We start from the raw sequence: 57,671 nt of genomic DNA on the forward strand, positions 1-57,671 counted from the left end.
ATCATCCTGGCCTCGCCGCCGCTGGACTTCCACGTCTCCGACACCTACTTCGTCGTTGCCCACTTCCACTACGTGGTGTTCGGCACCGTGGTGTTCGCGATGTTCGCCGGGTTCTACTTCTGGTGGCCCAAGTTCACCGGCACCATGCTCAACGAGCGGTGGGGCAAGATCCACTTCTGGATGCTGTTCCTCGGTTTCCACGCCACCTTCCTGGTCCAGCACTGGCTCGGCGTCGAGGGTATGCCGCGACGCTATGCCGACTACCTGCCGGAGGACGGCTTCACGGAGATGCACCAGTTCTCCACCATCGGCTCGTTCCTCCTCGGGGCGTCCATCATCCCGTTCTGGTGGAACGTCTACATCACCTGGCGGCACGGCAAGAAGGTCGAGGTCGACGATCCATGGGGCTTCGGAGCCTCGCTCGAGTGGGCGACGTCGTGCCCGCCGCCACGCCACAACTTCACGTCCATCCCCCGGATCCGCTCGGAGCGTCCTGCCCTCGACCTGCACCACCCCGAACTGCAGCAGACACACACTCCCGATGACAGCGCCGCGAGCTTCATGGGCGCGGCAGACCGGAAGGACGCGAAGGAGTGAGGGAAGCACCTGCGCCGTCGCCCGCCGGTCCCACCACCGTCGCCTTCGCGTGCGTGGTCCTGGCCCTCACCACCGCAGGGCTCGGGCTGCTGGTCGCCTTCCGCGAAGTCGCACCGTGGAACGGGATAGCGCTGTGCCTGATCGTGACGTCCCTTCTGGTCGGCCTGGTGGGCGGCGCCCACCTCCGTCGCCACCGCGATCCTGCGCAGCCGACACGGTGACCGCCCCGACGGGAGATACCCGACCGGCGCTCCACCTGTTCGTGGCCGGCGCCCATCCGCGGAGGCCTGCCGAGCGAAGTAGGTGTACGCTCGCGCGTCGTCCGGCAGTTGTACCCTGAGAAGGGCGCACCCCGTCAGGAGCGCCACATGACAGGATGAACGGGGAGGAGGGAACGATGGCTGCCTCGGGGCTTCCCTATGCACGATCCGTCGTTCTCGTCTCACTGATCCTCTCGGTCTCCTCCGCATCGCACGTCGTGGCCGCCGGGCACCTTCCCGCTGCCGGAGTCATGGTCCTGTTCGGCGTGCTGCTGCTCGTACCGACCCTCCTGATGGCCCGGCGGACGCTCACGCTGCGCTCATCCCTGGTGGCCATGGGATCAGGGCAGATGCTGCTGCACCATCTCTTCGGCATGACCGCCGTTCCGGCCGTGTGCCAGAGCTCGTCGGCCACGCCCGGACACCATGCAGCCTTCGAACTCGCGTGCTCGCCGGTTGCGTCGGAACAGCTCGGAGCAGGCACGGCGCCTGCCATGATCGTCCTGCACGCGATCGCCACCCTCATCCTCGCTTTCGCCGTCGCTCGCAGTGACACAGCGGTCGAGCTCCTGCACGCATGGCTCCGGCCCCTCCTCGCGCCGCCGGTCGTGCCTCCCCTCGCGGCCCCGGCACATCGTCCGGCCCCCGACGCCACCGCGCCCCTCGCGCCGTTGTCGGTTCATGCCGCCGTGCCGACCCTCCGGGGACCGCCGGCGTTGGTCCTGTCCCCAGCCTGACCCAGCCTCGCCGATAGGAGGAGGTCCACCATGGACCTCGCCGGCGGCAGCTGGGCGCGCGGCGGGCACCGCCAGCACCCTCCATCAGCTTCCGCTGCTCCATCGCCCGCGTTCCCGCGGATGGAGCGCATCCCCGAAAGGCAGTTCAATGACTACGTCCTCCCCCAAGCGCGCCCTCACGACCGGCGCCATCGCCCTGACGACGGCAGGGTTGATGGCCATCGGCCTCGGCGCAGCCAGCGCGCACGTCACCGTCGCACCGGCGTCGACGACCGAGAACGGCTACTCCCAGCTCACCTTCAGCGTGCCGAATGAGTCCGAGAGCGCCGCCACGAACAAGCTCGAGGTGCAGCTCCCCATGGAGCAGCCCTTCACGTCGGTCCGCGTCAAGCCGGTCGAGGGCTGGACGGCGGAGGTGGTGACGGGCACCCTTCCGGAACCTGTCACGACCGCCGACGGCGCCACCCTGACCGAGGGCCCGCTGTCGGTCGTATGGACGGCCGAGGCCGGCGCCGAGATCTCACAGCAGGAGTACCAGACGTTCTCGATCTCGGTCGGCCGCCTTCCTGAGGCGGGTTCCACGGTGATTCTCCCGGCTACGCAGTCCTACACCGATGGCGACGTCGTGGAATGGAACCAGGAAACCGTCGAGGGAGCGGAGGAACCCGACAAGCCCGCGCCCTCCTTCGTCACCACCGCCGCGGGCGAGGGAGAGGACTCCCATGGCTCTCACGGAGGCGCTGCCGGAGGCACCGAGACCGCTGAAGCAATCGACGCCGAGCAAGCGGTAGCGAGCACGGAGGCCGGTTCCTCGTCGGCCCTCGGCTGGGTCGGTCTCGTCGCCGGCCTGCTGGGACTCGCCGCCGGCGTGACCGCCCTGGCGAGGACGCGACGCACGGCGTAGCCCGCGGAACCGGCGCGGCACCGGAGTGCGAACCGGTGCCGCGCCCCAGGGGCCCCGGAATGGTTTGCTGGGTCGGACCGGGAGAGGGTCAGGGGCCGCTCAGGGGATCGGTGGATTCGCCTCAACGGCAGGCTCGAGGAACCACAGGCGGGTCTCCCCGTATTTCTTGTCCGAGAAACGCTCGAGCCAGGCCGGCCAGGCGGGCTCGGGCGACCGCGCGGATCGCTCCACGACCACGACGGCGCCTTCAGCGAGCCTCGACTCGAGGGCCACGAGAACGGCGATTACGCCGTCGGCCCCGACCGTATAGGGCGGGTCCATGAGGACCAGATCCCACTGCAGTTCAGGGGCCACCCGCTCCAGGTAGGTCTCGACCTTCGCCCGGTGGACCCGGACGGCCGTCCAGCCGAGCACACGATTCACCAGGTCGGCGTTCCGCTGCGCCACTGCTGCAGCCCTGTCGGCGGACTCGACGAGGTCTACGGTCGCGGCTCCCCGGCTCGCGCTCTCCACGCCGAGCGATCCTGATCCCGCGTAGAGGTCGAGCACATGGGCTCCGTGCAGGACGTTGTAGGACTCGAGGCGCGAGAACAGTGCTTCCTTCACACGGTCGGTCGTGGGTCGGGTCCCATTGCCCTCGACGCTGGCCAGGGTGGAGCCGCCCGCGGCTCCGGCGATGATGCGGGTCATGTCCAGACTCTATCGCCCGGCCGTAGCGCAGCGCGGATCGGCCCCTAGACGGGGTAGACGACGGCGTCGTGGTGCCGCAAGCCCAGGAACACCTCGGCTCCGGGCTCGATACCGAGCTCGACGACGTCCGCGGGAGTGACGTCCGCCGAAAGCCCCGCTGCATGCACGCGGACGGTATCGCCGCGGTGTTCGGCGTCGTCCACGACGGCCCTGATCCAGCTCCAGCCGGGCTCTTCGCCCGGCGCGCGGGCCACGGCGACTCGCGCCGGGCGCACGGCAAGGGCGAGCCGCGGTCCTTCGGGCGTTCCCTCGCCCACCGGCACCTCCAGCCCGTTGCCGGCCCGGAATCCGGTCGCCGTCCGTTGGCCCGCCACGAGGTTGAGGCCGGCGAGGCGCGCTCCGAAGGCCGTGACGGGGCGCGTGAGGACGTCCCTGGTGCGGCCGGCCTCCACGACCCTGCCGGAATCGAGGATGAGGACCCTGTCCGCAAGCAGAAAAGCGTCGAGCGGATCGTGCGTGACGATGATGGCGGAGCGATGCGCCAGGACGTTGCGCAGAAGGACGCGGAGGGCCGGGGCGACGGTGACGTCGAGGGCTGCGAGTGGTTCATCCAGCAGCAGCAGGAACGGATCGGCAGCCAGCGCCCGCGCGACGGCGACCCGCTGCGCCTGACCGCCTGAGAGCTCGGCCGGCCTGCGGGCAGCGAGGTCGGTGACCCCCACCCGTTCCAGCCAGCGTCGGGCCGTCGAACGGGATGCGCGCCGGCGCTCTCCCCGGCTCCGGGGTCCGAAGGCGACGTTGTCGAGGGCCGTGAGGTGGGGGAACAGCAGAGCCTCCTGCGCCAGCAGCGCGACACCGCGGTGCCGCGGCTCCATGAGGACGCGGCGGCCCTCGGTGACGTCGAACAGGAGCCTTCCGTCCAGCTCCGCGCGGCCCGCCGTGGGTGCCAGCAGGCCTGCGAGGAGCCCGAGCAGCGTGGACTTGCCTGCACCGTTCGGACCGAGGACGGCGAGGGTCTCCCCCGCCTCCAGCTCGAACGCGACGTCGAATCCGCGGTCGGCGACGGTAGCGGCGAAAGTGAGGCTCACGGGAGACGCCCGTGCCCGCCCGGGGGCCGCGCGGATCCGCCCGGAGCGGCCCGGAGGGCCCCGAGCGGCCTCACCCGGTGCGCTATGCCGACGACCACGACGGCGACCACGACGAGGATGAGCGACAGAGCGACGGCAGCGTCGGGATCGGTCTCCCGCTGCAGGTAGACCTCGAGCGGCAGCGTCCTGGTCGTACCCTCGAGGCTCCCGGCGAACGTGAGGGTGGCCCCGAACTCCCCCAGCGCGCGGGCGAACGAGAGGACCGCCCCCGACACGAGGGCGGGCAGGACGAGGGGCAGGGTGATGCGCCGGAGCACCGTCCAGCGGTCCGCCCCGAGCGTGGCACCGACGGCTTCATAGCGGGTTCCGACGGTGCGGAGGGCTCCCTCGAGACTGAGGACGAGGAACGGCAGTGCGACGAATGTCTGGGCCATCACGACCGCCGTCGTCGAGAAGGCGATGTCGATGCCGAGCGTGCCGAGGGTGCTGCCGAGCAATCCCCGACGGCCGAAGGTGTACAGGAGGGCAATGCCGCCGACCACGGGCGGAAGGACCAGGGGCAGGAGCACGAGGGATCGGACGAGCTGCTGTCCGCGGAACGACGTGCGGGCGAGAACGAGGGCCATGGGTACGCCCACGACGACGCAGAGTGCGGTCGCGGTGAGCGATGTCCGCAGACTGAGCAGGAGCGCTGCCTGCGCGCTGTCCGAGCTGACGAGGGGAAGGAAGCGCGGCCAGTCGACCCGGAGTGCCATGGCTGCGATGGGCAGCAGGACGAAGAGTCCACCGACGACGGCGACGGCCACCACCCAGCGTGGAACGCGTGCCGTCTCCGCACCCGCCGCCGCAGACCGGGGACGTGCGGGCCTAGGGTGCACCGAAGCCAGCCGCCCCGAGCACTGCCCGCCCGACCGGACCAGACGCGAACTCGACGAACTCCTGAGCCGTCGCCGGAGAGGCGCTATCGGCGAGAGCCGCGATCGGGTAGGTGTTGACGGCACTGCCGGCCTCCCGGATCCCGATGCCTCGGACAGCAGCTCCCGCAGTCCGGACATCCGTCACGTAGACCAGCCCGGCGTCCGCCTGACCCGACGTAACCTTTCCCAGTACGTCCGTCACCGAGGACTCCTCGCTGACGGGAACCAGGTCGACGTCGGCTGCCGCCTGGAGCCTCGCCGCTAGGGCACCGCACGGTACTCGCTCCGCACAGACGACCACCTTCACTCCCGGCCTGGCCGCGTCCTCGAGCGAGGTGATCCCGGCAGGATTATCGGACGGGACCGCCAGCTGGAGGGTATTGGTCGCGAACGCGACCGGTTCGTCGGCGAGCAGGTCCGCTTCGGCCACCTTTGCCATGCTCTCCTCGTCCGCCGAGGCGAAGACGTCCGCCGGCGCGCCCTCGCTCAGCTGACCGACGAGATCCGACGACCCTGCGAAATTCAGGGTCACCTGCGAACCCGGATACGCCGCCTCGAACTGCCCGGCCAACTCCGTGAAGGGTGCCGTGAGGGAGGCCGCAGCGAAGACCGTGATGCTGCCGTCCGAAGCATCATTGGGCACGGGGCGTGCAGCGTCCGGGCCGTCGGTTCCACAGGCAGCTACGCCCAGCACGACGGCGGCCAGGGCGGCGGGCACCGTCAGGCGCCTCGCTCCAGCCCTGGAGGCCCGCCTGGCCGACACCGGGTTCACGCCCGACCGGAGGGGGTCTCGATGATGACGGTGGTCGCCTTGACGACCGCTATCGCAACGGATCCCTGCTCGAGCCCGAGTTCCCGGACCGCCTCGCTGCTCATCAGGGACACCACGCGATGCGGACCGCATTGCAGCTCGACCTGCGCCATGACGGTGTCGAGGACGATCCCGGTGACGATGCCGACGAACCGGTTGCGTGCCGAGCGTCCGATGTCCGACGGGTCTCCCGGCAGGACCGCGTTGCGGTGTGCCAGCTGCGCGAGCTCCAGTGCGTCGACGACAGCCCTGCCCGAGGCATCCTTGGAGCTGCCGAGTATGCCGGTCTCGATCCAGCGCCGCACGGTGTCGTCGCTCACGCCCAGGAAGCGGGCGGCGTCGGCTATCCGTATCTGCGTCACGGAAACGATGCTACGCCCTCATCTGCGGCGTTCCTAGCGCTAGCCCTTCTCGAGGAAGGCTTCCTTCTCCGGGTTCAGATAGAGGTCGATGGCGAGGAGGAGGCCGGGGTGGGCCCGCAGATCCGGATCCTCGGCGACGATGTGCTGGGCATCCTCCCGCGCCTTCTCGATGACCTTGCCGTGCTGCGTGATCTTCAGGAACCGCAGCGCCGACCGGCCGCCTGACTGCGACGCACCGAGGATGTTGCCCTCCCGTCGGAGCTCCAGGTCCTTCTGGGACAACTCGAACCCGTCCGTCGTCGAGGCGACGGCGGACAACCGCTCACGGCTCGGATGGTCGGGCTCGAGCTTCGTGACGAGGAGGCAGGTTCCGGCGTGCCCGCCGCGACCGATGCGACCGCGCAACTGGTGGAGCTGGGAGATGCCGAAGCGGTCCGCGTCCATGATGACCATCAGCGTCGCGTTGGGTACGTCCACCCCGACCTCGATCACGGTCGTCGCGACGAGCAACTGCACGCTCCCCTCGGCGAAGCGTGACATGACGTCCGCCTTGTCCTGTGGGTCCATCCGCCCATGCAGCATCCCGCTCGTCACTCCCTGCAGCTGCGGGACCCCGCCCAGGGACTCGAAGAGGGCGACGACGCTGGTCAGCTCCTGCTGGCCGCCGGACTTCCGGTCGACCTGCGGTTCCCCGTACAGCACCTCGGGAGCATCCTCGTCGGCTTTGCCGTCGTCGCCGATCTTCGGGCACACGACGTACACCTGACGCCCCGCGTCGATCTCCTCGCGGGCCCTCGACCAGATCCGGTCGATCCAGGCCGGGTGCTCCGTGAGCCCTACCTCGTGCGTGGCGATCGGGGACCGCCCCGCCGGCAGCTCGGACAGCGTCGACGTCTCGAGGTCCCCGAACACCGTCATCGCGACCGTCCGGGGAATCGGCGTCGCGGTCATCACGAGGACATGCGGGGACGTGCGTGCCTTCGTCCGCAGCGAGTCACGCTGCTCCACCCCGAAACGATGCTGCTCGTCGACGACGATGAGCCCGAGGTCGAAGAACTCCACGTTGTCCGACAGCAGGGCGTGCGTGCCGATGACTATTCCTGCGTCACCGGAGGCAGCATCGAGCAGCGATCTCCTGCGCTGCGCGGTCGACATCGATCCCGTGAGAAGGACCACGCGCGTGCCGTCGGCCGCACCTCCCAGCATGCCGCCCTCGGCGAGGGGACCGAGGGTCCTGGTGATCGATTGGAGGTGCTGGGCGGCGAGGACCTCCGTGGGCGCGAAGAGGGCTGCCTGCCCGCCGGCATCGACGACCTGCAGCATCGCGCGCAACGCCACCAGGGTCTTGCCGGAGCCGACCTCGCCCTGCAGGAGCCGGTTCATCGGATGATCCAGGGCGAGGTCCTCGGCGATCGTCCTTCCGACATCGAGCTGCCCCTGCGTCAGGGTGAACGGCAAGCTCGCGTCGAACTGGTCGAGCAGTCCGCCGTCGCGGGGCTGTCGTGCCGTCGCCTGCTCGCGAGCAGCCAGTGCCCGTCGCCTGGCGAGGGCGGCCTGGAGGACGAATGCCTCCTGGTACCTGAACCGGTGCTGCGCACGGTACGCGTCCTCGATCTGGAGGGGACGGTGCACGAGCTCATAGGCGGTAGCGAGGCTCATGAGCTTGTCCCGGCGGGCGATCGCCTGGGGCACGGGATCGTCCAGCTCCGAGAGCCGGAGCGTATCCAGCAGCGTGCCCACGGCGATCGCGATCCGTTCGCTGCCGAGTTTCTCGACGGCCGGGTAGACCGGGATGGGGCGATTGACGTACTCGGGGTCGCCGTCGCTCTCGTCGAGGAGGACGTAGCGGGGATTGGTCAGCGAGAGCTTGCCGCGGTACACGGTGACCTTGCCCGAGAACATCGCACGCACGCCGGGGCGGAGTTCGCGTTCGGCGCCGTACCCGTTGAAGAACGTCAGGTTCATCTGACCGATCCCGCCGTCGGCGTCATCCGTGATCACGACTTCGAGGAGCATTCCTTTTCGGGTGTGCATCCTGCGGGAGTTGGCGGACTGCACGCGGGCGATCAGCGTGACCTCCTCGTCCACCGGCACGTCGGCGATCGGGGTCAGCTCGCCGCGCTTGAGATAGGTACGCGGGAAGTGGTTGAGCAGTTCGCCCACCGTAGTGATGCCGAAGTGCTTGGCCAGTAGCTTCGCGACCGGGCCCAGATGCCGGTCGAGCGGTGCGTCGAGGTCCGAGGCGGTCACCGACCGCGCCGTGTCAGGAGTCACCGGCCTCGGCTCCGATCGCGGGGGCGGCGAGCTGGGTCACCGTGATGTTGACCGGCTCGCCCGCCTGGTGGATCAGGGCCAGGGCGGGAGCGGCGTCCGGCACGTGGACATGGACGCGCCAGCGGTAGCCCTCGGGAACCTCGGTGACGGCACTCATGATGACCGAATCACCCAGTTCGTCGAGGTGGAGGCGCAGGGTCGCGGCATCGAGCGGACTGAGGTTGATGGTGCACATGACCTCGACGCCGTCGGCATCACCGCCGTTGTGGATGTGCGGCGCCTGGATGTCGTAGCCGTGGAGGCCGTCGAGCAGTTCGTCCTGCAACTCCTCGCCGAGCGCCGCGGCACGCAGCGCATCGAGGATCAGCAGGAACCCGACCCCACCGGCGTCCACGACCTTCGCGGCGGTCAGGGCGCCGAGCTGCGATTCCGTCTGCACGACTGCGCGCAGGGCCTCCTGCACGGAGGACCTCAGGGTCAGCGCGAGCGCGAGATTGCTGTCGTCGGCGGTGTGCGCGGCCGCGGTCTCGGCAGCTCCACGCGCGCTGGCTTCCAGTACCGACAGCATGGTGCCAGGGACAGGATCGCTCAGGGCGGACCAGCTGCGGATCTGCGCGCGGTGCAGCGACGACGCCAGGAGAGTACAGGTGAGTCGCGTGGTTCCGTGCAGGGGCTCGGCGAGGGCTGCCAGGAACACCGCGAACAGGGTTCCCGAGTTTCCCCGCGCGTCCTCCATTGCTGCCATCCCAGCGATGGCGAGCAGGTCACCGAGGTCCGAGGTGTCGGCGTCATGGGCGGCTCGGGCCGCGGCACGGACAGTCTGGTACAGGTTCGTCCCGGTATCGCCGTCCGCCACCGGGAAGATGTTGATGGCGTTCAGGCGGTCGCTGTGGTTGCCGAGCGACTCTTCGGCCTTGCTCAACCATCGCTTCATCGCCACAGCATTAGCGGTGACTTTAGTGTGCAAAATGATCCCATCCCCTGAGGGCCGTCGCCCGTGACGCCAGTGTCACCAGTGGCTTGCCCGGCACTACCGAGCCTACCGCAGTGAACCCGGGTGGCAGGGAGCGATCTGCCGGGAAGGTCGCCAGCAGACCATGGTCCTCCCCACCACCGAGCACCCAGTGCATCGGATCCTCTCCCAGCAGATCTGCGGTCGAGCGGAGTTCCTCGGCGAAAGGAAGGAGGGCTGCCGGCCGGAAGTCGAGCTGCACTCCGCTGGCCGTCGCTATCCGTGCGGCGTCGCGGACCAGCCCGTCCGAGATGTCGAGCATGGCGCTCGCCCCGGCGGCGGCGGCTGCCGGGCCCGACGCGAGGGGTGGGACCGGACGCAGCTGTGCCGCCGCCAGTTCCTTTCCTGCAGGACCGAAATCGGCGATGGGGCGGCCGTCCTCCAGGAGGGCAAGACCGGCGGCCGCACGGCCCAATGTTCCCGCGATGGCGATCGTGTGACCTGGTTCGGCGCCCGAGCGGAGCACGGGAGCACCCCGGAGCACCCCTGTCACGGCTGCCGTGATCACGAGCTGCGCTCCCCCACCGAGGTCTCCGCCGACCACCGAGCAGTTGTCGGCGCCGAGCTCGCTGATCGCTGCCGCAAGTCCACGGGCGCAGTCCTCGACCCACGCGACGGACGTGGCCGGAGGAAGCGTCAGGCTCACGACGAGCGACGTCGCCGTGCCACCCATGGCGTTGATGTCGCTCAGGTTCTGGGCGGCCGACTTCCAGCCCACGTCATACCCCGTCGTCGTGAAGCCGTTCGGCCGCACCAGTCGGAAGTCGTGGTCCTCCACGAGTGTGTCCATCGAGATGACCACGGGCCCCGATCCCGGCACCAGCACCGCGGCGTCGTCGCCCGGCCCGACCAGCGCGCCCTTCGACGGACCGAGCAGCGGGATGATCCTCGCAAGCAGCTCCCGCTCGCCCATACCACCGACCGTGGGACCGCCACCGACCGTGGGACCGCCATCGGTGGGGGCGGTCCGGGCGCCGGAGGCGGGACGCGGGTCCGGTCCCTGCGATGCATCAGGCATGGCGCCTACCGTACGGTGCGCGACCGACGGATCCGGTCGGCTCTCGACGACCGGCTCACGAAGTCAGCGCAGTGACGTAGGCGGCCAGGCGGTCCGCCGCGGCCGCCGGCAGGAATCCGGTCGCCTTGAGCTTCGTCAGATCGAGAGTGCTCCGCAGCGGTCTCGGCGCTGCGGCCTTGCCGGCGAAATATTCGGAGGTGGTGACGCCCGTGACGTCGGAGCGGTCCCTGCCGCAGAGCGCGTACACGTCCGCCGCTATGTCCGCCCAGCTCTGCGGGTCGCCGTCATTCGTGACGTTGTAGGTACCGAACGGAGCGCGTGTCGCCAGGAGATGCAGGATGGCGGCGGCGAGGTCCTCCGTGAAGGTGAGACGGCCGACCTGGTCGTCGACGACGCTCGGCGAGACACCGCGACCTGCGAGGCCAGCCATGGTGCGCACGAAGTTGTTTCCCTCACCGATCACCCAGCTCGTCCGCAGGATGTAGTGGCGGGGGGAGGTTGCGACGATCGCGTCCCCTGCCGCCTTCGTCTGGCCGTACACGCCGAGCGGGCTGAAGGGCTCGGCCTCGTCGTGGACATGGCGGGAGCCGTCGAAGACGTAGTCGCTCGAGATGTGGACGAGCGTCAGGCGATGCGCCGTGGCCACCCTCGCGAGGGCCGCGACGCCCGCCACGTTGACGGCCCAGGCGGCGGCGCGTCCGTCAGGTGTCTCCGCTGCATCGACCGCTGTATAGGCTGCGGCGTTGATGATGGTGTCGTAGGCGGCCCACTGCCGTGCGCCGTCGAGGTCTCCGAGCAGGTCCAGGTCGTCGCGGGAGGCGAACTCGACGGACGCGTGGTCGGCGAGGGCGCTCCGCAGTGCCTTGCCGAGCTGGCCGTCCGCGCCGACGACGAGCGTCTTCCGCGGAGCCAGCGGTGTCACGTCCGCCAGGCGGGGGTGATTCCGGTCCTTCTCTGACAGCTCCGCCTCCGACAGCGGGACCGGCCACGCGATGGCGGCCGTCTCGTCGGCGAGGTTGAGGAAGACATACTGATCCTGCGCGTCGGCGGACCAGTGGTCGTTGACGAGGTAGGTGTACGCCGTCCCGTCCTCGAGGGTCTGGAACGCGTTGCCGACGCCCCGGGGGATGAAGATCGCCGTCGACGGATCGAGTTCCGCGGTGAACACCGCGCCGAAGGACGGCCCCTCCCGCAGGTCCACCCACGCGCCGAACACGCGGCCGGTGGCCACGGAGATGAATTTGTCCCACGGTTCGGCATGGATGCCGCGCGTGGTGCCCGCGGTCTCGTTGAACGAGATGTTGTTCTGTACCGGACCGAAGTCGGCGAGGCCCTCCGCCGTCATCTTGGCCCGCTGCCAGTTCTCCTTGAACCAGCCGCGGTTGTCGCCGTGCACCGGGAGGTCGAACAGCAGGACGCCGGGGATGGGCGTCTCGCGGGCTGCGAGCGGCTTCGAGAAAGTGGGACCCACGGCTACTGCCCCAGCTCGGTGTACTTGGACTCCGTGACGGCCTTCTGTGGGCGCCACCACGCCTCGTTGGCCCGGTACCAGCCGATGGTGTCGCGGAGGCCCTGCTCGAAGTGGTGGAACTCCGGCGTCCAGCCGAGCTCCGTCCGCAGCTTCGTGGAATCGATCGCGTAGCGCAGGTCGTGTCCGGCACGATCCACCACGTGGTCGTAGGCGTCGGTCGGCTGGCCCATCTCGGACAGGATGAGCTCGACGACGTCCTTGTTGTTCCGCTCCCCGTCCGCTCCGATGAGGTAGGTCTGGCCGATTTCCCCCTCGTTCAGAATTGTCCACACCGCCGAGGAGTGGTCGTTCGCGTGGATCCAGTCGCGCACGTTCAGTCCCTCGCCGTACAGCTTCGGCCGGATGCCGTCGATCACGTTCGTGATCTGGCGCGGGATGAACTTCTCCACGTGCTGGTAGGGGCCGTAGTTGTTCGAGCAGTTGCTGATGGTCGCCTGGACCCCGAAGGAACGCACCCAGGCACGGACGAGGAGATCGGACCCTGCCTTCGTCGACGAGTAGGGGCTCGAGGGGTTGTAGGGCGTGCTCTCGGTGAAGCGCGCGGGGTCGTCGAGCTCGAGGTCGCCGTACACCTCGTCCGTGCTGATGTGGTGGAACCTCTTGCCGTACCGTCGCGCCGCCTCGAGCAGCGTGTAGGTACCGATGATGTTCGTGTCCAGGAACGGGCGCGGATCGTGCAGCGAATTGTCGTTGTGCGACTCGGCGGCGTAGTGCACGACGGCATCCGCTCGCTCGGTCAGCGGATCGACGACGGCGGCATCGGCGATGTCACCCACGACCAGTTCGAAGCGGTCGGCGGGAAGCCCTTCGAGCGAGGCCTGGTTGCCGGCGTAGGTCAGCTTGTCGAGGACCGTGACGGAGACGTCCGTGTGCTCCATCAGGTAGTGGACGAAATTGGACCCAATAAAGCCGGCTCCGCCGGTCACCAGAAGATTCTTCACGTCCTGCACTTTACCGGTCACGTGCTGTCCCGCCCGATTCGGCCCGCACGCGGGAGGCGGCCCCGGCGGTCTCCCGGGCCATCCAGGGCGACAGGAGTCGTGCGAATTCAGGCCGTGAGGGGTCAGGACCGGGGGTCAGGACTGGTGGCGTCCGCGACGGCGTATGGCCAGGACGACGACGACGGCGAGCGCAACGGCGAGGATTCCCGCGCCGATCACCGCGACCGGGGCCAGGGAGGCAGCGCGTTCCTCCTCCGCTGCGACCCCCGCGGTGCTGGACCGGGCTGAGGCCGTCGTCGTGCGGCTGCTCGGCGTGGAAGGGGCGGACGTGGGGGGAAGGGCCGCCGTCGCGGTGACGACGGGAGCCGACGGTTGCGTCGGGGACGGCGCGACCGGTACCGGCACGGGCGCGGGCGCGGGCGGTGACGCGTCCGGCGTCGTCCCGCCGGCGCTGGGGCGTGGCACCAGCACCTCGCCGGCGATTGCGACGACCTCACCTGTCGTGGAGTCGTAGCGCAGATTCGTGTAGATGAGCGTGTCGGCGAACAGGAGGTACCCGGTCCCCGGTTCGATCAGGTGCCCGGAAGCCGGGTGGACCAGGAAGCCGGTGCGCTCGTTGATCGCGAACCCCGTCTCCGGGTCGGTGCCCGAGGTCGCCGTCGGATCAGGGACGGGCGGAGCCGGTTCGACGAACGTGGTCTGGGGCTGTGGCTGCTCGACGACGGCGGGCTCCTGCTGGCCCACGACGGCAGGACGGGGCCCGGGCGGCGTGCCGGGTCCGGTAGCGGCGGCCGGCGCCGCGAGGACGGCAACCGCGACCAGTGCTGCCAACGGCCCGGAAATGGCTGTGGCGACGACACCGGGAACGGTTCGTCGGAAGACTGGGATCACCGGGGTCCGGCGGTGGGGCGTTGTCATGCGTCCTCGGCTCGCGCTCTCGCACCAGGGCTGCGGTGGGTCGCGGCGCCGGATGCGGGTGGAAGGGGGCAGCCTGCGGTCGACTGCGGCCCCTGCAGCATACTGTCACCGTCCGTCGCTGCCGCGCTTCTCGCGAGCAGAACCCGTTCCGTGTCGGTTCCGGCCTCCTGCCACCTACTAGGGTGGTGCCATGCCTGCCTATCCCCGCGCCATGACCGCACTGGCGTTTCTCGCGGCACTCGTGGTCGGGCTCCCCGGCTGCGCATCGGTCGTCGACGTCGACGCGGCAGGGGACGCGGCGAACGCGCGCTGCGCCGATGTCATGATCGCGTTGCCTCCCACGGTTGCGGAGAACCAACAGCGCGCCACCAACAGCCAGGCGACATCCGCCTGGGGCGATCCCTCGAAGGTCGTCCTGCGCTGTGGCGTGGACGTCCCCGGGCCGACCACCGATCCGTGCGTGACCGTGAACGACGTCGACTGGGTGCTGCGGGAGGGTGATCCCGCCTGGACCGCGACCACCTACGGGCGCGATCCCGCCGTCGAGGTCCTCTTCGACCCGGACGAAGTGGCGTCGAGCACCGTCCTCGTCGAGCTGGGGAATGCCGTGTCGCGCGTCGAGCAGGCCCGTGCCTGCGTCGGCCTGGCCGACGCGACCCCCGCGCCCACGGGCGGTTGACGCGGGTTCGAGCCCCACGCACGACGCACCCCACCCGACGACTGCCAGGAGGCACCGTGAAAGCCGAGCAAATCTCCGACGTCTGCACCTTCCACGGCGAGGGACCCTACTGGGATCCGCGCCGCGGCGAGCTCCTGCTGGTCGACATGATGCAGGGTGACGTCCTCGTACGTCACGACGACGGAAGCTTCGATCGGCACGACGTCCACCCCCGCCTCGCGGGAGTCATCCGCGGCCGCGCGTCGGGCGGATACGTCGTCGGCGTCGAGCGGGGATTCGTGTTCGCCGACGACGCGTTCTCGACCCTGGAACAGGGCCCGGAGGCGTTCGGCGACTCCACCGTCCGCATGAACGACGGCGGATGCGACCCCGCAGGCCGGTTCCTCTGCGGGTCGATGGGCTGGGAGGGCGGCTTCGGAGCGGGCAGCCTGTATTCGCTCGGCCACGACCACGCCGTGTCCACCGTCCTGACCGGCATCACCGTGTCCAACGGCCTGCACTTCTCCCCGTCGGGCGATACCGCTTTCTTCAGCGACACGCCCACCGGACGCATCGACGCCCTCGGGTACGACGTGGGTAGCGGACGATTCACCGACCGCCGGACGTTCGCCGTCGTCGAGCCGGCGCTCGGCATGCCGGACGGCATGGCGATCGACGCCGAAGGCGGTATCTGGACGGCGCTGTACGCGGGCGGGGCGATCGCGCGCTACGACGCCGCGGGCAGGCTCAGTGAGCACATACCGCTGCCGGTGACGAACGTGACCGCGTGCGCGTTCGGCGGCGAGGACCTGAGAACCCTCTTCATCACGACGACCCAGGAGAACATCCCGGAGGGCTCCGAGCCCACGGCGGGCGCGCTCTTCGCCGTCGAGACGGGAATCGCCGGTGCTCCCCTGCCGATGTTCGAGGGCTAGGGCGGTACCCCTCCCGCGCGGCGCCCGGGAGGGGTACTGCCCATGGGGCGACGTGACACGACACCGGACGGCTGGGTGCCACGCCCCACGCCCCGCGCGACGTGTCATGTCGCGTCGAGTCGAGTCGAGTCGAGTCGAGTCGAGTCGAGCTCCCGGAGTAGCCATCCGGGACGCGTATCAGAGGATCGGCTGCCCTCCGGTCACCGCGATGCGTGCACCTGACACATAGCTCGCCTCGTCCGAGGCGAGCAGCACGTACACCGGGGCGAGCTCTGCCGGCTGGCCCGCGCGCTGCATCGGCACCTGCTGGCCGAAGCTCTCGACCTGCTCCTCGGGCATCGTGGCCGGGATCAGCGGGGTCCAGATGGGCCCGGGGGCCACGGAATTCGCCCGGATGCCGCGCTCGGCCAGCAGCTGCGCCATCGAGGCGGTCATGTTCGCGATGCCGGCCTTCGTCGCGGAGTAGGGCAGCAGCGTGGGCACCGGGTTGTCCGAGTTGACCGAGCTCGAGCCGATGATGGAGGAACCCGGCCCCATGTGCGGCAGGGCAGCCTTCGTCAGGTGGAAGAAAGCGCTGAGGTTGATGGCCAGAGTGCGGTCCCACTCCTCGTCCGGGATCTCCTCGATCGACTCGTGGGTCATCTGGAACGCGGCGTTGCTGACGAGGATGTCCACCCTGCCGAACACCTCGACCGCCTTGTCGATGACGGCGCGGCAGGTCGCGGCGTCGGCCAGATCGCCCGGGAACAGCACGGCCTGCTGCCCTGCTTCCTCGACCCAGCGGGCCGTCTCCTGTGCGTCCTCGTCCTCGTTGAGGTAACTGATGAGGACGTCCGCGCCCTCCCTGGCGTAGGCGATTGCGACGGCACGGCCGATTCCGCTGTCACCGCCCGTGATGACGGCCTTCTTGCCGCTGAGTCGGCCGCTCCCGCGGTAGGACTGCTCACCGTGGTCAGGCGTCGGCTCCATGGCCTCGGTGGTTCCGGGCGGTTCCTGCTGCTGTGCGGGCTGGCTCACTGTTCCTCCTGTGTCTACGGGTGATCGACCTCGTGGGTCCCTTGCACACCCACCGTAAGCAGCCTTAGTAATTGAAGGGAAGCGGACGAGCGTCCGGTGAACCCGTTGCACAAGGAGGACACAGGCTCCCCATGCGGTATTCAGCCGAGTACATCCTGCCGTTGAAGTGGACCGGCGAGGGCCCGCTGGCGGAATTGGCCCGTTACCTGGCGGACCTCGTGCAGTGGATCGACGTCACCGTGGTGGACGGTTCTCCGGGACCGATCTTCGAGGGGCACGCTCGCGCTCTCCCGCCAGGGGTCCGCCATCTCCCGCCCGACCCCGGACTGGTGGGCGGCGGCGGCAACGGCAAGGTCCACGGCGTCCTGACCGGCCTTTCCGCGGCGCGGCATGACCTCGTCGTCGTCGCCGACGACGACGTCCGGTACCGGCGCCCCGAACTCGAGCGCCTGCTGGAGCTCCTCGAGCAGGCCGACATCGTCCGCCCTCAGAACTACTTCGCGCAGCTGCCCTGGCACGCCCGGTGGGACACCGGTCGGTCCCTGCTCAACCGGGCAGCGGGCTCCGACTACCCCGGCACGCTCGGTGTCCGGCGCAGCACCGTCCTCTCCACGGGCGGCTACTGCGCCGATGCCCTGTTCGAGAACCTCGAACTCATCCGGACCGTACGGGCCGCCGGGGGCCGGGAGATCCGGGCGGACGAACTCTTCGTCGCGCGGCTCCCCTGTTCCTCGCGGCACTTCCTCAAGCAACGCGTCCGCCAGGCGTACGACAGCTTCGCCCAGCCCGGGCGGCTCGCGATCGAGCTCAGCCTCTTTCCCGCCGTCGTCCTTGCACGACCGGAACCCCGCCACCTCGCGCTGGCCGGACTCGCCGTCGTGGCACTGGCGGAGACAGGCCGCCGGCGCCGCGGAGGGCGGACCGTCTTCCGTCCGACGGCAGCGCTGTGGGCGCCGGCCTGGGTGCTCGAGCGCGCCGTCTGCAGTTGGCTCGCCGTCGCCAGCCGGGCGCGAGGGGGCGTGCGGTACGCCGGTGGCCGGATGCTTCTCGCCGCGCACTCGGAGCGACACCTGCGGTCCCACCTCGCGCAACGCGTCGGTCCGATGCCGCACGCGCACCCGATTCCTGCCACTGCCACCGCTGGTGCGCAGGTGCCCGGCGAATCCTGAGCCGCGACGTCGCCGGTCGACGACGCCTGCTTTCCTCGGCTTGCAGTCGCATCCACCGCTCCGAGCAGGTCGGGCTGTCAACCCTCCCGGAACGAAACGGGAAAGTAAGTAGACTGATGACTCACGCAGGACACGACGACAAGGAACAGACATGGCAGACACACTGGGAAGTCCGAAGTCCGAGCCCGAGGGCGGTTTCGAGCGGGACCCCTCGGACTGGGTGACGGGCGACGAGCCCATGACCGCCGCCCAGCGCAGCTACCTCGACACGCTTGCACGCGAAGCCGGCGAGGAGATCCCGGCGGACATCACCAAGGCCGAGGCATCCGAGCACATCGACCGGCTGCAGGGCAAGAGCAAGAGGCTCGGCGACGACTCCTGATCGTTCCGGCATGACCTGACGGCCCGGCCGACCGCACCTCAGGGCCCGGATCCTCGCCCTACCGCGTCGCCGCGAAATTGAATTCGGTGCAGATGTCCTGTCCGAACACGAAGCGACGGACGGGCGCGGTCCGGGCCTCGGCGAGTGCATCCGAGCCGGAGAATCTGATGCCGGGCACGCCGTCGCCTACGAGGACGGGCGCGGTCGTGAGGTAGAGCCTGTCGAGCAGGCCGGCCTCGAGGAAGCGTGAGACGGTGTTCCCGCCGCCTTCCACGAGGACCTTCTCCATCCCCCTCGCCTGCAGTACGTCCAGGACTCGCGCAGGTGCGAAGTCGTCCATGGGCAGCCGCACCACCTCCACCGAGGCCGGCACGCCCTCGGGGACGACCGCGTCGCGCGCGACGATCCAGAGCGTGGGCACGCCGTCGTCGGCCAGGACCCGCGCGTCGACATCCACTTTCGCGCCTGCATCGAGCACCACGCGGACCGGGCTGGTACCGGGCACGTCCTCGACCGAGAGCGAGCAGTCCTCCGCGAGGACGGTGGACGCGCCGACGACGACGGCGTCGACGAGGGCGCGCAGCCGCTGGAGGTGCGCGCGGTCCCCCCGGTCGTCGTGGAACCCGGGGTCACCCGACCGCGAAGCGATGAAGCCGTCGAGGCTCTGCCTCAGCTGCCCGACGACGATCCGTCCGGTGGCACCGGCGAGATACCCGTAGCGGTGGGTGAGTTCCTCCGCCTCGCCGCGCGCGGGTGCCGCTGGCAAGACGCCGTCGAGGAGGGAGCTCCAGGCATCCGCGGACGGGGCGACGTCGTGCCTCATGCGCGCACGCTTGGTCGCGAGGTATCCCGCGTTCTCCCTGCGTTCGGACACGGCGAGTCCGTGGCGCTCGACGACGGCGATGCCCAGCTCCTCGAGTGCTTCCTCCTTCGCCGGGTTCCCGGACAGCAGGCGGACGGACGTGATCCCGAGGTCCTGGAGGATCTCCGCGGCCTGGTCGTACCGCCTCGCGTCGACGGGAAGCCCCAGCTCGGTGTTCGCATCGACCGTGTCGATGCCCTGATCCTGCAGCGCATAGGCCTTGAGCTTGGCGAGCAGACCGATGCCGCGCCCTTCATGCCCCCGGACATACACCACGACGCCGCGACCCTCCCCGGCGATGGCAGCGAGCGCCGCCTCGAGCTGGTCGCCGCAGTCGCAGCGCCAGGACCCGAAGGCGTCCCCCGTCAGGCACTCGCTGTGGACCCGGACGAGCGGAGCCGAACTCGTCATGCTGCGCGCTCCACCGTCGGCGTCGTCGATCCCCTGCGTGAGGGCAACGTGCTCAATTCCCCCGCTGTCGCGGTAGCCGATCATGCGGAAGAGGCCGTGCCTGGTGGGCAGGACGGTCTCCGCGACCCTCTCGACGGTGGCCGGCACGGCTGCCGGTTCGAGCTGCGGGGACGTGGTGGACATGAGACAACCTTAGGAGCGGGGCGGCATGACGGGAAACTGCGTGTCGCAGGGAACAACCGTGGCAGAGGGGCGTCCTATTGCGGTGACGGAGTGTGGGGCACCCCTGCCGCAGCCCGTCCGAGGACCTCCCGGAAAGCGAGCACCGCCGGCCGGCGTGCACCCGCACGTCGCACCGAGGTGAAGATCGAACGACGCGGGCCCTCGTCGAGATCGAAGAGCTGCACCGGCACGTTACGCCCCGTCCAGACGAGATCGGGCATGAGGGCGACGGCGTTGCCGGACTCGATGAGCCGGATCTGCGCCTGGAGGTCCGCCGTCTCGTAGCGGACGTCCGGCTCGAACCCGGCGCGGCGGCACGCCTGCTCCGCCCAGTGACGGGAGGCCGCTCCCCTCGGCTCCATGACCCACGCGGCATCGGCGGCCTCCGCGACAGCGGAGACCCCGCCGTGGTGAAGCCCGGCCCGCGGAACAGCGAGGCGGATTGCGTCCTCCGTCAGCGGCACGTGGTCCAGTTCAGGGTGGCGGGGAGCCGCGTGTCCAGGGTACTGCTCAGCGATCACGAGATCGAAGTCGCGGGCGAACGTCTCGTACAGGGCTGTTTCAGGTTCGCGCTGGACCATCTCCACGCGCACGTCCGGATAGTCCCGGCTCATGGCCGTCAGGGCATCCGGCATCAGCGCGAGCGCAGCAGACTGGAAGACTGCCACCCGGACCGTCCCGGACACCGTCGTCAGGGAGGCCGCGAGATCGGCTTCTGCCCGTTCCAGTGTCTCCAGCAACTCCGCCGTATGCGCGACCAGCACCTCGGCCTGCGGTGTCAGGACGACCCGGCGGCCCGTCTTCCGCAGCAGCTCGACACCCACCTCCTTCTCGAGCAGGGCGAGCTGCTGCGACACGGACGACGGGCTGTAGCTCAGGGCGGCCGCGACGTCGGCGAGCGTGCCGCGGAGCTTGAGCTCGCGCAACAGGCGCAGTCTGCGCAGATCGAGCACGGAACCTCCCACGTTCGGTTTCTGTGATGAATATCCTTCGGAATTCATCGCTTTTCCTAATCCTACTGGGAGCCCGATACTGAACCTGAAGTAGCTGCTTCATCCTGTGCCCGGCGTGAGCCGTCGAACCGAAAGCCGTTGCCATGACAACCCAGATCCCGCCCCGCGAGGGTTTCGCCGCTACCCCGGCACCCCAGGACGCGCCCAGCACCCCCTACCCCGGGTCCGACGACACATCCGCGCACTTCTCGGCCGGTCCCGGCGGCACCACGGACATCCCGGCGGCGCTGCCGGAGGAATCGATCGCCCTCGTGCGGCGATGGCTCGTCGAGGCGTCGAAGGTCCCGGTCGACGCATCCGCCAAGCAACTCGCGGGCGTCCTCAAGGACCCGAACGGGCTCGCCTTCACCGTCGGCTTCGTCGACGGCGTGATCCGCCCCGAGGACCTCTCCGTCGCGGCGCGCAACCTCGGCGCCATCGCACCCATGGTGCCCGGCTTCCTCCCCTGGTACATGCGTTCTGCCGTGAAGGTCGGCGCCGCCGTCGCCCCCGTCTTGCCGCAGGTCGTCATCCCGATCGCCCGGCGCGTCCTGCGCGAAATGGTCGGGCACCTCATCATCGACGCCTCGGACGCCAGACTCGGCCGGTCGATCAGCAGGATCAGGCGCGAAGGCATCCGCCTGAATGTCAACCTGCTCGGCGAGGCGGTCCTCGGGGATCATGAGGCGGAACGCCGACTGGAGGGCACCGTCCGGCTCCTCGAGCGCCCGGACGTCGAGTACGTCTCCATCAAGGTGTCCTCCACCGTCGCCCCGCACCCCGCATGGGCATTCGAGGAGGCCGTGGAGCACGTGGTAGAGAAGCTCACTCCGCTGTACAGGCTCGCGGCGACTTCCGAGAAACCCAAGTTCATCAACCTCGACATGGAGGAGTACAAGGACCTCGACCTCACGATCGCGGTCTTCATGGCGATCCTCGACCGGCCCGAGTTCACGAACCTCGAGGCCGGCATCGTGCTGCAGGCGTACCTCCCCGACTCCCTGGCAGCCATGATCCGGCTGCAGGAATGGGCGGCTGCCCGTCGCGCCCGCGGCGGTGCCGGCATCAAGGTCCGCGTGGTGAAGGGAGCCAACCTCCCCATGGAGCAGGTCGAGGCGTCGCTCCACGACTGGCCGCTGGCGACCTGGGGCTCGAAGCAGGACTCGGACACGCACTACAAGCGCGTACTCAACTATGCTTTGCAGCCCGGCCGCATCGACAACGTCCGCATCGGCGTCGCGGGCCACAACCTGTTCGACCTGGCCTTCGCGTGGCTGCTCGCGGGCGAGCGCGGGGTACGCCACGGCATCGAGTTCGAGATGCTCCTCGGCATGGCGCAGGGGCAGGCGGAGGCCGTCAAGCGCGACGTGGGGTCCCTGCTGCTCTACACACCGGTCGTCCACCCGAGCGAGTTCGACGTCGCCATCGCGTACCTGATCAGGCGCCTCGAGGAGGGTGCGAGCCAGGACAACTTCATGTCCGCAGTGTTCGAACTCTCCGAGAACGAGGCGCTCTTCGAGCGTGAGAAGAACCGCTTCCTCGCCTCGCTCCAGCATCTCGATACCTCCATCCCGGCTCCCAGCCGCCGTCAGGACCGCACGCTGCCCGCCCCGGCGCACCCCGGGACCGGGTTCGTGAACACTCCTGACACCGATCCTTCCCTGCCTGCCAATCGGGCGTGGGGGCGGGCGATCCTCGAACGCGTGGCCACCTCCGAGCTGGGCAACGACCTCGTCGCCGCCACCAGCCTCGCCCGTGCCGAGGACCTCGAGGACACGATCGCCGGCGCAGTCTCCGCGGCCGCGTCCTGGGGAGACCTCACAGGGGCGGAGCGCGCCGAGATCCTGCACCGGGCGGGAGACTCGCTCGAGGCGCACCGCGCGGAGCTGATGGAGGTCATGGCTGCCGAGACCGGCAAGACGCTGGACCAGGCGGACCCGGAGATCTCCGAGGCCGTCGACTTCGCCCACTACTACGCCGAGCGCGCCCGCGAGCTCGACGACGTCGACGGCGCCCTGTTCTCTCCCGTCCGGCTGACCGTCGTCACGCCCCCGTGGAACTTCCCGGTGGCGATCCCGGCGGGCTCGACCCTCGCGGCGCTGGCCGCCGGGTCCTCCGTGATCATCAAGCCCGCCTCGCAGGCGCGCCGGTCCGGTTCCGTCATGGTCCAGGCCCTTTGGGCAGCAGGAGTGCCGAGGGGGGTCCTCCGCTTGGTGCAGGTCGACGAGGGCGACCTCGGGCGACAGCTCATCTCGGACCCACGGGTCGACCGCGTGATCCTGACCGGCGGGTACGAGACCGCCAAGTTGTTCCGGTCCTTCCGGACGGACCTGCCGCTCCTGGCCGAGACGTCCGGCAAGAACGCCATCATCGTCACCCCGAGCGCCGACCTCGATCTCGCGGCGAAGGACGTGGCGCAGTCGGCCTTCGGCCACGCGGGCCAGAAGTGCTCGGCGGCGTCCCTGGTGATCCTCGTCGGCAGCGTGGCTTCGTCGCCGCGGTTCCGCAACCAGCTCCTCGACGCGGTCACGTCGCTCTCTGTCGGCTACCCCGACGATCCCACCACGCAGATGGGACCGGTCATCGAACCGGCGGAGGGAAAACTGCTCGACGGGCTGACGGCGCTTGGCGAGGGAGAGTCGTGGCTCGTGGAGCCGCAGCGACTCGACGACTCGGGCCGCCTATGGAGCCCGGGCGTGCGCGACGGTGTCAGGCGCGGGTCCACCTACCACCTGACGGAGTACTTCGGCCCGATCCTCGGCATCATGACCGCGGCGACCCTCGACGAGGCCATAGCACTGCAGAACGACATCGATTACGGCCTCACGTCCGGCATCCATTCACTGGACAGCCGGGAGATCGCGACCTGGATCGACGGCGTGCAGGCAGGCAACCTCTACGTCAACCGCGGCATCACGGGCGCGATCGTCCAGCGCCAGCCATTCGGTGGCTGGAAGAAATCGGCGGTCGGCGCGGGAACCAAGGCGGGGGGACCGAACTACCTCGTGGGCCTCGGGGCGTGGACGTCCAGGGAATCGAAGGCACAGGATGCCCCCCTTCCCGTCGTCGCCCCCCTGCTGTCGGCGGCGCACAGCGCCGGTCTGTCCGCACCAGACCTCGCCCGCCTCGACCGCGCTGCCGCTTCGGACGCTGCTGCGTGGGCCGCCGAGTTCGGTCGGGTCAAGGACGTCTCGGGGCTGCCCGTCGAGCGCAACCTCTTCCGCTACCTTCCCCATCCCGTGACGGTACGGTTGGCGGAGGGAGCTCCCCTGGTGGATCTGGTGCGTGTCCTCCTCGCCGCGGTGGCCGCCGACTCCGTGGTCACGGTATCCAGTGCGGTCGATCTCCCGGCGTCGCTGCGGGCCATCGTCGCGCCGCGGTCCGACAGCATCATCATCGAAGACGACGAGGCATGGCTCGCACGCAGCGCGTCGCTCGCCACCCGGCGCGTCCGGCTCATCGGCGGGAGCGCACCAGCTCTGGCGAGGGTGACCGGTGGACGGCCCGACCTGGCGATCTACGCGCAGCCTGTCACCGAGTCGGGCCGGGTGGAGATGCTGCCGTTCCTGCAGGAACAGGCCATCAGCGTCACGGCCCACCGGTTCGGCACGCCCAACGGCCTCACCGAGGGCATCATCTGAAGCGTGTCACCAGCAGTGCATCGGTCCGCCCGGCGGGCTGTCCGGCCTGAAGGTCGTGCGGCCTCTGACACAATCGATCGGACAGCACGTCGCCGTTGCTGCCGAAAGGACCGACGCCGCAGATGAACACCAGTACCACCCGGGAGACCCGGTACCGACAGCTCCGAGCGTGGGTCCCGGGTCTTCTCGTCATGGCTGCCGGCGTCGGGCTGTCCATGGCCCTGGCCGGCGTGCAGACGGTCCTCGGAGCCCTCGTCATCGCCCTGGTCCTCGGCATCCTGCTCGGCAACTCGGGCGTCTACTCGGCAAGGCTTCGCACGGGGATCAGTGGCGGCACCATGCGCCTGCTCCGTGCCGGGGTCGTACTGCTCGGGCTCCAACTCGCTGTTCCGGACATCCTCGCCCTGGGGCCGCAGGTCGTCCTGCTGATCGTCGCATGCGTGTCCTTGAGCTACTTCGCCACTCTCTGGCTGGGCAGACGCCTCGGCCTGACCCGCTCCGGAGCGGCCCTCATGGCGGCAGGCTTCTCGATCTGCGGGGCGTCCGCCGTCGCCGGGATGCAGGGCGTCGTCGACGCCGACGATGACGAGGTCGCCTCCGCCGTCGCGATGGTCACGCTCTACGGATCCCTGATGATCGTGGTGCTGCCACTGCTCAATGCCGTCGCCGGGCTCGACGCGGCACGATTCGGCGTATGGTCCGGGCTGGCCGTCCATGAGGTGGCCCAGGTGGTGGCTGTGGCCAGCACGGCCGGGACGACGGCGCTGGCCGTGGCCACGGTGGTCAAGCTCGGTCGCGTCGTCCTGCTGGCGCCGGTCACTGCCCTCGCGAGCGTCGGGGTACGACGCCGCGCGGCCGCTATGGATCGTGGAACAGGGGAAGACGCAGGGCGGCCCGGCCGCAGGAAGACTCCCCTGGTGCCCCTCTTCGTGCTGGGCTTCCTGGCCATGGTCGTGCTGCGGTCGCTGGACATCCTGCCCCCGTCGCTCCTGGACGCCGGCCGCACCCTCACCACCGTCCTGCTGGCCGCGGGGATGTTCGGACTCGGCGCCGGCATCGACCTCCGCCGCCTGCTCCGCACGGGTGGACGGTTCGCGATCGTCGGGGCGGGCTCGACGCTGTTCCTCGTCGGGCTCTCGCTCCTCGGAGTCCTCGTCGTGGCCTAGCCGCCCATGCTCAGCGCAGGCCGGTACCCCGCTCCAGCGCGAGTCCGATGAGCTCGTCGATGAGTTCCGTGTAGCCCAGCCCCGACTTCGCCCACATCTGGGGGTACATGCTGATGGGGGTGAATCCGGGCATGGTATTGATCTCGTTGATGACGAGGCGGCCGTCGGGCGTGTAGAAGAAGTCGACCCGCGACAGGCCCTCGCCTCCGATCGCGTCGAACGCCCTGCCCGCGAGATCCCGCACGCGGTCGATTACGTCCTGCGGGAGGTCCGCGGGGCAGGAGAGCTCCGCAGCGGCGCCGTCGACGTACTTCGCCTCGAAGTCGTACCAGGCGTGGTCGCCCGGCTGGATCGCGATCTCGCCCGGAAGCGACGTGCGCGGCGCGTCGAGTCCGCGTCCCTGCAGGACGGCCACCTCGATCTCGCGCCCCACGATGCCGGCCTCGATCACCACCTTCGGGTCGTGTGCTCGCGCCGCCTCCACCGCGGCCAGGATCCCCTCCGCGTCCTCGACGCGGCTGATGCCCATCGAGGACCCTGCGCGTGCCGGCTTGACGAACAGCGGGAACCCGAGGGCCGCGGCACGAAGCATGCTGCCTTCCGCGTCAGTCCGCCACTGGCGGTCCGTCACCACCTCGTAGGGGCCCACCTCGAGTCCCGCCGCCGCGAAGACCACCTTCATGTAGTGCTTGTCCATCCCGACGGCTGAGGCCAGGACACCGGCGCCGACGTAGCGCATGTCGGCGAGCTCCAGCATGCCCTGCAGCGTGCCGTCCTCCCCGAACGGACCGTGCAGGAGTGGCAGGACGACGTCCACCCCGCCAAGGCTCCTGGGGACGGAGCCGGGCGCTGCGACGAGGAGTTCCTGTCCCTCCCCGCCATCCGCCGCGGTACCCATGACCACTGCCTGCTCCGTCGCGGTCACCTCGGGAAGCACATCGGAGCGGAGAGACCACGCCGACGGATCACCCGAGACGAGGGACCATTGCCCTGACTTCGTGATGCCGACCGGCACGACGTCGTACCGTGTGCGGTCGATCGCCTCCAGGACCCCGGCGGCTGTCACGCAGCTGACGGCGTGCTCGCTGGATCGGCCGCCGAACAGGACGAGCACGCGTGGCTTGCGGGACAGGGCTGAAGTCTCGGTGGTCTCGGTGGTCACGGTGGTCACGGTGCGCGATCGCCTTCCGGCTTGAGGTGGCGGGCCAGCAGGCGCGGCCCGAGGTCGTTGACGGACAAGCGCCCCTGCAGGACGGCCACCACGCTCGCGGTGATGGGCATGTCGACGCCCAGCTTGGTCGCGGAGTCCAGGACGGCCTGCGCGGACTTGATCCCCTCCGCCGTCTGGTTCATCCTCACCGTCACCTGGTCGAGGGTGAGACCCTGACCCAGGAGGTGCCCGGCGGTGTGGTTGCGCGAGAGCGCGGACGAGCAGGTGGCGATCAGGTCTCCCATGCCGGCGAGCCCGGCCATCGTCTCCGGCCGCCCACCCAGAGCGACGGCCAGACGCGTGGTCTCTGCGAGCCCGCGTGTGATGACGGACGCCTTGGTGTTGTCGCCCATCCGTCGCCCTTCGCAGATCCCGACGGCGAGTGCGATGACATTCTTCACGATGCCCCCGATCTCGACACCGATCACGTCGGTGGACGTGTAGGGCCGGAAGTAGGACGCCGTGCAGGCCGCCGCGATCCAGGTCGCCGTGTCGTGGTCGGGACACGCGACGACGGACGCCGTCGGCTCCTCCCGCGCGATCTCCATGGCGAGGTTGGGTCCGGAGACGACAGCGATCCGCTCCGCCGGCAGTGCGAGTTCCTCCGCGATCACCTCGCTCATCCGCGCGTCCGTGCCGACCTCGAGCCCCTTCATCAGCGAGACGACGACGGCGTGTGCGGGGATGAGCGGGCGCCATTCCGGAAGTTGCGCACGCAGTGTCTGCGCCGGGACAGCCAGCACCACGAGGTCGCTCCCCGCGAGGACCGCGTCGACGTCGACCGACGCACTGACGTTCGACGGGAGCCTGATGTCGCCGAGATACCGCGAATTGCGGTGCTCCGACGTGATCTCGTCCGCCACTTCGGAACGCCGGGACCAGAGCATGATGTCCGTGCTCGCTGACGCGTCCGCGAGCACCTTCGCGAACGTCGTTCCCCAGCTCCCGGAACCGAGCACCGCGATCTTCGCCGGCTGCCGCCTCCGGTCCACGCCGTTCGGCACCCCGGGTGATGCTTCGCTCATCAGGCTGCTCCTCCGGCCGGGGGCGCACCGGGGACATCGGGCACGCCGTTCCGACGGGCAGCACCGTCTTCAGGGGCGGCGCCGTCCTCAGGGGCGGAGCCGTGCGGAACGGCAGGCCCGGTCGCGTCGCCGTTCGGAGTTTCGGGACCGCGGCCCATCCGCTCCTGCTGCTTCTGTGCCGGATCCCAGCGCTCGCTGGGCGGTGTCTCGCCGCGCAGCTCGGCCAGGAGCTCGGTGATCGCATCGATGATGCGGTCCGTTGCGGCCTCGAGGGTGGTACGGGTCAGCGGCGCGCCCTGGAACTCACTGAGATCCACGGGGTCGCCGACGAGCACGCGCGCGCGCTTCCGCGGCACGAGGTAGAAACGCTTGGCATACCGGGGGAAGACCTCGTGCGCTCCCCACTGTGCGATCGGGACAACGGGTGCACCGGTCTGCAGCGCGAGGCGCGCGGCGCCCGTCCTGCCCTTCATGGGCCACATGTCGGGGTCGCGGGTGAGCGTACCCTCCGGGTAGATGATGATGCCGCCCCCGTCGGCCAGGACGTCCCGGGCTGCCTCCAGCGACCGGTTCGCTCCCGCCGAGACGCGCTCTACCGGGATCTGCCGGATGGTCCTCAGGATCCAGCCGATGACGGGCACCTTGAACAGCGACGCCTTCGCGAGGAAGTGCGGCATGATGCCCTGGTTGTACAGGAAGTGCCCCACCACCACCGGATCGATCTCGGTGACGTGGTTGGGGCAGACAATCACTCCTGCGCCGCGCGGCAGCCTCTCCTGGCCGTGCCACTCCTTGCCCATCAGCGCGTTCATCACGGGCCGCACCCAGGAGGCGAGGAATGTGAACATGGCGCGCGAGCCCTTGGGCTCCCCCATCGCCGGGACCGCCTAGGAGATTGTCACGGCGGCAGCCGGGGCGTCCTCCGTGATGTCGAAGTCGGCGCCCAGTCCCTCGAGCTTGTCCTGGAACCGCTCGTAGCCGCGATTGATCAGCTCGATGCCGGTCACGCGAGAGACTCCCTCGGCCGCGAGTGCGGCGATGAGGTGGCTGAATCCGCCCCGCAGGTCGGGGATGTCGATGTCGGCTCCGTGGAGCTGCGTCGGTCCGGAGATCACCGCGGAGTGGAGGAAGTTGCGCTGCCCGAATCGGCAGGGCACGCTCCCGAGGCACTCACGGTGCACCTGGATGTTCGCCCCCATGCGGATGAGGGCCTCGGTGAAGCCGAACCTGTTCTCGTACACCGTCTCGTGGACGATCGACACGCCGGAGGCCTGCGTGAGGGCGACGACGAGCGGCTGCTGCCAGTCCGTCATGAACCCGGGGTGCACGTCCGTCTCGAGCACCAGCGGGGTCAGCGGGCCGCCCGGGTGGTAGAAGCGGATGCCGTCGTCGTCGACGTCGAAGGCGCCGCCGATCTTGCGGTAGGTGTTGAGGAAGGCGGTGAGGTCGAGCTGGCGTGCGCCCTCGACGTAGATGTCACCCTTGGTGACGAGCGCGGCCGAAGCCCACGACGCCGTCTCATTGCGGTCCGAGATCGCCTTGTGGTTGTAGCCCGTCAGCTCCTTGACACCCTCGATGCGGATCACCCGGTCCGTCTGCACCGTGATGATCGCCCCCATCTTCTGCAGCACCGCGATGAGATCCATGATCTCGGGCTCGACGGCGGCACCGGAGAGCTCGGTGATACCTTCAGCGCGGATGGCGGTCAGCAGCACCTGCTCGGTGGCTCCGACGCTGGGGTAGGGAAGCGTGAGCTTCGCGCCGTGCAGGCCCTTAGGCGCGGAGATCGAGATGCCGCCGGGGCGCTTGTCGACGACGGCACCGAAGTTGCGGAGCACCTCGAGGTGGTAGTCGATGGGCCGATCGCCGATCTTGCATCCGCCGAGGTCGGGGATGAAGGCCTCGCCGATGCTGTGCATCAGGGGCCCGCAGAAGAGGATGGGGATACGCGAGTCGCCGGCGTGTGCGTCGATGTCCTTCGAGCGGGCCATCTTCGCGTCGCTCGGATCCATCGTGAGGTCGCCCGTGACGGGGTCCTTCGTCACCTTGACGCCATGCAGCTGCAGGAGGCTCGTGACGACGTCGACGTCCTTGATCTCAGGAACATTGCGCAGTACCGAGGGCGTGTTGCCCAGGAGCGATGCCACCATCGCCTTCGGTACGAGGTTCTTCGCACCGCGGACGAAAACCTTGCCCGTCAACGGAATGCCGCCGCGAATGGTCAGAACGCTACCCATGAATACCTATTTTCCTCATACGTTGAACCCCAGCGGACTCTGAAAATGCTCGTTCCAAGCATAGGAGCACCCCGAAGCAGACAGAAATACAAGGGTACTTCGCGCACTCCCTGTTCACTGGTAGGAACCCGTGCAGGTGCGTCGTCATTCCGCACACGTGCGCCCGGCCGCTGTGAGGTGCGCGACACCACGGCTCTCGAACCCCCGGAGCGAGCCCGCAGGGTGCCGGATCTCAGGTGCGGGCGGGAAGCGTGGTCGGCTTGTAGGACGGGCGACGGGACTCGAAGGCCGTGATGTGCTCTTCCTGGCGAAGCGTCAGACCGATGTCGTCCAGCCCCTCGAGCAGGCGCCACCGCGTGTAGTCGTCCAGCTGGAAGGGCGCGCTGACGGAGCCGCACTGGACGCTGCGCGACTCCAGGTCCACCGTCACAGTGGCGCCGGGCTCGTTCTCGAGGATCTTCCAGATCAGTTCGATGTCGTCCTGGGCGACCTGCGCGGCGACGAGCCCCTGCTTGCCCGAGTTGCCGCGGAAGATGTCGGCGAACCGCGAGGACAGGACGGCCTTGAAACCGTAGTCCTTCAGTGCCCAGACAGCATGTTCCCGGGAGGACCCGGTGCCGAAGTCCGGCCCGGCGACGAGCACGGAGCCACGGGAGTAGGGCTCACGATTGAGGATGAAGCCCTCCTCCTTGCGCCAGGCCGCGAAAAGGGCATCCTCGAAGCCCGTCCGTGTGATCCGCTTCAGGTACACCGCGGGGATGATCTGGTCCGTGTCGATGTTGCTCTGGCGCAGCGGGACGCCGATGCCGGTGTGGGTGGTGATCTTTTCCATGGCGGGCTTCCTAAGCAGCGGGAACGGTGGATGCGGCGGCATGGGCCCCGGTGCCGCGCGGCAGGGGTTCCAGGTCCGACGGTGAACTGAGGGTGCCGCGGACAGCGGTCGCGGCGGCGACGACGGGCGAGACCAGGTGCGTCCTTCCGCCCTTGCCCTGGCGTCCTTCGAAGTTGCGGTTCGAGGTCGAGGCGCAGCGCTCCCCCGGCGCCAGCTGGTCCGGGTTCATCCCGAGGCACATGGAGCAGCCGGCGAACCTCCACTCGGCACCGAAGTCCTTGAACACGCGGTCCAGTCCCTCGGCCTCGGCCTGAAGCCGCACGCGGGCCGAGCCGGGTACCACCATCATGCGGATCGCGGGGTCCTTCTCCCTGCCGCGGATGATGTCCGCCGCGATCCGGAGGTCCTCGATCCGGCTGTTGGTGCAGGAGCCCAGGAACACCGTGTCGACGCGGATGTCCTTCATCGGGGTGCCGGGTTCGAGTGCCATGTAGTCGAGGGCCCGGGTGCAGGCGGCCTTGTCGTTCTCGTCGGCGAAGTCGTCGGGTGAGGGGACGGCCTGCGAGAGGGAGACACCCTGACCGGGATTGGTGCCCCAGGTGACGAAGGGCTCGAGGTCGTCAGCGTCGAGGAAGACCTCGGCATCGAAGACGGCGTCGTCGTCGGTGCGCAGTTCGCGCCAGTCCGCGACGGCGGCGTCCCAGTCCTCGCCCTGGGGCGCGTGGGGACGGTCGCGCAGGTACTCGAAGGTCGTGTCGTCGGGCGCCACCATGCCCGCGCGCGCCCCGGCCTCGATCGACATGTTGCAGATCGTCATGCGGGCTTCCATCGACAGGGACCGGATGGCCGACCCACGGTACTCGAGGACGTACCCCTGACCGCCTCCGGTACCGATCTTCGCGATGATGGCCAGGATGATGTCCTTCGAGGTGACGCCCGGCTTGAGGGTCCCCTCGACCGTGATGCCCATGGTCTTGAACGGCTTGAGCGAGAGCGTCTGCGTCGCCATCACGTGCTCCACCTCGGAGGTGCCGATGCCCATCGCCAGCGCTCCGAAAGCGCCGTGGGTGGAGGTGTGCGAATCGCCGCACACGACGGTCAGTCCCGGCTGCGTCAGCCCGAGCTGAGGTCCGACGACGTGCACGATTCCCTGCTCCGCGTCACCCAGGGAGTGCAGGCGGACGCCGAACTCCCGGCAGTTCGCCCGCAGTGTCTCGATCTGCGTCCGGCTGGTGAGGTCGGCGATCGGCTTGTCGATGTCCACCGTGGGCGTGTTGTGGTCTTCCGTGGCGATCGTCAGGTCGGGGCGGCGGAGGGGACGGTTGGCAAGCCGGAGTCCCTCGAAGGCCTGCGGCGACGTCACCTCGTGCACGAGGTGCAGGTCGATGTACAGGAGGTCGGGCTGCGCTTCGTCCCCGACGACCTCGCCCTTGCGGACGACATGTGCGTCCCAGACCTTCTCTGCCAGTGTCTTGCCCATGACGATCGTCCTTTTCTGTTCCGGCGAAGCCGCGACCCCGGGGTGTGCCCCGGCCGCGATCCGTGGTTCCACTCAACCAGCGCTCCCGGAGGAGTGCCAGCCGGGCGGCTTGCGTCTCAGATAATGAGACGGCAATATCATCCTATGGACAATTCTAGCGGCGTCGGAGTCATCGACAAGGCCGCACTCGTGCTCGATGCGCTCGAAGCCGGACCGACGACACTCGCCCAGCTCGTCGCGTCGACGGGGCTCGCCCGCCCGACAGTTCACCGGCTGGCCCTCGCGCTCGCCCACCACCGCCTCGTCGGGCGCGACATGCAGGGTCGCTTCGTGCTCGGGAGCAGGCTCGTGGAACTGGCGTCGGCCGCCGGCGAGGATCGCCTGATCGCCGCTGCTGGTCCCGTCCTCCTCGGTCTCCGCGACGCGACAGGAGAGAGCGCGCAGCTCTTCCGTCGGCAGGGCGACTGGCGCGTATGCGTCGCATCGGCCGAGCGCCCCGTCGGCCTGCGCGACACCATCCCCGTGGGTACCCAGCTCTCGATGAGGGCAGGTTCTGCGGCGCAGTGCCTCCTCGCCTGGGAGGACCACGACCGACTGCTCAAGGGACTTCAGAACGCACGCTTCACCCCCACGGTGCTCGCGGGCGTCCGACGTCGCGGCTGGGCCCAGAGCCTCGGCGAACGGGAGGCAGGCGTGGCGTCCGTCTCGGCACCGGTCCGCGGCCCGTCCGGTCGTGTCATCGCCGCGGTGTCCATCTCCGGCCCGATGGAACGGCTCACCCGCCAGCCTGGACGCATCCACGCCGAGGTCGTCTCCGATGCCGCCCGCCAGCTGACGCTCGCCGTCGCGAAGGCGGCGGACTGAGGTGGCGGGTTGAGATGACTGAGATGGCGGGAAAAGGCGTGACGGGAGAGGACAAGCACTACGCGATCTTCCTGCGCGGAGTGAACGTCGGCGGCATCACCGTCCGCATGGCGGAGCTCCGCGACGAACTCACCCGGCTTCCGGTCCACGACGTCGCCACGGTCCTCGCGAGCGGCAACGTCACGTGTTCCTCACGTCTCGGTGCTGCCGAGCTGAAGAACCTCGTGGAGGATGCGTTGCGACGCCGTTTCGGCTACGAGGCCTGGGTCATCGTGGTCGACCACGCCGGTCTCGCTGCGATCGCGGCGTCGATGCCCGGGCAACCAGCCGCAGCGGCGACTGCGGGCTCCGACCCGGGGCCGGGGGTCGATCCCGGTACTGCATCGAGCGCCCCTGCCGACATGCACTCCTACGTGACACTGTTCACGGGCACCGCGGAACTGGAGGCATTCGTCGACGAGGCACGCGGGCTCGGCGAACGGCCTGCCGTTCTCGAGGGTGGCACCGCCATCGCCTGGTTCTCCCCCAAAGGCCGATCGACCGACGTGCCCCTCGCGAAGCTGCTCGGCAGGACGCGGTACGCGTCGACCTCCACCACACGGAACATCAACACGGTGGAGAAAGTCCTGCGCCTTCTGCCGTAGCGACGTGAACCCCACAGTGACGAGCGTCGTGGTCCGGTGCCAGTCGTCCTGTCGGCGTGCAGGCAGTCGGCGGCGCCGTCAGCTGCGCTGCAGTGCGGACAGCACCGCTGCCCGGAAGCCGTTGCAGCGCTCGATCTCGTTCCCGACCGGCTGCACCACGACGCCGTGCACCACCTGGGCGCAGGAGGCGAGCAACCGCCGGCGCACCCGCGCAGCCCTCCGCGCCGCCCCCCACCGGGCGAGCAACGCAGCCAGGACACTGAGCAGGACGCCGGCCGACAGCCCGCCGAGGATCAGGAGCGTGGGCAGCGGAAAACCCTCGATCCGGGGGACGTCGATCGTGGGCAGCTGCAGGAAGCCGAGGACCGCCAGCACCCCGAGCCATGCCAGGCCGGCAGCGAAGGCGACGAACATGATCCACTGCAGGACGCCGAAGAGGCCCCACCAGCCCCGGCGCCCGGTCTCGAGATCCGTTCCGGTGATTGCGGCATCGAGCGCGTCCTTGAGATCGGTCGCCGTCCCGCGCGCGGCGTCCCGGATGGAGGAGTGCCACGGCTCCACGGCTCCACTCGCCGATGAGTCCCCGAACACCCGCAACGCGTGGTCCACCCGGGCTCCCTGCGCCGGCTGGACGAGGGGAAGCGACGAGCTCCGGAGCTCCGGAAGGACATCGTCACGGCGCAGATTGAGCCGGCGGAGCGGGTCCGGACGGAACCGGGCGAGCCACCGCGTCACCGGCCAGCCCGTGACTGCATGGGCGTCGCGACGATACGCGCGGGTCACGGCGTCGACGACGACCGGGACTCCCGCAGCCGCGGCGAGGTCCGTGGACAGCGCCGCACGGGCCTGCTGGGAGGGCGCGTCCACCGGTCGATCGGCAGTGAACGGGAGGAGTTCCGCGGCCGCCAGGGAGGCGTCCGCGGCCAGCCTGCGAGTAGCGGCGGCCCTGCTCTCGGCAAGGGACCGGATCTCGTCGGCGAGCGCGGGTACGCCGATCCCGGTTCGCGCGGATACCGGAAGGACGGCGACGCCCGGGAGGCCCTCCCCGGCCAGGATGTCGGCGAGCGAACCCGTGACGGCATCGAGGTCGTGCGGCTCGAGGCGATCCGCTTGGTTGAGGGCGATCAGGGTCACGGCCTCGTGGGTCGCCAGTCCGCGCAGGAACCCGTGGTGAAGCGCCGCGTCGGCATACTTCTGCGGATCGACGACCCAGAGCAGGACGTCGACCTGACCTGCCATCCGCTGGACGATCTCGCGATGCGCGGCGGCGGTCGAATCGAAGTCCGGGAGATCCAGGAGGATCAGCCCGGGAACCTGCGTCGAGTCGGCGCGTCCAGCGGATCCTGCGGCATCAGCGTGGTCGAGGGAGGAAGCGGACGTCGCGGCCGCACCAGGACGGTGGGCCCCCTTCCCCGCGTTTGCCGTCGACGCCGCCGCAGTGCGGCGCCACCGGAAGAGGCCCCGACGAGCTGGCTCCTGCGGGTCCGTCCTGCCGCCCGCCTGCGCCTCGCCCATCGTTGCCGTGCGTGCGTTATCGACGGCACGGGCGGAGGCATCGCGGGATTCCTGGTGTCCACGGGTGCCGCCGTCCACGGACCAGCCGGTGATGAGTGGTGCGCCGTCGGGCAGTTCCACCCTCTGCGTGACCCCGAGCCAGTCGAGCAACTCCCCACTCCCCTTGGCCCCCCAGACAAGGGCAAGGGGCTCGGACGTCGTCGGCCGCCTCGCGGCGACACGTGCGGATGCCGTGCCGCTCAACGCGTTGACGAGCGAGGACTTACCGCTCCCCGTCGGGCCGAAGACCCCGACGACGGTGTGATCAGCTGACAACGACCGCCGGCTGCCCGCCCTGTCGAGCGTCCCGTGCAGCCGTTCGAGCGCGTCCTCGGGCAATCGGTTCCGGCCGAGCTCATAGGCGGTCTGCAACCGCTCGAGCGCATCCGTGAGCGACGTGGCCAGTGGAGTCTCGGCGACCGCGCCCCGGTGTCGGCTCACGCGTCCTCCCCCGCTGCAGTATGCTGCCCGCTCGGCAGGGCCGTCCGGAGCTGATGGGCCAGCACGTGCAATGCCTCCGCCGACGTCTGACGCGCCAGTGGCTCCAGGCACCGGTCGAAGGACGCCCGCTCCTTGTCCATCAAGCCTTCCACCCGCCGGGACAGGTTCTTCCGCGCTGTCGCCGTGAGGCGCCGGACGGCGTCGTCCCCGAAGACCGCCTCGAGGAGCTTCTGGCCTGCGATCGCCGACGCTCCGGCGATTCCTATCTCGCCACCGGTGAGTCCTCCGGTGGAGGCGAACACGACGACCATGAGGGCCACCGCGATGCCGTTGACGCCGAAGGACAGCATGCGCGCGGTGAAGCGCTTGTCCGCGCCCTCGGCCTGCACGAGGTGCAGGAGGTCCTGCTGCCAGTCGCGGATCTCCCGGGCCACCTCGGACGAGAAGTCGTCGGCTCGCCACGGAGGCAGGCTCTCGAGCAGCACGGCGCCTGCGTGCTCGGACCTCCAGCGCCGCCGGGTGGCCTCGTCCGCCCGTGCCGCCTGCTCCACGATGACCGTCTGCAGACCGCTGCCGATGGCGTCGGCGACGGTGGCCGCCGGAGCCGGGCGACCTGTGAAGAAGGCGCTCACCCGGTCACGGGCCCATCCGATCCTCGTCTCGAGCCCGCGCATGAACTCGCCGGTGCCGACGAAATCCTGCCAGCGGGCGAGGACCTCGCCGCGCAGCAGCCTGCCATCCTCGGTCGACGCCAGGACGTCGGCGAGCGCGTCCCGGTAGGCATCGTCGGTCGAGGCCCGGAGGGCGTTGCCGACCGACTGCTCCTGCTCCGCAGCCTCCGCGATGGAATCGATCCGTCCTGCCAGCGCGCGCATGGCTCCCCTCACCGTGCGCCGCGCGATGTCGCGTCGGCCCTCCGCGTCCGCGGCGAGCGCCTGCAACCAGCGGGCGATGGGCTCGACGGCCTCCGGGGGAAGCATGCGCGACGGACCGAGGGACATTTCCGGGACGACGAAGATGGGGGCGTGTCCGAGGTTCTCCGCGGAGAGCAGCGTGAGCAGGTCGCCCCGGATCTCCTCCTCGACACCGCGGGGAACGCGATCGAGCACGACCGCCACGAGGACGTCGCGTCGCCCCGCTTCAGCCAGCAGCTTCCACGGCACCGCATCTGCGTAGCGGTTCGCCGTCGTGACGAAGATCCAGAGGTCCGCGGCCGCAAGCAACTGCCCCGCGAGCCGCCGGTTCTCGTCCGCGATGGAGTCGACATCGGGAGCATCGAGCAGTGCGAGTCCGATCGGCAGGGTGCGCGTGGGCCGCAGCAGCAGGGTGTCCGGTCCCGGCCCGGCATGCGGGCGTGGCAGCTGCGCGGGATCCCTCGGCTGCGCGTCGGTCGGCCGCACGTCGATCGGCTGCACGTCGGTCGGCTGCACGGCGTCATCACTCAGGCGCACGCGGCTGAGTGACGGCAGGATGCGTTCGTCGTCGAACCATGCGCCGTCCTCCGGATGGTGCAGCAGGAGGGGCTGGCGGGTCGTGGGACGCACCGCGCCCGTCACGGAGACCGGGCGACCGACGAGCGCATTCACCAGCGTCGACTTTCCGGCGCCCGTCGAGCCGCCGACGACGGCGACGAGCGGGGCGTCGAGGTTCGCCAGCCGGGGAAGGATGTAGTCGTCGAGCTGGGCACGGGCCGCCACGGCGGATCCACGCGCCTGGACCGAACTGGCGAGGGCCAGGGGGAATGCGAGGTTCTCGAGTGCGGCCTGCACCTCGCGCAACAGCGGGGAGAGCCCGCGGGCTTCGCCGGCCAGGGAGGGTGCGCTCATGGCTCCATCATGCCAGCCCTGGCGTGCCGCATCGGCGGTTCCCGCTGGTGAGCAGCCCCCGACGACAACTGGCGGGCAACCCCATACGACAGAAAGTCCCGGACATCGTGATGATGTCCGGGACTTTCCTTATGTCCTTGCGGACGCTGTGACCCCAGCGGGATTCGAACCCGCGTTACCGCCGTGAGAGGGCAGCGTACTAGGCCGCTATACGATGGGGCCAGTACTTGTACATCTTACTACTGCTTTTGTACTGCTTTTGCCACCCTGTCCATGAACAGGATTGCGCTGGGGTACCAGGACTCGAACCTAGAATGTTGGTACCAGAAACCAGTGTGTTGCCAATTACACCATACCCCAATGGCACTTTTCGAAGACCCGATCCTGCTGGGTTTCGCTCGCGTAACCGCTCCGCGCCGAGAAATAACTTTACCGGACAGAGGCCATGAACTGCAAAACGGCGTCCAGCCCCGTGATGCGTGGCACCTCCGCCGCCCTGTCCGCGGCCCGGCGATCCGGCACCCCGCCAGGTGCCCCCGCCTCCGACCCGGTCCCCGCGCGGTCGAGCCAGACCCCCACCAGCCCGGCCGCCCGCGCCCCCTTCGCGTCGATCAACCGATTGTCTCCGACGTAGAGCGTGCGTGAGGGATCGGCTCCGATCAGGCGTGCTCCCTCCAGGTAGATCCGCGGGTCGGGCTTCGCCACCCCGACCGTGTCGATGCCCACTAGTACCCTGATGCGCGTCAGTCCCGCACGGTCCAGTTTGGCCCGCTGGTAGTCGTGCACGTTGTTGCTGACAGCGCCGTAGGGCACTCCCCGCGCATCGAGCTCATCCAGCAGCGGCACCACGTCGTCGTACGCCCTGAAGTGCAGCGGAAGCGTCCTCTCGTAGGCCCGCACCCATGCATCGGCCGCCTGACCCAGGAACGGCTCGCGGGTGAAGCCAGATCGGGCATGGCGGATGCGGTGCACCCGCTGCTCCTCGAAGGTGAGCTCCCCCGCGAGGAACCGGTCGTAGTGCCTCTGCGGGTCCGTCGTGTACAGGGTCTTGTAGCGCACCCAGTCATCGTCGCTGAGGTGGCTGAGGGCAGGATCGGGGATGGACTGCAGCGTCCGGCCCATGGCGTGCTCGAGGTCCACCAGGGTGTCGTCAATGTCGAACAGCACGCCGTCGACGCCGCGCTGCGCCCCTCCGACCGTCGGCTCCTGCATCTGCCGGTCCGGATCGATCATCGGTCAGCCCACCGTCGCCCTGAGTGCCCGGACCCGGGCGAGCGAGGAATCCCGGCCGAGGATGACCATCGACTCGAACAGGGGCGGTGAGATCCGGCGGCCAGAGATAGCGGTCCGCAGCGGTCCGAAAGCGAGCCGCGGCTTGAGCCCGAGGGTGTCGACGAGGGCGCTGCGTAGAGCAGACTGCAGGGCCTCGGAGTCCCAGGTCGGGCAGGCTTCGAGCGCAGCGAGGGTCACGTCGAGGACCTCGCCGAGATTCTCCGGCAATCCCTTGCGGGCGTCGTCCGCGATGTCGATGGAGTCATCCGCCTTGAAGAGGAAAGCGAGCATCTCCGGAGCCTCGCCCAGAAGGGTGATGCGTTCCTGGATGAGCGGAGCCGCCTCGGCCACTATGCGGAGCTCGTCCTCCGTCGGATCGGCGCCGATGACCCCGGCAGCAGCGAGGTACGGCAGGAGCCGCGATCGGAACTCGGCCGGGTCCAGGAGCCGCACGTGCGTGCCGTTGATCGCTTCGGCCTTCTTGAGGTCGAAGCGTGCCGGGTTCGCGAGGACATCGCGCACGTCGAACTTTTCGACCAGCTGTTCCACGAAGAAGATGTCCTCATCGGCGGACAGGCTCCAGCCGAGGAGCGACAAATAGTTGAGGAGGCCCTCCCGGATGAACCCACGCTCGCGGTGCAGGAAGAGGTTGGACTCGGGATCACGCTTGGACAGCTTCTTGTTGCCCTGGCCCATGACGTACGGCAGGTGCCCGAACAGCGGCATGTAGCGGGCTACTCCGATGTCGATCAGCGCACGGTACAGGGCTACCTGTCGCGGTGTGGAGGACAAAAGGTCCTCCCCCCGCAGCACGTGCGTGATGCCCATGAGGGCGTCGTCGACCGGGTTCACGAGCGTATAGAGCGGCGCGCCGTTCGCGCGCACGACGGCGAAGTCCGGAACGCTGCCGGCGCGGAACGTGATGTCGCCGCGCACGAGATCCGTGAAGGTGATGTCCTCGTCCGGCATACGCAGGCGCAGGACCGCGGGACGGCCGGCGGATCGGAAGGCGTCCTTCTGCTCCTCCGTAAGGTCACGGTCGAAATTGTCGTAGCCGAGCTTGACGTCGCGCCCCGCCGCCCTGTGCCGTTCCTCCACCTCGTCCGGAGTGGAGAAGGACTCGTAGAGGTGGCCTGCTGCAACGAGGCGATCGATGACGTCCCTGTACAGGTCGCTGCGCTGCGACTGCCGGTACGGTGCGTGCGGGCCTCCTACCTCGACTCCCTCGTCCCAGTCGATGCCGAGCCACCTCATCGCTTCGAGGAGCTGTTCGTAGCTCTCCTCGCTGTCACGGGCGGCATCGGTGTCCTCGATGCGGAAGATCAGCTTCCCGCCGGTATGGCGTGCGTAGGCCCAGTTGAACAGGGCGGTCCTGATCAGGCCGACATGGGGCGTACCGGTCGGCGATGGGCAGAACCGGACCCGAACGGGTGTGGCATCGGTGACAGTGGGGAGGTCTGCGGCAATAGTCATGATGATCCCAGTCTAGGTGGGAGCGTCAGGGCCGTCGGTGCCCCGGCACGCCGCGGGGCCTCCCTGATCGGGCCCCACGGCGGTGACGGCTATCGGCGCGCCGGGTTGGAGAGCCGTCCGATTCCTTCGATGTCGACGTCGAACCGCTGGCCGTCGGTGATCATGCCCACGCCGGCGGGCGTTCCCGTGAGGATGATGTCGCCGGGCAGCAGGGTAAATGCCTGGGAGACGTAGGCCACCAGCTCCCGGGCACCCCAGATCATGTCGCTGGTCGAGCCGTCCTGGCGGAGTTCGCCGTCGAGCGTTCCACGGATGCTCAGGTTCTCGGGGTCCAGGTCGGTCTCGATCCAGGGCCCGATCGGGCAGGACGTGTCGAATCCCTTGGCCCGCGCCCACTGGTTGTCCGTCTTCTGGACGTCCCGCGCCGTCAGGTCGTTCGCGCAGGTGTAGCCGAAGACGACGTCGTCGACGCGCTCGATGGGAACGTCCTTGCAGATGCGGCCGATGACGACGGCCAGTTCGGCCTCGTAGGAGATCTGGTCGGAGAAGGACGGCAGCATGACCGGGTCACCCGGGCCGATGACCGAGGTATTCGGCTTGAGGAACATCAACGGCGCGGCCGGCGTCTCGTTGCCCATTTCCTGGATGTGATCGGCGTAGTTGCGCCCGATCCCAATCACCTTGCTGCGGGGGATGACGGGCGCGAGGAGCCTAACGTCGTCCAGGGCGTGGCGCGCTCCGGTCAGTTGGACACCGGCGTAGAAAGGATCGCCCTGGATGACAGCGACTTCCTCGCTGCCGGGCGCTCCTTCCACGACACCGAACAATGGATCATCATTTACGACAAAGCGTGCAATTCGCATGGAGCCAAGCCTAGCGCTGGAGCAGCACAGCGGCAGTCGCCCGTCGTCGCGCCGTTGTCACGCCGTCGTCAGGTATGCGTCCCGCCGGCGCCGGAAAGGCGTCACGCTCGCGTCGGGCAGGAAGCGCGAAAAAATACCGCGGGCACTCCCTCCCCAGAAACGAGGGTGCCCGCGGTATCAGAACCGGCTCTGCAACCGGTGCAGCGGTCCTGCGCCCTACTGACGGGATGACCCGCCGACGGTTGGCTAGAAGGGCCAGGATCCGACACGGTCGGGAGAGGAGACGGGAGCAACGGTGCCCGACTTGGCCGGAGCCGCGTTGGCTGCTGCGGCGCCGCCGGTGATGATGAGGGTTGCGAGGAGGAATGCGGAGGTGATGCGCTTCATGGCAGGAGTCCTTTGGGTGGAATTGGCAGTGGAGGTGAGATACCGCCCAATACCACGAGCGGCTCGTCAATCATCGTAAGCCACTCCAGCCACTTCTAAACATTCTTGAGGCCTTTTTCTGAAGTATTGTCCGACCGAATCGCGGTCGGATGACGAAAACCCGAATAATGGGATCGAGTTGCCCGATCAACGCGGAAGCCGAAGGTGCGCAGAATGTACGGAGAAGCGGCGGGCCAGCGGTTGCTGCTCGAGCTACGAGCCCGCGACGCGTGGAACCAGCGGGACTACACGGGAGCCCAGAAACTGGCCGAGGAATTGGCGGCGGCGGCTCTCGAGGGCGGGGACGACCTCGGCTGGTGGAACGCTACGTTCCTGATCGGGGAATGCCTGAGGAAACAAGGGCTCATGGAGGAGTCCCGATTCGTTGCAGATGAACTTGCCGGGCACCCTCTCACCAGGCGGTCGAGGGCACTGAGCGCACGGGTGTTCACCCTGCGGGCTTTCGCCCTGCAGGGCACCGGCGATCTCGCCACAGCAGTGGAGGCAGCGCGTCGTGCCGTTGCGGAAGCTCGGCTCGAGCCGGACCACAACGCCATCGTCATCGAGGCCCAGAATGCCCTCATCGCCGCACTGGCGGAAAGTGGCCAGCTCGAGGACGCCTGGACGGAGTGCCGCAACCTCGCGGGACTTCTCGATGAGAACCCGGACAACAAGTACGCGGGCCAGTCCTACTGGGCTATCGGCAACGTGGCCTTCCTCCTCAAACACATCACCGAGGGAGTGTCCTACCACGAGCTCGCAGCGAAGACCCTGTCACCGACGAACGACCTCGATCTGTGGGCGCGATTCAATCGGGGATCGGCGGATTTCCGACTCGCAGCGGGTGTTATCGAGCCCGAGACGCTCGAGTGCATCGAGCGGGCCGAACTCGCCAGCTCCATCGTCGGAGGAACCGAGCGTGACCGTCTCGAGCTGAAGCTGATCCGGGCGCAATGGCTCGTCCTCACCGGGCAGTTCGAGGCCTCGATCGACCAACTGTCCGAGGTCATCGCCCACCAGGACCTCCTGGCGACCCACGTCGCCGCGCAGGCCCACTTCCTCCAAGGGCAGGCACTCTCGGCGCGTACCAGCAACGCGGAGGCCGCGGTACACCTCGAGGAGAGCGAACAGCTCTTCCTGCGGTCGGGTGCCCGCGAACGGGCAGCAACAGCCCGAGCCCTGCTGGACACCCTGCGGGAGCAGCAGTCATGATGCAGCACCACCTCACGGCACCGGTCAGGCGCGATGTCAAGGAGGAGTAGGCGACCGGCCGGGCGCCAGCGCGTGGCGCCGATGGCATAGAGTCATCTTCAGGCCCTGGTCGGGCCGGGCGTTTTCCCCCATTACTCCCACCCCGGCCGGGGCTCACCCATGCCGGGCGTGGACGTCGGCGGGAACACGCGCTCCACCCGTGCTCCCCTACCCACGCTCGACGGACTGTACGCTGGAGCCGATGAGCGCTGACCACAAGGACCCCCGACTCGCACTGCTGGTCGAGAGCATCGTGCGGCTCTCCCGGGGGGAACTCAGCAGCCGGATCGAGCCCTCGAACGCGAGGGACGAAGTCGACGCCGTCATCACCGGCGTGAACCTCCTCGCCGAAGAACTCGAACAGGTCTACGAGCAGTTCGAGAAGCGCGTCGAGAGCCGGACGGCCATGCTCCGCCAGGCGCACCTCGACATGATGAAGATGGCGATGTCGGACGCTCTCACCGGGCTCGCGAACCGAGTGGCGCTGATGGACGGCATCGAGGAGGCGCTGAGCCAGGCTGCGAACGGAGCGCCCCCTCCGGCCCTCCTGCTCCTCGACCTCGACAGCTTCAAGAATGTCAATGACCGCTTCGGCCACGACGCCGGTGACCGGGTCCTGCAGGAGGTCGCCGTACGCCTCACCAGCGTGGTCCGGGAGAGTGACCTGGTGGCGCGGTTGGGCGGCGACGAGTTCGCCATCCTCCTCCCCGGTGCCACCATGGATGTCGCGATGCAGGTGGCCGGCCGGGCCCTGGAGGTCCTCGGTGAACAGATCAGGCTGGACTCGCTCTACGTCCACTCCCGGGCGAGCATCGGCGTACGGCTCGGAACCCCGGACCAATCGCCCGAGGAACTGCTCCTGGACGCCGACACTGCGATGTATGCGGCAAAACGCGAGGGCCGCAGCATCATCAAGGTCTTCGAGCCCGTCATGCTGTACTCGCGGCAGCTCCGGAGCCAGATGGCCACGGAATTGCGCGGAGCCATCGGCGCCAACGAGCTGGTGCTCCACTACCAGCCCGTGGTGGAACTCGCCACGAACCGGATCCTCGGGGTCGAGGTACTGGTGCGGTGGCAGCACCCCGTGCGCGGGCTGATCCCGCCCGACACCTTCATCCCGCTCGCCGAGGAGATCGGGGTCATCCACGACCTCGACCGGTGGGTCATGTCCGCGTCCCTGCGCCAGCTGGCGCAGTGGCGCAAGGACTTCCCGCTCGACGACGACTTCCAGCTGCGGGTCAATCTCTCGGCCGTCGAACTCAAGCAACTGGACCTGGTGGACCATATCCGCACCCTGCTGCGTGAGCTCGACCTGCCGGCCCGAAACCTGGTCGTCGAAATCACCGAGACCGCGATCGTGACGCGCGGGGAGGTCGAGATGTATTCGCTGCTCAGCCTCCAGCAGCTCGGCGTCGGCATAGAGATCGACGATTTCGGGACAGGCTATTCCTCCATCAGCTACCTGCGGGAACTCCCCGTCAGCATGGTGAAGGTGGACCGCTCCCTGCTCGTCGAGCTCAACACGAGGGCTGGCCAGCTCGAGTTCGTGGCCGCGATCCTGCAACTCATCCGCGCGGCGGGGCTCGAGGCGGTCTTCGAGGGCATCGAGACCCGCGAGCAGGCGAACCAGTTGCGGGCCCTGGGGTGCGCGAGCGGTCAGGGGTACTACTTCAGCCGCCCGCTGCCGGCCGGGGAAGCCGCCGCACTGCTCGCATCCACACGCCACCTCCGCATGGGCGAGGGAATCGACGGTCCGGAGACGATCTCCTCCCACTGACGACGGTTCCGGCCACGAGCGGACGCGGAGCGAATGCGCGTGCGCCGACGGACGTGCTGCCGCCCTTCGCCGACGCCGTGACCCATCAGGACCGGACGGCGTCGGCTCGGAGCGGCGGCGTGCTCAGACCAGGCGCGTGAGCCAGCCGTGGGCGTCCTCGACCGCTCCGGTCTGGATCCCCAGCAGCTGACTCCGGATGGACATCGTGACCTCACCTGCCTGCGCATCGGGCGCTCCGATGAACTCGTCGCCGTCGCGCAACTGTCCGATGGGGGTGATGACGGCCGCGGTGCCGCACGCGAAGACCTCGGTGATGTCCCCGCTGGCGACGCCGTCGCGCCACTCGTCCAGCGTGATCTTGCGCTCGCTCACCTTCAGTCCGCGGTCCCTTCCCAGCTGGATGATCGAGGAACGCGTGACGCCCTCGAGGATGGTCCCGGACAGGGCGGGGGTCACGAGGGATCCGTCGCGGAAGACGAAGAAGACATTCATGCCGCCGAGTTCCTCGACGGCATTGTCATTGAACTGGTCCAGGAACAGGACCTGCTTGCAGCCGTGCGCCTCGGCTTCGAGCTGCGCGGCCAGGGACGAGGCGTAGTTGCCGCCGGCCTTCGCCGCACCGGTACCGCCGCGTCCGGCACGAGCGTAGGTGCGTGAGACCCAGATGTTGACCGGCTTGACCTCGCCGCCGAAGTAATTGCCCGCCGGCGAGGCGATCACGCGGTAGGAGACCTCGCGTGCGGGCCGGACCCCGAGGAACGCCTCGGTGGCGATCATGAAGGGGCGCAGGTACAGGCTCTCCCCATCGCCGGAGGGGATCCACTCCTGGTCCGCGGCCACCAGCTGACGCAGCGACTCGAGAAACAGCTCCTCGGGCAGCTGCGGCAGGGCGAGGCGCACGGCCGAGCGGTTCAGTCGGGCGGCATTCGCGTCGGCGCGGAAGGTCCAGACCGATCCGTCCTCGTGCCGGTAGGCCTTCATGCCCTCGAAGATCTCCTGCCCGTAGTGCAGCACCGCGGCCGCCGGGTCCAGGGCGATCGGACCGTAGGGCTCGAGCCGGGCGCCGTGCCAGACTCCTACACCGGACGCGTCGACACTGAAGTCGACGATCGCCGTGTGGTCGGTGAAGTAGTTACCGAAGCCCGGGTTCGCCAGCACCGCCTCGCGCTGCTCGGCCGAGGCGCGCTGCGTCGACAGGTGCTGGGCAAAATGGGTATCGGTGGCTGTCATGGTTCCTCCGCGCTGGAACGGATGTCGCCGGCAGCACGGCCGCCGTCGTCCATCGGTGGTCAGTGCCGTGGCACTGGGTTAATGATGTGTAACCACCTTAGGACACGGCAGCGGCAATAGCATCGCCGATCGCGGAGGTGCTCCGCGCACCCGTGTGTGCGGCGATGTCGGCCTCGACAGCGGCTTCGATGCGTCCGGCGTGGGCGTCGTGCCCGAGGTGACGGAGCAGCAGGGCTGCGGACAGGATCGCTGCCGTGGGGTCGGCGACCTGCCGGCCCGCGATGTCCGGTGCAGACCCATGGACGGGCTCGAACATGGACGGCGCGGTGCGATCCATGTTGAGGTTCGCCGAGGCCGCCAGGCCGATGCCCCCCGATACCGCCGCAGCGAGGTCCGTCACAATGTCCCCGAAGAGGTTGTCCGTCACGATGACGTCGAAGCGCGAAGGGTCCGTGACGAGGAAGATCATGGCCGCATCGACGTGCAGGTAGTCGTGACTGACGTCGGGGAACTCCTCGGCGACTGCCTCCACGGTGCGCTTCCACAGGTGGCCCGCGTACACGAGGACGTTGTGCTTGTGCACGAGCGTCAGTTTCTTCCGTCGAGCGGCAGCGCGCGCGAAGGCGTCCCGCACGACACGCTCGACGCCATGCGCGGTGTTGAGCGACACCTCGGTGGCGACCTCGTGCGGCGTACCGCCACGGAGCGTACCGCCGTTGCCCGTGTACGGGCCCTCCGTGCCCTCGCGCACGACCACGAAATCGATGACACCGGGATCAGCCAGGGGGCTCGCCACACCGGGGTACAGCTTCGACGGGCGCAGGTTCACGAAGTGGTCCAGGGAGAAACGGAGCTTCAGCAGGAACTCCCGCTCGATGAGTCCCGACGGGATGCGGGTGTCCCCCGGGGCCGCGCCCACCGCACCGAACAGGATGGCGTCGTGGCTGCGGAGCCTGTCCAGCGTGGCATCGGGCAGTGTCTCCCCCGTGGCGAGCCAGTGTTCGGCTCCGAGCACGTACTCGGTGAGCGCGAGCTCGACGTCCCCATCGACGACGGCGCTCAGCACCTTCACCGCTTCGGCGGTCACTTCGGGGCCGATGCCGTCTCCGGGGATGACGGCGAGGTCGATACGGTGCGGGGCGTCAGTCATGCTCCCAGCCTAGGAAAGGGCCTTGACCGGCAACAATCGGTCCGCAGGATGAGACGGCTCCACCCATGGTCGGATGTGGTGGCGCGGCCGGCCGACCTAGAGTTGGTACCCATGGACATCCACCTGAGGCTCGCACGCTGGATACGTGCGCATCCCAGGACCGTCGATGCCTGCCTCGCACTGGCGATCTTCGTCTTCCTGGTCCTGCCGTTCGCCGCGGGCGGCGTGCAGGGCGTGGGCATGATCGTCATGGTCTCCGCGGCGCTTGTGATAGCCCTGGTATGGCGCCGTTCGCGCGTGATCCTCTCGGCCGGCATCATCGCGGGAATCTCGTTGCTGCAGCTCATCACGGGGATCGAACCCGTCCCGGCGCAGTTCGTGATCCTGGTGACGCTGTACACGCTTGCAGCCTACGGGCCCCGCTGGGCAAGCCTCGGCGGCCTCGGTCTCGCTATCGCCGGGGTGGCTGTCGGCCTCGTGCGGTACGGCGAACTGACGGGCGTGAGTGCGAGTGATTCGATCCTCACCACGGTGCCACTGTTCCTGATCCTGCTCTTCTTCGTGGAATCGCTCGTGCTGCTCGCCTGGACCATGGGCGATCTGGCGCGGTCGCGTCGCCTGACGTACCAGGCGCTCGAGGACAGGACCCGTCGACTGGAGGTCGAGCGGCAGCAGGAGCGCGACCTCGCCGCCGCCGATGAGCGGAGCCACATAGCCCGCGAGATGCACGACATCGTGGCGCATTCCCTGTCCGTCATCATCACGCAGGCCGATGGAGCACGGTACGCGAGCGCGCAGGCACCCGAGCTGGCTGTCCAGACGCTCGGAACGATCGCCGACACCGGCCGGGGGTCGCTGCGCGAGATGCGGCGCCTGCTGGGCGTGCTCCGCGGGGACGAAAGCGCCTCGACGCGTCCGTTGCCGACGCTCGACGACATCGATGCGCTGATCCAGTCGGTACGGCGCTCCGGCGTCCGGGTGGCGTGCCGTCGGGTCGGCACGCCGCGCAGGGAGCTGCCCCTGGGCGCCGAGCTCACGGCGTACCGCGTCATCCAGGAGTCGCTCACCAACGTGCTCAAGCACGCGGGTGCGGACACGACGACCGAGGTGGCTCTCGACTACGGCCCCCGCGGGCTCACCATCACGGTCGACGACGACGGCCGTGGAGCCGCTCCTGATCCGACCACCGCGGGCGCCGGCCAGGGGATCACCGGCATGACGGAGCGCGTGCGGCTCTACGACGGGACAGTCGTTGCCGGCCCACGCACCGGGGGCGGATACCGCGTGGAAGCGTTCATCCCGTACACGCAGGCCTAGGGTTCACACGGCGGGACGACGGTGGATGCACAGGTAGAGGTACAGGTAGGCGCAGTTGGACACGCAGGCGGACACGCAGGCAGAGAAACAGGAGAACGAGAGCATCGTGGTGAGTACAGCAGGTACAGCGGAAACACAGGCTACTGCCGACCCGACCGGCGACGGCGGCACCATCCGCATCGCCATCGTCGACGACCAGCACCTGGTGCGCAGCGGCTTCGCCATGCTCATCAACTCCCAACCCGATCTCCGGGTCGTCTGCGAGGCCGCCAACGGAGAGGAAGCGGTCCGCGCGCTCTCGGTGACGCGCGCCGATGTGGTCATGATGGATGTGCGCATGCCGGGCATGGACGGCATCGAGGCAACGCGGCGCATCCTCGCGGGGAACGGGCAGGCACGTGGGGGAAGCAGCGAGCCCCAGGGACCGCGGATCGTCGTGCTGACGACCTTCGACCTCGATGAGTACGCGCTGTCGGCGATCCACGCGGGTGCCAGCGGCTTCCTGCTCAAGGACGCGCCACCGGAGGAACTGCTCGAGGCGATCCGCACCGTGCACCGCGGCGACGCCGTCATCGCGCCCTCGACGACGCGCCGGCTGCTGGACCATGTGGCGCCCCTGCTGCGGCAGCCTTCACCTGCACAGGACGCGCATGCCGCAGCGGTGGCGCGCCTGACCGCCCGCGAGCGCGAAGTGTTCGAGCTTATCGCGCAGGGACTGTCCAATCCGGAGATCGCGGCGAAGCTGTTCCTCTCGGAAGCGACCGTCAAGACGCACGTAGGGCACATCCTCGCGAAGCTCGAGGCACGGGACCGCGTCCAGGCTGTCGTCATGGCCTACGAGACGGGTATCGTCCGCCCCTGACCGCAGCCGCGCTGCCGACGGCCGTCGGTGGGCACCTGCGGTCGCAGTGGGCGCGCTCCCCGCTCATCCCCCGGGATGAGACGGCACCGCGGAACGAGGGACCTGGCGGCGATCCGTCCGGAGGCCGTGATCCATAGCGTGGGAGCATGACAACTTCCACGAATCTTCCCGGGAGCCTGACGGGCTCCCCCTCCCCCGCTCCATCCGCTGCCGTCGCTGCCCGCGGCGTCTCCAAGAGCTACGGCCGCGGTGAGACCGCCGTCCACGCACTCCGGGACATCTCACTCGACTTCGACCGGGAACGCTTCACCGCGATCATGGGACCCTCCGGGTCGGGCAAGTCGACCCTGATGCACTGCCTCGCCGGGCTGGACAGCATCGACTCAGGGCACCTCTGGATCGGTGGGACCGACATCACCGGTCTTCCGGATGCGGCACTCACCCGGCTCCGCCGCGAGCGCGTCGGGTTCGTCTTCCAGTCTTTCAACCTCGTGCCGACCCTGACCGCCGAGCAGAACATCACGCTGCCGGTCGCGCTCGCCGGCGGTACGGTGGACACCACCTGGCTGCAGCAGATCTCGGCCTCGCTCGGACTCGAGGACCGCCTGTCCCACCGCCCCCACGAGCTCTCGGGTGGGCAGCAGCAGCGGGTCGCCGTCGCACGCGCCCTCCTCACGCGGCCCGACGTGATCTTCGGCGACGAGCCGACGGGCAATCTCGACTCGGCGACGGGCGCCGAGGTGCTGTCGCTGCTGCGCCGGAGCTGCCGCGAGATGGGCCAGAGCATCATCATGGTCACGCACGACCCGGTGGCAGCCTCGTATGCCGACCGTGTCGTGCTGATGAGGGACGGTGCACTCGTCGGAGAACTCGAGCAGTCCACGCCCGACGCCATCCTCAGCGCCCTCGCGACACTGGGGGCCTGACATGCTGCAGGTAGCCCTCGCACAGATCCGCGTCCACTCCCGGCGCTTCATCGCCGTCGGCCTCGCCGTGATGCTCGGTGTCGCCTTCCTCTCGGCGACACTCATGGTCAACGCGACCACCCGAGCGAGCCTCAGCGAGAGCATCGGAGCGTCGTACGCCAAGGCCGACCTCATCGTGTCGGTCGACGACGGCAGCGCCGTGCCCGCCGACCTGGCCGACGAGCTCGCCGCCGTGCCCGGCGTGGAGGTCGTCCACGGCCTCGAGCGCGCCCACACCCAGCTCCTGACCGGTGATACGACATCGCTCGCGGTCCTCACCGCCTCCGCGCCGGAACAGCTGGAGACCGCGCAGCTCATGACGGGCACCTACCCGTCGGAGCCCGGCCAGGTGGCACTGGACGAGGCCTCTGCCGCGCGGCTGGACGTCACACCCGGTGATACGGTCGCCGTCGATGCCGGCGCTTCCCCCTCCTCCCTGGGCGACGCCCTGACCGTCACGGGCCTGACCCTGCCGAGCGACGATCCGACGCAGTCAGGAGTGGTGCAGGTCCTGGCCTCCACGGCCCTGGTCCGCGAACTCAACGGTGGTGAGACCGCCTTCCGCAACGTGCAGCTCGCCCTGGTGCCCGAAGCAGAACCGACGCCGGTTGCGGAGGCCGTCACTGCTGTCCTGGCCGCGTCGCCGACCGCCGGGGACGCCGTCGTACGTTCCGCCGCCGAGCAGACGACGGTCGACGTGGCACGGCTCTCGGGTGGCACGGATGTGCTGACGGGGATCCTCCTCGCGTTCGCGGCCGTCGCGGTGATCGTCGCCGGGCTCGTGATCTCCAATACCTTCTCGGTCCTCGTGGCACAACGGACCCGTGAGCTCGCCCTGCTGCGCTGTATCGGTGCCGAGCGACGCCAGGTCCGGATGTCCGTGCTCGTCGAAGCCGCCGTGGTCGGGATCGTGTCCTCGGTGCTCGGCGTGCTCCTCGCGATCGGTGTGATGGCCGGTCTCGTGGGCCTCGCACGGCGAACGGACTTCGGCTCCTTCGCCGTGCTGGCTGTGCCACCCTCGGCCGTGGCCATCGGAATCGCCGTGGGCGTACTGATGACACTCCTCGCCGCGCTCGTCCCCGCACGGGCCGCCACCCGGGTCGCCCCTCTGGCCGCACTCCGTCCCATCGAACCCACTGCCGTCGGGACAAGGAGTGGGCGGGTCCGGCTGGCCGCCGGACTCGCTGCCCTCGTCGGTGGCGGGATGCTCCTGCTGCTCGGAGCCGTCTCGGCCGCGATCGTCCCGGCCGTCGCAGGCGGTGCCGTGTCCTTCCTCGGCGTCGTCCTGCTCGCGCCGTTCTTCGTTCCTCGGAGCGTCGCCGCGATCGGCAGAATGGCCCGTCCCCTCGGTGTGCCGGGGAGCCTTGCATCGGTCAATGCAGTGCGGAACCCCTCCCGCACCACGTCGTCCTCGGCTGCGCTGATGGTCGGCGTCACGCTCGTGACCATGATGATGGTCGGTGCGCAGACCGCCCGCGTATCGCTCGAGCGCGAACTCGACGAGAACTACGCCGTCGACCTCGCTGTCTCGGGTTCTGGTTCCGCGTCCGCGCAGGACGGAACGGGAGAGCCGATGACCCAGCGGGTGGATGTGCCGACCCTCCTGGACGTCGACGGCGTCCGGACGGTCGTCGAGCTCACACCCGTCCTGCTCACCTCCCCGGACGACGGCGGGGCGCTGGTCTACGCCGCGGATCCGGGGCAGATCGCCGACGTCCTACGCTCCCAGGGAGTACAGCTCACGGACGGGATGGTCCTGGCACCGCAGGACTGGACGCAGCCGGAGGTGACCCTGGAGACAGCTGATGGGGCAAGGACCCTGCCGGTCACGTCGACCGGGGCGGCGTTCTTCCTGCCGTTGATCACCACCGGAACGGCACAGCAGCTCGGGGGTGCGCCGACCGACGCCTTGGCGACGTATCTCGGGGATACCGGCGGAACTGAACCGGTAGCCGAGGACGAACAGCTCGCCGGATACTTCGGCTCCACCTTCTGGATCAAACTGGACGATGCACGGGATGCGCAAGCCGTCGTCGATGTCCAGTCCAGCATCGTGGACGCGACCGGAGTCTCCGAGTACCAGGTCACAGGTGCGGCGATCGAACGCGCGGCCTACAACCAGGTCATCGACGTCATGCTCCTGATCGTGACGGCCCTGCTCGCCGTTGCCGTGCTGATCGCACTCATCGGCGTCGCGAACACCCTCTCATTGTCGGTGCTGGAAAGGCGCCGGGAGAACTCCCTGCTCCGTGCCCTCGGTCTCACCCGGGGACAGCTGCGCGGGATGCTCGCGGTCGAGGCCGTACTCATCGCGGGTGTGGCGTCGCTGCTCGGATCAGGGCTCGGGGTCCTCTACGGCTGGCTCGGCGCTCAGTCGGCACTGGGCGGGACCCTCCCCGTCACCCCCTCCGTGCCGGTCGCCCAGATCGGGCTGGTCCTGGCGGTAGCCGTCGCGGCCGGGCTCATGGCATCCGTGCTGCCCGCTCGCCGGGCGGCCCGCCTGTCTCCCGTCGCGGGCCTTGCCGCCGACTGACCGACGACACACGGCGCCTCCCGACCTCGGCCGACGGCCTATATTAGGAGCATTGCAGGAGAGGTCGGAGAGGACGCCGTGGGGCAGCACGAGGTAGGAGGGACTCGCGGTGAAGCGCTCGCTGTCGTCGCGTCCCCGTCGGCGCAGGAGCGGTCCGAGATGCAGCGCGTCCTCGGCAGCCACGGTCACCGCTCGACCACCGTGGCCACGGCACCGGACGTGCTGAACGAGGTCCTCGTCACGCGACCCGACATCCTGCTGGTGGACCTGGACCTCGCGCTCGCCTACGCCGGTTCCCTGGCCGAGGTGGTCGGCGAACATCCGGAGCTCTCCGGCCTCCCGGTCATCGTCCTCCTTCCGGAGGGCGGCGTCGACGCGCTGCCGGCGACGCTGGCGCCCTACGTCTCGGACGTCGTCTTCCGCCCGGTGGACCCCGTGGAACTGCTGCACCGGACGCGTGCCATGATCTCGCGACGCCGCCGGCACGAGGAGCAGCGGGCACTCTCGTCGCAGCTGCGCGAGGACATGAGGTCCATCTCAGCCAGGATCAGGGCCACGAACGACCCGGCCGTGATGATCGACCAGTTCCTTCCGGGGATCGGGCGGGCGCTGGGCGCCCGCCACCTCGCGCTGCAGATCTTCGACGACGAACGCGTCGGCGTCGGGAGCAGCAGCTGGACCAGCGGACCGGGCGCAACCCGCTCGAGCCCTGCCACCCCCGAGCCGGAGCACCAGGATGCCGCCCTCACCCTGGCGCTGCGGCTGTGGGAGGATGCCACCACCGTGCCCTTCCACACCGGACCTGCCGGGGCCGGTGGCGTCGCGGTGCCGCCCTGGCTCCGGGACGGCCTCGGTGATGATCGGACCGCCAGCGGATTCGTGGCCGCGCTCGGCGAGGGCGACACTCCCTTCGGGCTGCTCTGGGTCGTCAATGACACGGCACCCTCGGCCCGGTCGGGACTCGAGGGTGCGCTCACCCAGCACGTCCTCGGCAACCTCGCCCACGGACTGATCCAGGCCCAGCTCATCTCGCGGCAGCAGCAGGCGGTGCGCAAGCTGCGTGCGCTCAACCAGGCGAAGACCGATTTCGTCGGCACCGTGAACCACGAACTCCGGACCCCGCTGGCGTCGATCTCCGGGTACCTCGAGATGCTCATCGACGGCGCCGGCGGCGAGCTGCCGCCCGAAGCGAGCACCATGCTGCAGGCCGTCGAGCGCAACGCGGTGAAGCTGAGTCAGCTCATCGAGGACATCTCGGCCCTCTCGGCGCAGCAGACCGACGCGTCCGAGCACGGGCCCGTGGACATCGTGCACCTGGTGTCGCACCTGACCGACCGCCTGGCGCTGCAGGCTTCGACCGGTGGGATACACCTGGCATGCTCGCTCCCGGACCACCCTGTCACCGTCTCCGGAGATCGTGACGAGCTCTCCGCCGCCATCGTCATCCTGCTGTCGAACGCACTCAAGTTCACCCACGCGGACGGCAGTGTGTTCGTCGACCTGATGGTCGAGCCCGACAACGGCCAGATGGTCCTGGTGATCAGGGACACCGGAATCGGAATCCCCGCGGAGGATCTGCCGCGCCTCTTCGACTCCTTCCACCGGGCCTCGAATGCGCAGCAGTCGCTGCCGGGGGCCGGAGTAGGACTGTCCATCGCCAAGAAGACCTTCGAAGCGCACCACGGGACCATCTCGATCGATTCGACGCTGGGCGTGGGGACGTCGGTCGGCGTCACGCTTCCGCTCCTGGATCATGCTGCCGTAGGGTGATGTGCTGAAGATTCCACGGAAGGAACGCTCATGACGCGCGCCACGGACGGCATTCCGGTACGACAGCTGGACCTGGGCACGCTCCTGCCCTACCTCGACCTGCATCTCGTCGGCGCCACGAACGGCGTGCGGCTCTTCGGGGCGGCCCGGGTGTCGTGGGCGGGGACGCCGTACGAGGAGGACTTCTCACGGCTTCGGCAGGAGATCGGTGAGGAGCGGGCGTTCCTGAAGCGCTTGATCAAGGCCCTCGGCCACCGGCCGAGCCTCCTCAAGATGGCTTTCGCCCGCGTGATGTCCGTCGTCGCCGAACTGGATCCGCTGAATCCGACGCGCCGGAAGAAGACCGCCGGAGCGCAGCTCGAGCTCGAGGCACTTCAGTCGCTTCTGCGCGGCAAGGAAGCCCTGTGGGCCACGCTGCTCGCCCTCTCCCCCGACACCGGGGCCACTCCCGGCGAGGATGTCCTCGACCGGACGGTCCTCGCGCGATTGCTCGAGGCGTCCAAGCGGCAGCAGGACACCGTGGCGCGGGTCATGACGGAGACGGCGTCAGCACGCTTCCTGATGGGCTGACGCCGTCTCCGCTCCTGCCCGTCAGGATTCCGCAGGTTCTTCGTACTTGGGGAACACCGGCGAGGGCGCGGGCAACGCGGTTCCGGGCTCGATCCTGCGGGCGATCGCGCTGAAGAGGCGGCTGGCGTCGTCGCTCCCCGTTCCCTGACCGAGTGCGGTGAGGATCTGCCCGGCGCTGGTCGGCATGACCGGCTGGGCAAGGATCGCCACCACCCGGAGCACCTCCAGCGTCACGTACAGGACGGTGTTCATGCGCTCGGGATCGGTCTTGCGGAGCACCCAGGGCTGCTGGTCCGCGAAGTAGGCGTTCGTGTCCCCGAGAACCGCCCACACGCTCTCGAGCGCGCGGGAGAACTCCTGCTTGTCGTACGCCACCCGGCTCGCCTCGAGCAGTGCGTGCGCCTGCTCCAGGATCTCGGTGTCCGCGGGCGCGAGGTCGCCCGGCCGGGGCACCGCTCCGCCGCAGTTCTTCGCGACCATCGAGAGCGATCGCTGCGCCAGGTTCCCGAAGTTGTTCGCGAGATCGGAGTTCATGCGTCCGACGACCGCCTCGTGGCTGTAGGAGCCATCTGCACCGAACGGGACCTCGCGCAGCAGGAAGAAGCGCACCTGATCCAGGCCGTACTGGGCCACCCAGTCAGCAGGGGCAACGGTGTTGCCGAGCGACTTGGACATCTTCACGCCACGGTTGTGCAGGAAACCGTGGATCATCACGCGCTTGGGAATCCCCAGCCCGGCGGACATGAGGAATGCCGGCCAGTAGATGGCGTGGAAGCGGGAGATGTCCTTGCCGATCACGTGGACGTCGGCAGGCCAGAACTTCCGGAAGCGCTCCGAGTCGATGTCCGGAAAGCCCACGCCGGTGAGGTAATTGGTCAGCGCATCCACCCACACGTACATGACGTGGCGGTCATTGCCCGGAACCGGCACACCCCAGTCGAAGGTCGTGCGGCTGATGGAGAGGTCCTCGAGTCCGCGCTTGACGAACGAGATGACCTCGTTGAACCGGGGCTGGGGTGCGCCGAACTCCGGCTGCGCCTCGTAGAGGTCCAGCAGCTTCTGCTGATATGCCGAGAGACGGAAGAAGTAGCTCTCCTCCTCCGTCCAGGTGACCTCTGTGTCCGTCTCCTTCGCGTACCGCACGCCGTCCTCGCGGACCTCCGTCTCGTCCTCGCCCCAGAACGCCTCGTCCCGCACGGAGTACCAGCCGGCGTACTTGTCGAGGTAGATATCCCCGTTCGCCTCCATGCGCTTCCAAATCTCGGTCGCTGCGGCGTAGTGGTCCTCATCGGTGGTGCGGATGAAGCGGTCGTAGGAGGTGCCGACGGCATCGTTCATGTCCCGGAACGCCGACGCGTTCCGTGTGGCGAGGTCGCGGACCGGGATGCCCTCGCGATCAGCCGCCTGCTGCATCTTGAGCCCGTGCTCGTCCGTCCCCGTCAGGTACATGACGTCGAAGCCGTCGAGCCGCTTGAACCGCGCCATGGCGTCGACGGCGATCGTCTCGTAGGCATGCCCGATGTGAGGCACCCCGTTCGGGTAGGAGATGGCCGTGGTGATATAGAACGAGGGCTTTGCGTCTGCGGAGGTCACCCTATGAAATTACCCCGGTCGGTGCGTATTTACCCAAGTGCGAAGGTCCGTCCCCGGTCAGCCCTGCCCGACGGCGTCGATCGCCAGCACGGCGTGGACGCCCCACGTCTGGTTCGCGATCTGGGTGACCCGGAGGTCGACGACGGAGCTGGCGAGGGCGAGCGCCACCTTCCGCTCCACCCCGTGGAGATGCTGGAGCCAGGTGAGCATGGCACCGAGCGCCTCAGCCGTCGCCCGGTTGAGGTCCGCGTCGAACCCGAACGTGATGCGCGACGTCGGAGTGACCGCGTGGATGCTGCCGAGCGGCGCATCCCGGGCCACGTCGACCGTGAGCGTGGTCGTCATGCCGCACTCGATGGCGGTGCCACCCACTTCGCCGTCGCCCTGTGCCGCGTGACCGTCACCGAGGTGCAGCAACGCGCCGGGCACCGTGACCGGCAGGAACAGCGTCGAGCCGGCCGTGAGCTCACGGCAGTCGATGTTGCCGCCGCCCTGCGTGCGCGGCGGCGTCGTCGAGTGCTCGCCCGGCTCGATCGGCGGGAGCCCCACCACGCCGAGGAACGGGGCGAGCCGGACGACGTGCCCGTACTGGTTCGTGCCCGTTCCGGCCCCGCTGTCCAGTTCCCACAGGAGCCAGGCCGGATCGGTGCCCTCCAGTCCCATACTGCGCATGAAGGCGTCATCGCGGCGTCCGGCCGCCGTCCAGCCCCACTCGGCGGTCTCGAGCGTCTTGAAGCGGACCGACAGCACGTCCCCCGGCATGGCACCGGCCACCTCGATCGGTCCGGTCAGCGCATGGCCCCGACGGTGCTCGAACCGGTAGGGCGTGACCGCTCCCGGCGATCCCTGGCGTTCGAGGTGCCCCCACGCGTCGAGGGATTCGACGACGACACGGTCGCCGGGCTCGATACGCAGGACGGGTGGGGTGTCCCGCGACAGGACCTGCGTGGCCGTTCCCGGCGCCGCGGGCACATGGTGGGTCGCCATCGTC

Annotated in this window: 50 protein-coding genes and 2 tRNA genes; 20 read left to right on the forward strand and 32 right to left on the reverse strand. The window is 69.0% G+C overall.

The window, feature by feature from the left end; genetic code table 11:
• From CXQ96_RS10235 to CXQ96_RS10250, 4 genes are all read left to right on the forward strand, one after another.
• Positions 1-597 (forward strand): cbb3-type cytochrome c oxidase subunit I (locus CXQ96_RS10235; RefSeq protein WP_181036425.1); only part of this gene is annotated, 597 nt, incomplete at its 5' end.
• A complete protein-coding gene (locus CXQ96_RS10240; RefSeq protein WP_104117955.1) occupies positions 594-818 on the forward strand; it encodes a hypothetical protein in 225 nt (74 codons plus the stop codon). The genes CXQ96_RS10235 and CXQ96_RS10240, both read left to right, overlap by 4 nt.
• Before the next feature lie 176 nt (positions 819-994).
• Complete coding sequence (locus tag CXQ96_RS10245) at positions 995-1,594, forward strand: hypothetical protein (protein WP_146070854.1); 600 nt, start codon at positions 995-997, stop codon at positions 1,592-1,594.
• Between the two features lie 148 nt (positions 1,595-1,742).
• Complete coding sequence (locus tag CXQ96_RS10250) at positions 1,743-2,498, forward strand: YcnI family protein (protein ID WP_104117957.1); 756 nt, start codon at positions 1,743-1,745, stop codon at positions 2,496-2,498.
• Positions 2,499-2,597: 99 nt separating this feature from the next.
• On the opposite strand, the gene rsmD is transcribed toward CXQ96_RS10250, so the two are convergent.
• The 11 genes from rsmD to CXQ96_RS10305 form a co-directional block, all read right to left on the reverse strand.
• A complete protein-coding gene (gene rsmD, locus CXQ96_RS10255; protein WP_104117958.1) occupies positions 2,598-3,188 on the reverse strand; it encodes a 16S rRNA (guanine(966)-N(2))-methyltransferase RsmD in 591 nt (196 codons plus the stop codon).
• Between the two features lie 44 nt (positions 3,189-3,232).
• Entirely contained in the window at positions 3,233-4,276 is a 1,044-nt protein-coding gene (locus tag CXQ96_RS10260) for a sulfate/molybdate ABC transporter ATP-binding protein (RefSeq protein ID WP_104117959.1), read from the reverse strand.
• On the reverse strand, positions 4,273-5,154 hold the full coding sequence (locus CXQ96_RS10265) for an ABC transporter permease (RefSeq protein WP_258059030.1): 882 nt from the start codon (positions 5,152-5,154) through the stop codon (positions 4,273-4,275). The genes CXQ96_RS10260 and CXQ96_RS10265 overlap by 4 nt, the downstream gene beginning before the upstream one ends.
• Positions 5,144-5,911, reverse strand: a complete 768-nt coding sequence (gene modA, locus CXQ96_RS10270) for a molybdate ABC transporter substrate-binding protein (protein WP_258059031.1) — start codon at positions 5,909-5,911, stop codon at positions 5,144-5,146. Before modA ends, CXQ96_RS10265 begins: the two co-directional genes overlap by 11 nt.
• 50 nt (positions 5,912-5,961) lie before the next feature.
• The gene (locus CXQ96_RS10275) at positions 5,962-6,366 is read right to left on the reverse strand and encodes a molybdopterin-binding protein (RefSeq protein ID WP_104117960.1); all 405 of its coding nucleotides are present in this window, start codon (positions 6,364-6,366) and stop codon (positions 5,962-5,964) included.
• 39 nt (positions 6,367-6,405) lie between these two features.
• Positions 6,406-8,640, reverse strand: a complete 2,235-nt coding sequence (locus tag CXQ96_RS10280) for an ATP-dependent DNA helicase RecG (protein WP_258059032.1) — start codon at positions 8,638-8,640, stop codon at positions 6,406-6,408.
• Positions 8,630-9,574 (reverse strand): DAK2 domain-containing protein, encoded by a 945-nt coding sequence (locus CXQ96_RS10285; RefSeq protein ID WP_104118124.1) that lies wholly within the window; start codon positions 9,572-9,574, stop codon positions 8,630-8,632. Before CXQ96_RS10285 ends, CXQ96_RS10280 begins: the two co-directional genes overlap by 11 nt.
• 22 nt (positions 9,575-9,596) lie before the next feature.
• Positions 9,597-10,565: a thiamine-phosphate kinase gene (thiL, locus tag CXQ96_RS10290; RefSeq protein WP_258059056.1), complete on the reverse strand. Its 969-nt coding sequence runs from the start codon at positions 10,563-10,565 to the stop codon at positions 9,597-9,599.
• A 160-nt stretch (positions 10,566-10,725) separates the two neighbouring features.
• Positions 10,726-12,141 (reverse strand): bifunctional dTDP-4-dehydrorhamnose 3,5-epimerase family protein/NAD(P)-dependent oxidoreductase, encoded by a 1,416-nt coding sequence (locus CXQ96_RS10295; protein WP_104117962.1) that lies wholly within the window; start codon positions 12,139-12,141, stop codon positions 10,726-10,728.
• Between the two features lie 2 nt (positions 12,142-12,143).
• Entirely contained in the window at positions 12,144-13,142 is a 999-nt protein-coding gene (gene rfbB / locus CXQ96_RS10300; RefSeq protein ID WP_104118125.1) for a dTDP-glucose 4,6-dehydratase, read from the reverse strand.
• Between the two features lie 135 nt (positions 13,143-13,277).
• A complete protein-coding gene (locus tag CXQ96_RS10305) occupies positions 13,278-14,060 on the reverse strand; it encodes a hypothetical protein (protein WP_146070855.1) in 783 nt (260 codons plus the stop codon).
• Positions 14,061-14,250: 190 nt separating this feature from the next.
• Here CXQ96_RS10305 and CXQ96_RS10310 point away from each other — a divergent pair, with 190 nt between their 5' ends.
• On the forward strand, positions 14,251-14,739 hold the full coding sequence (locus tag CXQ96_RS10310; protein WP_104117964.1) for a DUF3515 family protein: 489 nt from the start codon (positions 14,251-14,253) through the stop codon (positions 14,737-14,739).
• 56 nt (positions 14,740-14,795) lie between these two features.
• Positions 14,796-15,653, forward strand: coding sequence for an SMP-30/gluconolactonase/LRE family protein (locus tag CXQ96_RS10315; protein WP_219816124.1), 858 nt, complete (start codon positions 14,796-14,798; stop codon positions 15,651-15,653).
• A gap of 177 nt (positions 15,654-15,830) precedes the next feature.
• Here the strand turns inward: CXQ96_RS10315 and CXQ96_RS10320 are convergent, their stop codons facing one another.
• Positions 15,831-16,670, reverse strand: a complete 840-nt coding sequence (locus CXQ96_RS10320; protein ID WP_181036426.1) for an SDR family oxidoreductase — start codon at positions 16,668-16,670, stop codon at positions 15,831-15,833.
• A 131-nt stretch (positions 16,671-16,801) separates the two neighbouring features.
• Between CXQ96_RS10320 and CXQ96_RS10325 the strand changes: the two genes are divergently transcribed.
• On the forward strand, positions 16,802-17,839 hold the full coding sequence (locus tag CXQ96_RS10325) for a glycosyltransferase (RefSeq protein ID WP_104117965.1): 1,038 nt from the start codon (positions 16,802-16,804) through the stop codon (positions 17,837-17,839).
• Between the two features lie 151 nt (positions 17,840-17,990).
• Positions 17,991-18,221, forward strand: coding sequence for a DUF3072 domain-containing protein (locus tag CXQ96_RS10330; RefSeq protein ID WP_104117966.1), 231 nt, complete (start codon positions 17,991-17,993; stop codon positions 18,219-18,221).
• A gap of 58 nt (positions 18,222-18,279) precedes the next feature.
• On the opposite strand, the gene ribA is transcribed toward CXQ96_RS10330, so the two are convergent.
• Positions 18,280-19,677: a GTP cyclohydrolase II gene (gene ribA, locus CXQ96_RS10335; protein ID WP_104117967.1), complete on the reverse strand. Its 1,398-nt coding sequence runs from the start codon at positions 19,675-19,677 to the stop codon at positions 18,280-18,282.
• Between the two features lie 74 nt (positions 19,678-19,751).
• Positions 19,752-20,669 (reverse strand): LysR substrate-binding domain-containing protein, encoded by a 918-nt coding sequence (locus CXQ96_RS10340; RefSeq protein ID WP_104118128.1) that lies wholly within the window; start codon positions 20,667-20,669, stop codon positions 19,752-19,754.
• 143 nt (positions 20,670-20,812) lie between these two features.
• Here CXQ96_RS10340 and CXQ96_RS10345 point away from each other — a divergent pair, with 143 nt between their 5' ends.
• Entirely contained in the window at positions 20,813-24,349 is a 3,537-nt protein-coding gene (locus CXQ96_RS10345) for a bifunctional proline dehydrogenase/L-glutamate gamma-semialdehyde dehydrogenase (protein WP_104117968.1), read from the forward strand.
• Positions 24,350-24,471: 122 nt separating this feature from the next.
• A complete protein-coding gene (locus CXQ96_RS10350) occupies positions 24,472-25,515 on the forward strand; it encodes a YeiH family protein (RefSeq protein ID WP_104117969.1) in 1,044 nt (347 codons plus the stop codon).
• Positions 25,516-25,525: 10 nt separating this feature from the next.
• Here the strand turns inward: CXQ96_RS10350 and CXQ96_RS10355 are convergent, their stop codons facing one another.
• The 6 genes from CXQ96_RS10355 to leuC form a co-directional block, all read right to left on the reverse strand.
• The gene (locus CXQ96_RS10355) at positions 25,526-26,677 is read right to left on the reverse strand and encodes a D-alanine--D-alanine ligase family protein (protein ID WP_258059057.1); all 1,152 of its coding nucleotides are present in this window, start codon (positions 26,675-26,677) and stop codon (positions 25,526-25,528) included.
• Positions 26,678-26,682: 5 nt separating this feature from the next.
• Positions 26,683-27,750, reverse strand: a complete 1,068-nt coding sequence (locus tag CXQ96_RS10360) for an NAD(P)H-dependent glycerol-3-phosphate dehydrogenase (RefSeq protein ID WP_104117970.1) — start codon at positions 27,748-27,750, stop codon at positions 26,683-26,685.
• Complete coding sequence (locus CXQ96_RS10365) at positions 27,750-28,625, reverse strand: 1-acyl-sn-glycerol-3-phosphate acyltransferase (protein ID WP_104117971.1); 876 nt, start codon at positions 28,623-28,625, stop codon at positions 27,750-27,752. Before CXQ96_RS10365 ends, CXQ96_RS10360 begins: the two co-directional genes overlap by 1 nt.
• 12 nt (positions 28,626-28,637) lie before the next feature.
• Positions 28,638-29,987 (reverse strand): UDP-N-acetylglucosamine 1-carboxyvinyltransferase, encoded by a 1,350-nt coding sequence (gene murA, locus CXQ96_RS10370; RefSeq protein WP_104117972.1) that lies wholly within the window; start codon positions 29,985-29,987, stop codon positions 28,638-28,640.
• Between the two features lie 232 nt (positions 29,988-30,219).
• On the reverse strand, positions 30,220-30,819 hold the full coding sequence (leuD, locus tag CXQ96_RS10375) for a 3-isopropylmalate dehydratase small subunit (protein ID WP_104117973.1): 600 nt from the start codon (positions 30,817-30,819) through the stop codon (positions 30,220-30,222).
• 10 nt (positions 30,820-30,829) lie between these two features.
• Complete coding sequence (gene leuC / locus CXQ96_RS10380) at positions 30,830-32,299, reverse strand: 3-isopropylmalate dehydratase large subunit (RefSeq protein ID WP_104117974.1); 1,470 nt, start codon at positions 32,297-32,299, stop codon at positions 30,830-30,832.
• Positions 32,300-32,443: 144 nt separating this feature from the next.
• On the opposite strand from leuC, the gene CXQ96_RS10385 reads away from it, so the two are divergent.
• Entirely contained in the window at positions 32,444-33,163 is a 720-nt protein-coding gene (locus tag CXQ96_RS10385) for an IclR family transcriptional regulator (RefSeq protein ID WP_104117975.1), read from the forward strand.
• A 14-nt stretch (positions 33,164-33,177) separates the two neighbouring features.
• Positions 33,178-33,807 carry a DUF1697 domain-containing protein gene (locus CXQ96_RS10390; RefSeq protein WP_104117976.1) on the forward strand — a complete coding sequence of 210 codons (630 nt, stop codon included), beginning with the start codon at positions 33,178-33,180 and terminating at the stop codon, positions 33,805-33,807.
• Positions 33,808-33,885: 78 nt separating this feature from the next.
• Here CXQ96_RS10390 and CXQ96_RS10395 read toward each other — a convergent pair whose 3' ends face one another.
• The 8 genes from CXQ96_RS10395 to CXQ96_RS18420 all read right to left on the reverse strand — a co-directional run bounded on the left by CXQ96_RS10395 (position 33,886) and on the right by CXQ96_RS18420 (position 41,623).
• Positions 33,886-35,802 (reverse strand): dynamin family protein, encoded by a 1,917-nt coding sequence (locus CXQ96_RS10395; RefSeq protein WP_104117977.1) that lies wholly within the window; start codon positions 35,800-35,802, stop codon positions 33,886-33,888.
• Positions 35,799-37,628 (reverse strand): dynamin family protein, encoded by a 1,830-nt coding sequence (locus CXQ96_RS10400; protein WP_104117978.1) that lies wholly within the window; start codon positions 37,626-37,628, stop codon positions 35,799-35,801. The genes CXQ96_RS10395 and CXQ96_RS10400 overlap by 4 nt, the downstream gene beginning before the upstream one ends.
• Positions 37,629-37,777: 149 nt before the next feature.
• Positions 37,778-37,850: transfer RNA gene (locus CXQ96_RS10405), tRNA-Glu, on the reverse strand.
• Positions 37,851-37,916: 66 nt separating this feature from the next.
• Positions 37,917-37,988: transfer RNA gene (locus CXQ96_RS10410), tRNA-Gln, on the reverse strand.
• Between the two features lie 69 nt (positions 37,989-38,057).
• Positions 38,058-38,861, reverse strand: a complete 804-nt coding sequence (locus CXQ96_RS10415) for an HAD family hydrolase (RefSeq protein ID WP_258059035.1) — start codon at positions 38,859-38,861, stop codon at positions 38,058-38,060.
• Positions 38,862-38,864: 3 nt separating this feature from the next.
• Positions 38,865-40,373 (reverse strand): glutamate--tRNA ligase, encoded by a 1,509-nt coding sequence (gltX, locus tag CXQ96_RS10420; RefSeq protein WP_104117979.1) that lies wholly within the window; start codon positions 40,371-40,373, stop codon positions 38,865-38,867.
• A gap of 89 nt (positions 40,374-40,462) precedes the next feature.
• On the reverse strand, positions 40,463-41,236 hold the full coding sequence (locus tag CXQ96_RS10425) for a fumarylacetoacetate hydrolase family protein (RefSeq protein ID WP_104117980.1): 774 nt from the start codon (positions 41,234-41,236) through the stop codon (positions 40,463-40,465).
• Positions 41,237-41,482: 246 nt separating this feature from the next.
• Positions 41,483-41,623, reverse strand: coding sequence for a hypothetical protein (locus CXQ96_RS18420; RefSeq protein WP_181036427.1), 141 nt, complete (start codon positions 41,621-41,623; stop codon positions 41,483-41,485).
• A 213-nt stretch (positions 41,624-41,836) separates the two neighbouring features.
• Here CXQ96_RS18420 and CXQ96_RS10430 point away from each other — a divergent pair, with 213 nt between their 5' ends.
• Positions 41,837-42,874 (forward strand): hypothetical protein, encoded by a 1,038-nt coding sequence (locus tag CXQ96_RS10430; RefSeq protein ID WP_104117981.1) that lies wholly within the window; start codon positions 41,837-41,839, stop codon positions 42,872-42,874.
• Between the two features lie 241 nt (positions 42,875-43,115).
• Positions 43,116-44,690 carry a bifunctional diguanylate cyclase/phosphodiesterase gene (locus CXQ96_RS10435; RefSeq protein ID WP_104117982.1) on the forward strand — a complete coding sequence of 525 codons (1,575 nt, stop codon included), beginning with the start codon at positions 43,116-43,118 and terminating at the stop codon, positions 44,688-44,690.
• A 123-nt stretch (positions 44,691-44,813) separates the two neighbouring features.
• Here the strand turns inward: CXQ96_RS10435 and CXQ96_RS10440 are convergent, their stop codons facing one another.
• Both CXQ96_RS10440 and CXQ96_RS10445 read right to left on the reverse strand, forming a co-directional pair.
• Positions 44,814-45,920, reverse strand: coding sequence for a branched-chain amino acid aminotransferase (locus CXQ96_RS10440; protein ID WP_104117983.1), 1,107 nt, complete (start codon positions 45,918-45,920; stop codon positions 44,814-44,816).
• A gap of 97 nt (positions 45,921-46,017) precedes the next feature.
• Complete coding sequence (locus tag CXQ96_RS10445; protein WP_104117984.1) at positions 46,018-47,070, reverse strand: 3-isopropylmalate dehydrogenase; 1,053 nt, start codon at positions 47,068-47,070, stop codon at positions 46,018-46,020.
• A gap of 111 nt (positions 47,071-47,181) precedes the next feature.
• On the opposite strand from CXQ96_RS10445, the gene CXQ96_RS10450 reads away from it, so the two are divergent.
• From CXQ96_RS10450 to CXQ96_RS10475, 6 genes are all read left to right on the forward strand, one after another.
• The gene (locus CXQ96_RS10450) at positions 47,182-48,387 is read left to right on the forward strand and encodes a sensor histidine kinase (RefSeq protein WP_104117985.1); all 1,206 of its coding nucleotides are present in this window, start codon (positions 47,182-47,184) and stop codon (positions 48,385-48,387) included.
• A gap of 178 nt (positions 48,388-48,565) precedes the next feature.
• Positions 48,566-49,249: a response regulator transcription factor gene (locus tag CXQ96_RS10455; protein WP_104118131.1), complete on the forward strand. Its 684-nt coding sequence runs from the start codon at positions 48,566-48,568 to the stop codon at positions 49,247-49,249.
• Positions 49,250-49,395: 146 nt separating this feature from the next.
• Complete coding sequence (locus CXQ96_RS10460; protein WP_104117986.1) at positions 49,396-50,175, forward strand: ABC transporter ATP-binding protein; 780 nt, start codon at positions 49,396-49,398, stop codon at positions 50,173-50,175.
• A gap of 1 nt (position 50,176) precedes the next feature.
• Positions 50,177-52,747 carry an ABC transporter permease gene (locus CXQ96_RS10465; RefSeq protein ID WP_104117987.1) on the forward strand — a complete coding sequence of 857 codons (2,571 nt, stop codon included), beginning with the start codon at positions 50,177-50,179 and terminating at the stop codon, positions 52,745-52,747.
• Positions 52,748-52,825: 78 nt separating this feature from the next.
• Complete coding sequence (locus CXQ96_RS10470; RefSeq protein ID WP_181036428.1) at positions 52,826-54,517, forward strand: hybrid sensor histidine kinase/response regulator; 1,692 nt, start codon at positions 52,826-52,828, stop codon at positions 54,515-54,517.
• A 30-nt stretch (positions 54,518-54,547) separates the two neighbouring features.
• Complete coding sequence (locus CXQ96_RS10475; protein WP_104117989.1) at positions 54,548-55,087, forward strand: hypothetical protein; 540 nt, start codon at positions 54,548-54,550, stop codon at positions 55,085-55,087.
• A 21-nt stretch (positions 55,088-55,108) separates the two neighbouring features.
• Here CXQ96_RS10475 and metG read toward each other — a convergent pair whose 3' ends face one another.
• On the reverse strand, positions 55,109-56,680 hold the full coding sequence (gene metG, locus CXQ96_RS10480) for a methionine--tRNA ligase (protein WP_104117990.1): 1,572 nt from the start codon (positions 56,678-56,680) through the stop codon (positions 55,109-55,111).
• A 57-nt stretch (positions 56,681-56,737) separates the two neighbouring features.
• Positions 56,738-57,667: an acetamidase/formamidase family protein gene (locus CXQ96_RS10485; RefSeq protein ID WP_104117991.1), complete on the reverse strand. Its 930-nt coding sequence runs from the start codon at positions 57,665-57,667 to the stop codon at positions 56,738-56,740.
• Positions 57,668-57,671: the final 4 nt, after the last annotated feature.

The organism is Arthrobacter sp. B1805 (genome assembly GCF_002929745.1).
In the GTDB taxonomy this organism is placed as follows: domain Bacteria; phylum Actinomycetota; class Actinomycetes; order Actinomycetales; family Micrococcaceae; genus Arthrobacter_D.

Excerpts from the sequence above, each read along its gene's own strand:
- CXQ96_RS10250 (WP_104117957.1), top strand. The coding sequence starts at position 1,743 with ATGACTACGTCCTCCCCCAAGCGCGCCCTCACGACCGGCGCCATCGCC.
- leuC (WP_104117974.1), bottom strand. The coding sequence starts at position 32,299 with ATGGGCAAGACACTGGCAGAGAAGGTCTGGGACGCACATGTCGTCCGC.
- CXQ96_RS10450 (WP_104117985.1), top strand. The coding sequence starts at position 47,182 with ATGGACATCCACCTGAGGCTCGCACGCTGGATACGTGCGCATCCCAGG.
- CXQ96_RS10345 (WP_104117968.1), top strand. The coding sequence starts at position 20,813 with ATGACAACCCAGATCCCGCCCCGCGAGGGTTTCGCCGCTACCCCGGCA.
- CXQ96_RS10245 (WP_146070854.1), top strand. The coding sequence starts at position 995 with ATGGCTGCCTCGGGGCTTCCCTATGCACGATCCGTCGTTCTCGTCTCA.
- CXQ96_RS10385 (WP_104117975.1), top strand. The coding sequence starts at position 32,444 with ATGGACAATTCTAGCGGCGTCGGAGTCATCGACAAGGCCGCACTCGTG.
- CXQ96_RS10285 (WP_104118124.1), bottom strand. The coding sequence starts at position 9,574 with ATGAAGCGATGGTTGAGCAAGGCCGAAGAGTCGCTCGGCAACCACAGC.
- gltX (WP_104117979.1), bottom strand. The coding sequence starts at position 40,373 with ATGACTATTGCCGCAGACCTCCCCACTGTCACCGATGCCACACCCGTT.
- CXQ96_RS10415 (WP_258059035.1), bottom strand. The coding sequence starts at position 38,861 with ATGATCGATCCGGACCGGCAGATGCAGGAGCCGACGGTCGGAGGGGCG.
- murA (WP_104117972.1), bottom strand. The coding sequence starts at position 29,987 with ATGGGTAGCGTTCTGACCATTCGCGGCGGCATTCCGTTGACGGGCAAG.
- CXQ96_RS10325 (WP_104117965.1), top strand. The coding sequence starts at position 16,802 with ATGCGGTATTCAGCCGAGTACATCCTGCCGTTGAAGTGGACCGGCGAG.
- CXQ96_RS10425 (WP_104117980.1), bottom strand. The coding sequence starts at position 41,236 with ATGCGAATTGCACGCTTTGTCGTAAATGATGATCCATTGTTCGGTGTC.
- leuD (WP_104117973.1), bottom strand. The coding sequence starts at position 30,819 with ATGGAAAAGATCACCACCCACACCGGCATCGGCGTCCCGCTGCGCCAG.
- CXQ96_RS10465 (WP_104117987.1), top strand. The coding sequence starts at position 50,177 with ATGCTGCAGGTAGCCCTCGCACAGATCCGCGTCCACTCCCGGCGCTTC.
- CXQ96_RS10400 (WP_104117978.1), bottom strand. The coding sequence starts at position 37,628 with ATGAGCGCACCCTCCCTGGCCGGCGAAGCCCGCGGGCTCTCCCCGCTG.
- CXQ96_RS10440 (WP_104117983.1), bottom strand. The coding sequence starts at position 45,920 with ATGACAGCCACCGATACCCATTTTGCCCAGCACCTGTCGACGCAGCGC.
- CXQ96_RS10475 (WP_104117989.1), top strand. The coding sequence starts at position 54,548 with ATGACGCGCGCCACGGACGGCATTCCGGTACGACAGCTGGACCTGGGC.
- CXQ96_RS10460 (WP_104117986.1), top strand. The coding sequence starts at position 49,396 with ATGACAACTTCCACGAATCTTCCCGGGAGCCTGACGGGCTCCCCCTCC.
- thiL (WP_258059056.1), bottom strand. The coding sequence starts at position 10,565 with ATGGGCGAGCGGGAGCTGCTTGCGAGGATCATCCCGCTGCTCGGTCCG.
- CXQ96_RS10445 (WP_104117984.1), bottom strand. The coding sequence starts at position 47,070 with ATGACTGACGCCCCGCACCGTATCGACCTCGCCGTCATCCCCGGAGAC.
- CXQ96_RS10365 (WP_104117971.1), bottom strand. The coding sequence starts at position 28,625 with ATGGGGGAGCCCAAGGGCTCGCGCGCCATGTTCACATTCCTCGCCTCC.
- CXQ96_RS10430 (WP_104117981.1), top strand. The coding sequence starts at position 41,837 with ATGTACGGAGAAGCGGCGGGCCAGCGGTTGCTGCTCGAGCTACGAGCC.
- rsmD (WP_104117958.1), bottom strand. The coding sequence starts at position 3,188 with ATGACCCGCATCATCGCCGGAGCCGCGGGCGGCTCCACCCTGGCCAGC.
- CXQ96_RS10310 (WP_104117964.1), top strand. The coding sequence starts at position 14,251 with ATGCCTGCCTATCCCCGCGCCATGACCGCACTGGCGTTTCTCGCGGCA.
- CXQ96_RS10390 (WP_104117976.1), top strand. The coding sequence starts at position 33,178 with ATGACTGAGATGGCGGGAAAAGGCGTGACGGGAGAGGACAAGCACTAC.
- CXQ96_RS10305 (WP_146070855.1), bottom strand. The coding sequence starts at position 14,060 with ATGACAACGCCCCACCGCCGGACCCCGGTGATCCCAGTCTTCCGACGA.
- CXQ96_RS18420 (WP_181036427.1), bottom strand. The coding sequence starts at position 41,623 with ATGAAGCGCATCACCTCCGCATTCCTCCTCGCAACCCTCATCATCACC.
- CXQ96_RS10330 (WP_104117966.1), top strand. The coding sequence starts at position 17,991 with ATGGCAGACACACTGGGAAGTCCGAAGTCCGAGCCCGAGGGCGGTTTC.
- CXQ96_RS10435 (WP_104117982.1), top strand. The coding sequence starts at position 43,116 with ATGAGCGCTGACCACAAGGACCCCCGACTCGCACTGCTGGTCGAGAGC.
- CXQ96_RS10350 (WP_104117969.1), top strand. The coding sequence starts at position 24,472 with ATGAACACCAGTACCACCCGGGAGACCCGGTACCGACAGCTCCGAGCG.
- ribA (WP_104117967.1), bottom strand. The coding sequence starts at position 19,677 with ATGTCCACCACGTCCCCGCAGCTCGAACCGGCAGCCGTGCCGGCCACC.
- CXQ96_RS10360 (WP_104117970.1), bottom strand. The coding sequence starts at position 27,750 with ATGAGCGAAGCATCACCCGGGGTGCCGAACGGCGTGGACCGGAGGCGG.
- CXQ96_RS10485 (WP_104117991.1), bottom strand. The coding sequence starts at position 57,667 with ATGGCGACCCACCATGTGCCCGCGGCGCCGGGAACGGCCACGCAGGTC.